42 protein-coding genes (1 of these 42 running past the window's edge) are annotated in these 42539 nt (G+C 69.1%); 30 read left to right on the forward strand and 12 right to left on the reverse strand.

All coding sequences use genetic code 11. The features are described from left to right. On the forward strand, window positions 1-38 hold the 3' portion of the coding sequence (locus EIZ44_RS05565; RefSeq protein WP_134727881.1) for an alpha/beta fold hydrolase. It extends 781 nt beyond the left edge of the window; 38 of the gene's 819 nt are visible here — the last part of the coding sequence; its start codon lies off the left edge, out of view; its stop codon occupies window positions 36-38. Between the two features lies 1 nt (window position 39). On the opposite strand, the gene EIZ44_RS05570 is transcribed toward EIZ44_RS05565, so the two are convergent. Genes EIZ44_RS05570 through EIZ44_RS05585 form a run of 4 tightly spaced genes read right to left on the reverse strand, consistent with a single transcriptional unit; the run spans window position 40 to window position 3735 of the window. Beyond that, window positions 40-810 carry an ATP-binding cassette domain-containing protein gene (locus EIZ44_RS05570; protein WP_134727882.1) on the reverse strand — a complete coding sequence of 257 codons (771 nt, stop codon included), beginning with the start codon at window positions 808-810 and terminating at the stop codon, window positions 40-42. Further along, window positions 807-1835: an ABC transporter permease gene (locus EIZ44_RS05575; RefSeq protein ID WP_037810205.1), complete on the reverse strand. Its 1029-nt coding sequence runs from the start codon at window positions 1833-1835 to the stop codon at window positions 807-809. The genes EIZ44_RS05570 and EIZ44_RS05575 overlap by 4 nt, the downstream gene beginning before the upstream one ends. Then, entirely contained in the window at window positions 1832-2833 is a 1002-nt protein-coding gene (locus EIZ44_RS05580; protein WP_037810206.1) for a sugar ABC transporter substrate-binding protein, read from the reverse strand. Before EIZ44_RS05580 ends, EIZ44_RS05575 begins: the two co-directional genes overlap by 4 nt. Before the next feature lie 29 nt (window positions 2834-2862). Further along, complete coding sequence (locus EIZ44_RS05585) at window positions 2863-3735, reverse strand: sugar phosphate isomerase/epimerase family protein (protein WP_134665440.1); 873 nt, start codon at window positions 3733-3735, stop codon at window positions 2863-2865. 100 nt (window positions 3736-3835) lie between these two features. Between EIZ44_RS05585 and EIZ44_RS05590 the strand changes: the two genes are divergently transcribed. Both EIZ44_RS05590 and EIZ44_RS05595 read left to right on the forward strand, forming a co-directional pair. After that, window positions 3836-4846 carry a LacI family DNA-binding transcriptional regulator gene (locus tag EIZ44_RS05590; protein WP_134727883.1) on the forward strand — a complete coding sequence of 337 codons (1011 nt, stop codon included), beginning with the start codon at window positions 3836-3838 and terminating at the stop codon, window positions 4844-4846. After that, window positions 4843-5844: a Gfo/Idh/MocA family protein gene (locus EIZ44_RS05595; RefSeq protein WP_205673053.1), complete on the forward strand. Its 1002-nt coding sequence runs from the start codon at window positions 4843-4845 to the stop codon at window positions 5842-5844. Before EIZ44_RS05590 ends, EIZ44_RS05595 begins: the two co-directional genes overlap by 4 nt. A gap of 1 nt (window position 5845) precedes the next feature. Here EIZ44_RS05595 and EIZ44_RS05600 read toward each other — a convergent pair whose 3' ends face one another. After that, window positions 5846-6442, reverse strand: coding sequence for a TetR/AcrR family transcriptional regulator (locus EIZ44_RS05600; protein ID WP_134727884.1), 597 nt, complete (start codon window positions 6440-6442; stop codon window positions 5846-5848). A gap of 61 nt (window positions 6443-6503) precedes the next feature. Here EIZ44_RS05600 and EIZ44_RS05605 point away from each other — a divergent pair, with 61 nt between their 5' ends. After that, entirely contained in the window at window positions 6504-7163 is a 660-nt protein-coding gene (locus tag EIZ44_RS05605; protein ID WP_134727885.1) for an SDR family NAD(P)-dependent oxidoreductase, read from the forward strand. A 53-nt stretch (window positions 7164-7216) separates the two neighbouring features. Continuing rightward, a complete protein-coding gene (locus EIZ44_RS05610) occupies window positions 7217-7720 on the forward strand; it encodes a GNAT family N-acetyltransferase (protein ID WP_240691226.1) in 504 nt (167 codons plus the stop codon). Window positions 7721-8193: 473 nt separating this feature from the next. Here EIZ44_RS05610 and asnB read toward each other — a convergent pair whose 3' ends face one another. Continuing rightward, window positions 8194-10035: an asparagine synthase (glutamine-hydrolyzing) gene (gene asnB / locus EIZ44_RS05615; protein WP_134727887.1), complete on the reverse strand. Its 1842-nt coding sequence runs from the start codon at window positions 10033-10035 to the stop codon at window positions 8194-8196. A 424-nt stretch (window positions 10036-10459) separates the two neighbouring features. Between asnB and kdpF the strand changes: the two genes are divergently transcribed. The 6 genes from kdpF to EIZ44_RS05645 are packed head-to-tail and all read left to right on the forward strand — an operon-like array spanning window position 10460 to window position 18185. Then, complete coding sequence (gene kdpF, locus EIZ44_RS05620; protein WP_037358287.1) at window positions 10460-10561, forward strand: K(+)-transporting ATPase subunit F; 102 nt, start codon at window positions 10460-10462, stop codon at window positions 10559-10561. A gap of 1 nt (window position 10562) precedes the next feature. Beyond that, window positions 10563-12224 carry a potassium-transporting ATPase subunit KdpA gene (kdpA, locus tag EIZ44_RS05625; RefSeq protein WP_134727888.1) on the forward strand — a complete coding sequence of 554 codons (1662 nt, stop codon included), beginning with the start codon at window positions 10563-10565 and terminating at the stop codon, window positions 12222-12224. After that, the gene (gene kdpB / locus EIZ44_RS05630) at window positions 12221-14314 is read left to right on the forward strand and encodes a potassium-transporting ATPase subunit KdpB (RefSeq protein WP_134668033.1); all 2094 of its coding nucleotides are present in this window, start codon (window positions 12221-12223) and stop codon (window positions 14312-14314) included. The genes kdpA and kdpB overlap by 4 nt, the downstream gene beginning before the upstream one ends. Before the next feature lies 1 nt (window position 14315). Further along, window positions 14316-14927 carry a potassium-transporting ATPase subunit C gene (locus EIZ44_RS05635; RefSeq protein WP_134727889.1) on the forward strand — a complete coding sequence of 204 codons (612 nt, stop codon included), beginning with the start codon at window positions 14316-14318 and terminating at the stop codon, window positions 14925-14927. A 4-nt stretch (window positions 14928-14931) separates the two neighbouring features. Next, the gene (locus EIZ44_RS05640) at window positions 14932-17490 is read left to right on the forward strand and encodes a DUF4118 domain-containing protein (RefSeq protein WP_134727890.1); all 2559 of its coding nucleotides are present in this window, start codon (window positions 14932-14934) and stop codon (window positions 17488-17490) included. Beyond that, window positions 17487-18185 carry a response regulator gene (locus tag EIZ44_RS05645; RefSeq protein ID WP_134727891.1) on the forward strand — a complete coding sequence of 233 codons (699 nt, stop codon included), beginning with the start codon at window positions 17487-17489 and terminating at the stop codon, window positions 18183-18185. Before EIZ44_RS05640 ends, EIZ44_RS05645 begins: the two co-directional genes overlap by 4 nt. On the opposite strand, the gene EIZ44_RS05650 is transcribed toward EIZ44_RS05645, so the two are convergent. Next, window positions 18148-18843 carry a hypothetical protein gene (locus EIZ44_RS05650; RefSeq protein ID WP_240691227.1) on the reverse strand — a complete coding sequence of 232 codons (696 nt, stop codon included), beginning with the start codon at window positions 18841-18843 and terminating at the stop codon, window positions 18148-18150. The two genes, EIZ44_RS05645 and EIZ44_RS05650, sit on opposite strands and share 38 nt — an antisense overlap. A 181-nt stretch (window positions 18844-19024) precedes the next feature. Here EIZ44_RS05650 and EIZ44_RS45365 point away from each other — a divergent pair, with 181 nt between their 5' ends. The 7 genes from EIZ44_RS45365 to EIZ44_RS05680 all read left to right on the forward strand — a co-directional run bounded on the left by EIZ44_RS45365 (window position 19025) and on the right by EIZ44_RS05680 (window position 25765). Further along, window positions 19025-19294 (forward strand): hypothetical protein, encoded by a 270-nt coding sequence (locus tag EIZ44_RS45365; protein WP_240691228.1) that lies wholly within the window; start codon window positions 19025-19027, stop codon window positions 19292-19294. A gap of 18 nt (window positions 19295-19312) precedes the next feature. Then, a complete protein-coding gene (locus EIZ44_RS45370; protein WP_078870323.1) occupies window positions 19313-19594 on the forward strand; it encodes a hypothetical protein in 282 nt (93 codons plus the stop codon). Between the two features lie 271 nt (window positions 19595-19865). Further along, the gene (locus EIZ44_RS05660; RefSeq protein ID WP_134727893.1) at window positions 19866-20162 is read left to right on the forward strand and encodes an acylphosphatase; all 297 of its coding nucleotides are present in this window, start codon (window positions 19866-19868) and stop codon (window positions 20160-20162) included. A 179-nt stretch (window positions 20163-20341) separates the two neighbouring features. Continuing rightward, window positions 20342-23944: a chromosome segregation protein SMC gene (gene smc / locus EIZ44_RS05665; protein ID WP_134668095.1), complete on the forward strand. Its 3603-nt coding sequence runs from the start codon at window positions 20342-20344 to the stop codon at window positions 23942-23944. 136 nt (window positions 23945-24080) lie between these two features. Continuing rightward, window positions 24081-24623 (forward strand): hypothetical protein, encoded by a 543-nt coding sequence (locus EIZ44_RS05670; protein WP_205673054.1) that lies wholly within the window; start codon window positions 24081-24083, stop codon window positions 24621-24623. A gap of 161 nt (window positions 24624-24784) precedes the next feature. Continuing rightward, the gene (locus EIZ44_RS05675) at window positions 24785-25126 is read left to right on the forward strand and encodes a beta/gamma crystallin domain-containing protein (protein ID WP_134668037.1); all 342 of its coding nucleotides are present in this window, start codon (window positions 24785-24787) and stop codon (window positions 25124-25126) included. Between the two features lie 135 nt (window positions 25127-25261). Next, entirely contained in the window at window positions 25262-25765 is a 504-nt protein-coding gene (locus tag EIZ44_RS05680) for a hypothetical protein (RefSeq protein ID WP_037810227.1), read from the forward strand. Between the two features lie 52 nt (window positions 25766-25817). Here EIZ44_RS05680 and EIZ44_RS05685 read toward each other — a convergent pair whose 3' ends face one another. Beyond that, a complete protein-coding gene (locus EIZ44_RS05685; RefSeq protein WP_134727895.1) occupies window positions 25818-27383 on the reverse strand; it encodes a sodium:solute symporter in 1566 nt (521 codons plus the stop codon). A gap of 9 nt (window positions 27384-27392) precedes the next feature. Then, complete coding sequence (locus EIZ44_RS05690; RefSeq protein WP_134727896.1) at window positions 27393-28607, reverse strand: anhydro-N-acetylmuramic acid kinase; 1215 nt, start codon at window positions 28605-28607, stop codon at window positions 27393-27395. A gap of 140 nt (window positions 28608-28747) precedes the next feature. Here EIZ44_RS05690 and ftsY point away from each other — a divergent pair, with 140 nt between their 5' ends. The 8 genes from ftsY (at window position 28748) to EIZ44_RS05730 (ending at window position 34835) form a co-directional block, all read left to right on the forward strand. Continuing rightward, entirely contained in the window at window positions 28748-30109 is a 1362-nt protein-coding gene (gene ftsY, locus EIZ44_RS05695) for a signal recognition particle-docking protein FtsY (RefSeq protein ID WP_134727897.1), read from the forward strand. Between the two features lie 97 nt (window positions 30110-30206). Next, window positions 30207-30836, forward strand: coding sequence for a hypothetical protein (locus EIZ44_RS05700; RefSeq protein WP_205673055.1), 630 nt, complete (start codon window positions 30207-30209; stop codon window positions 30834-30836). Beyond that, window positions 30836-32239 (forward strand): putative T7SS-secreted protein, encoded by a 1404-nt coding sequence (locus EIZ44_RS44585; RefSeq protein ID WP_167753971.1) that lies wholly within the window; start codon window positions 30836-30838, stop codon window positions 32237-32239. Before EIZ44_RS05700 ends, EIZ44_RS44585 begins: the two co-directional genes overlap by 1 nt. A 28-nt stretch (window positions 32240-32267) precedes the next feature. Next, window positions 32268-32768, forward strand: coding sequence for a hypothetical protein (locus tag EIZ44_RS05710; protein ID WP_134727898.1), 501 nt, complete (start codon window positions 32268-32270; stop codon window positions 32766-32768). Then, on the forward strand, window positions 32765-33286 hold the full coding sequence (locus tag EIZ44_RS05715; RefSeq protein WP_134727899.1) for a YbaB/EbfC family nucleoid-associated protein: 522 nt from the start codon (window positions 32765-32767) through the stop codon (window positions 33284-33286). Before EIZ44_RS05710 ends, EIZ44_RS05715 begins: the two co-directional genes overlap by 4 nt. Further along, window positions 33283-34026 carry a hypothetical protein gene (locus EIZ44_RS05720; protein ID WP_134727900.1) on the forward strand — a complete coding sequence of 248 codons (744 nt, stop codon included), beginning with the start codon at window positions 33283-33285 and terminating at the stop codon, window positions 34024-34026. Before EIZ44_RS05715 ends, EIZ44_RS05720 begins: the two co-directional genes overlap by 4 nt. Window positions 34027-34035: 9 nt before the next feature. Continuing rightward, window positions 34036-34344 (forward strand): DUF4333 domain-containing protein, encoded by a 309-nt coding sequence (locus EIZ44_RS05725; RefSeq protein WP_134727901.1) that lies wholly within the window; start codon window positions 34036-34038, stop codon window positions 34342-34344. Beyond that, the gene (locus EIZ44_RS05730; protein ID WP_134668042.1) at window positions 34341-34835 is read left to right on the forward strand and encodes a GNAT family N-acetyltransferase; all 495 of its coding nucleotides are present in this window, start codon (window positions 34341-34343) and stop codon (window positions 34833-34835) included. The genes EIZ44_RS05725 and EIZ44_RS05730 overlap by 4 nt, the downstream gene beginning before the upstream one ends. On the opposite strand, the gene EIZ44_RS05735 is transcribed toward EIZ44_RS05730, so the two are convergent. Further along, window positions 34828-35592, reverse strand: coding sequence for an IclR family transcriptional regulator (locus tag EIZ44_RS05735; RefSeq protein ID WP_037712911.1), 765 nt, complete (start codon window positions 35590-35592; stop codon window positions 34828-34830). The two genes, EIZ44_RS05730 and EIZ44_RS05735, sit on opposite strands and share 8 nt — an antisense overlap. 108 nt (window positions 35593-35700) lie before the next feature. Here EIZ44_RS05735 and aceB point away from each other — a divergent pair, with 108 nt between their 5' ends. Continuing rightward, complete coding sequence (gene aceB / locus EIZ44_RS05740) at window positions 35701-37284, forward strand: malate synthase A (protein ID WP_134727902.1); 1584 nt, start codon at window positions 35701-35703, stop codon at window positions 37282-37284. Continuing rightward, the gene (locus EIZ44_RS05745) at window positions 37284-38480 is read left to right on the forward strand and encodes a DUF6986 family protein (protein WP_134727903.1); all 1197 of its coding nucleotides are present in this window, start codon (window positions 37284-37286) and stop codon (window positions 38478-38480) included. Before aceB ends, EIZ44_RS05745 begins: the two co-directional genes overlap by 1 nt. A 19-nt stretch (window positions 38481-38499) precedes the next feature. Here EIZ44_RS05745 and EIZ44_RS05750 read toward each other — a convergent pair whose 3' ends face one another. Next, on the reverse strand, window positions 38500-38925 hold the full coding sequence (locus EIZ44_RS05750) for a nuclear transport factor 2 family protein (protein WP_037810238.1): 426 nt from the start codon (window positions 38923-38925) through the stop codon (window positions 38500-38502). Window positions 38926-39046: 121 nt separating this feature from the next. On the opposite strand from EIZ44_RS05750, the gene htpG reads away from it, so the two are divergent. Together htpG and EIZ44_RS05760 are read left to right on the forward strand one after the other, a co-directional pair. Beyond that, window positions 39047-40933: a molecular chaperone HtpG gene (gene htpG, locus EIZ44_RS05755; RefSeq protein ID WP_134727904.1), complete on the forward strand. Its 1887-nt coding sequence runs from the start codon at window positions 39047-39049 to the stop codon at window positions 40931-40933. A gap of 69 nt (window positions 40934-41002) precedes the next feature. Beyond that, entirely contained in the window at window positions 41003-42340 is a 1338-nt protein-coding gene (locus EIZ44_RS05760; protein ID WP_134727905.1) for an 8-oxoguanine deaminase, read from the forward strand. 4 nt (window positions 42341-42344) lie between these two features. Here EIZ44_RS05760 and EIZ44_RS05765 read toward each other — a convergent pair. Continuing rightward, window positions 42345-42539: FtsW/RodA/SpoVE family cell cycle protein (locus EIZ44_RS05765; protein ID WP_167753973.1), on the reverse strand; the 195-nt coding region annotated here is incomplete at its 5' end.

Consider the following 42539-nt stretch of genomic DNA (forward strand, 5'->3'; position numbering starts at 1 on the left):
CGGTGGTGCGGCCGTGGCTGGAGAAAGCGGTCTCGTGAGCTATTGCCGCAGCTCGTGTTCCAGCGCCTCCAATTCCGCGCCGCCGGCCATCTGCCGCGTCAGCTCGGGCAGTTCGATCTCCGACTTCTCGTAAGACCCGAGCGCCGTGCCGCGTTTGAGCAGCAGGAAGCGGTCGGCTACCGGGTACGCGTGGTGCGGATTGTGCGTGATCAGGACGACGCCCAGGCCTCGGTCGCGGGCCTGGGCCACGTACTTCAGCACCACCCCGGCCTGCTTCACGCCCAACGCGGCCGTCGGCTCGTCCAGGATCAGCACCTTCGCGCCGAAGTGGATGGCGCGCGCGATCGCGACGCACTGCCGTTCGCCGCCGGACAGCGTGCCGACTGGCTGCTCGACGTCGCGCAGGTCGATGCCGAGGTCGGCGAGGGCTTTCTTGGTCAGCTCGCGGCCTTTGCGCCGGTCCAGGGCGCGGAACGGGCCGAACCCGACGGTCGGTTCCGAGCCGAGGAAGAAATTGCGCCAGACACTCATCAACGGCACCACGGCGAGGTCCTGGTACACCGTGGCGATTCCGCGATCCAGTGCTTCCCGCGGCGAGGCGAACCGCACCGGCGCGCCTTCGACGAGGAGCTCGCCTTCGTCGTGCTGGTGCACCCCGGCGAGGATCTTGATCAAAGTGGACTTTCCCGCGCCGTTGTCGCCCAGCACGCAGGTGACCTCGCCCGCGTTGACCACAGTGGACACTTCGCGCAGCGCGACCACGGTGCCGTAACGCTTGCCGACGTCCTTGACTTCGAGGAGAGCGTTCATCGCCGGACCCTTTCCGCGCGCCGCCGCAGAGCGTTGTTGACCAGGACCGCCGCCAGCAGCATGATCCCGAGGAACAGCATGAACCAGTCGTTGTCCCAGCCGGCGAACACGATGCCCTGGCGTGCCATGCCGAAGATCAGCGCGCCGATCGCCGCGCCGACGGCCGAGCCGAACCCGCCGGTCAGCAGGCAGCCGCCGATCACCGCGGCGATGATGTACTGGAATTCCAGCCCGATGCCCTGATTCGCCTGGACGCTCGCGAACCGCAGGATGTTGATCGACCCGACCAGCCAGCCGGCCAGCGCGGTGCCCATGAACAGCAGGATTTTCGTGCGCACCACCGGAACGCCGACCGAGCGGGCGCTCGTGGCGGAACCGCCGACCGCGAAGATCCAGTTGCCGAAGCGCGTCCGGACCAGCAGCCACGCGGCCACCGCGATCGCGCCGAGCCACCAGACGATGGAGATCTGGAACGGGGTGCCGCCGACGTCCACAGTGGAGGCGAAGACGAAACCGGCGGACGCGTAGCCGTCGGTCGAGCGCATGCCGGAGACCTGCACGGTGCCGGTCACCAGCCGGGTGACGCCGAGGTTCAACCCTTGCAGGGCAAGGAAAGTGCCGAGCGTGACGATGAAGCTCGGCAGGCCGGTTTTCATCACCAGCCAGCCGTTGAACGCGCCGACCGCCAGTGCGAAGACCAGTGAGACGAGCAGCGCGAGCCACACGTTCCAGCCCGCTTGGGTGGCGAGGATCGCGGTGACCAGCGAGGTGGACGCGGTCATCACGCCCGCCGACAGGTCGAACTCGCCGCCGACCATCAGCAGCGACACCGCCACCGCCATGATGCCCAGCGTCGCAGCGTCGTCCAGCCAGGTCGCGGCTCCGCTCGCGCTGAAGAACTTGTCAGAGGCGAAGGTGAAGAACAGGAAGACCACGACCGCGCCGAGCAGCGCGCCGATCTCCGGGCGGATCACCAGCCGGTCGGTCAGCCGCGGCTTCTCCAGCCGTTCGTCGAGGGTCGTCATCGGGTGCCCCTTTGCACGTACTGGCCGACCTTGTCCACTGTGGATTTGTCGACCAGGTCGGGTCCGGTGAGCACCGGTTTGCCGCCGCCGACGACGTTCGCGTTGTCCCGGTACAGCTTCAGGAACTGCACCGGGAGATAGCCCTGTTCGTACTGCTGCTGGTCGACCGCGAAGAGCACGTCGCCCGCCTTGATCGCGGCCACCACGTCGGAGTTGAGGTCGAACGTGGCGACCTGCGCCTTCGAGTTCACCGATTTGATCGCGCTCACCGCACGGGCGGCGACCTGCGAGTTCAGTGTGAGGACCGCGTCGATCGAGGAATCGGTCTGGACCGCGCCGCGGATGCGGGACTCGGCGTCGGTCGGGTTGGAGATGTCCACCTGCAGCGTCTGCACGGTGCCGGCGAACCCGGTCTTCGCGCCGTCGCAGCGTTGCGCCTGCCCGACGTTCCCGGCCTCGTGGATCACGCACAACAGCTTGTGCTTGCCGAGTTCCTTGAACTTCTTCCCGGCTTCTTCACCCGCGATCGACTCGTTCTGCCCGACGTGGGTGAGCGCGCCGTACGCCGCGCTTTTGTCCTCGCCGGAGTTGATGGTGATCACCGGGATCCCCGCGCGCACCGCGGCCTCAATGGACGGACGCAGCGCCTCGGGGTTCGCCATCGACACCACGAGCCCGCCGGTTTGCTGCGCGACCGCGTTGTCGATCAGCTTCGCCTGCGCGCCCGGATCGCCGTCCGAGGTGTATTCCACTTGTACGCCAAGGTCTTTGCCCGCTTGTTCGGCGCCGTTCTTCACCACGTTCCAGAACGCGTCGCCCGCGGTGCCGTGCGTGATCACCGAGACCTTCAGCGGCCCGGACGGTGTCGGCGCGGCGGCGGGCGCGGTCGTCTTCGGTTCGGCGGCCGGACCGGTGCACGCCGCCAGCAGCAAGCCCGCGGCCAGCAGGCCCGCCACCGCGCGGCCGGAGCGCCGTGCGCGCTCCCAGCGATGGGACATCGTTGTCTCTCCTCGCTTGTTTTCCGACGTCAGCCGGTGATGGTGCGCAGGTACGAAAGGCTGGCCGCGACGTCGCGGCCGGGGCGGTCCACCGGGCTGTCGTCGCTCAGCGCGGTGTCCTGCTCCAGGACGTACCAGCCGTCGTAGCCCGCTTCCGCGACGGAACGGACCATGGCTTCGATGTCCACGTCACCCTCGCCGAGCGGCACGTAGAGACCCTTGCCGACTGCTTCGGCGTACGGGAGCTCGCCTGCCCGGACGGCGTTCGCCAGCTCGCCGCGGACGTCCTTGAGATGCAGGTGCCCGATCCGCTGGGGATGCCGCTGGGCGAGCGCGACCGGGTCAGTGCCGCCGATCAGCAGGTGGCCGGTGTCCAGGCAGAGTGGGAGATCCGAATCGGTGAGGAAGCGTTCCACCTCGGCCTCGGTCTCCACGTGCGTGCCGACATGCGGGTGCAGAACGGTTTCCAGGCCGTGTTTTGCCGCTACGTCGCGGATCTTGCCTGCCGTGCGGACCAAAGTGGACCATTCGGCGTCCGTGAGAGTGGGCCGTTCGTCGTAGCCGTCGAGGCCGGTTGCCGCGGCGAGGACGAGCATTCCACCGCCGCAAGCCGCGAAGAGCGCGGCCGAATCCTCGGCTTCGGCGACGGCCGTGTCCGGGTTTTCGTGCAGCGGCACCGCCAGGAAGCCGCCGACGAGGTCGAGCCGATGGCTTTCCAGAAGCTTCTTCAACTCGGCCGGTTCGCGCGGCAGATAGCCGGGCGGGCCCAGTTCTGTTGCGGTGACGCCCAATTCGGCCATCTCGCCGAGCACCGCCGGGGCGTCGAGCACGCGGCCCCAGCCGGGAACCTCGCAGACTCCCCACGAGATCGGGGCGGCGGCGACGCGGATCTTCGCGGTCATGGATCCCTCTCCGGTCGGGGGACGCGCTCTTGATTAGAGCGCTCTAATCTTGTAGCGTCCGACCCGTCGCGTCAAGCGCTTCTCCGGGGAGGTTTTCGAAATGGGGAAGCCCACCATGGAGGACGTCGCCGCGCGAGCCGGGGTCTCGCGGGCCTTGGTGTCGCTCGTGATGCGCAACGCGCCGAACGTGTCGGCGCGGCGACGCGCGGCGGTGGTGAAAGCGGCCGAGGAGCTGGGTTATTCGCCGCACGTGATGGCGCGGTCGCTGGCGAGCCGGACGTCGACGGTGCTCGGCGTGATGGTGAACGACCTGCGCAACGCCTTCTTCGCCGACGTGGTGGAAGGGCTGGACGCGGCGGCGCAAGCGGCCGGTTTCGATCTGATCCTCAACACCGGCGGGCGGATGCCCTCTCGGGAAGGCGCGGCGTTGCGCAGTCTTCTGTCGTTCCGACCGGCTGGCGTCGTGCTGTTGTCGCCGGTGGTTCCGGCCGCTGCGATCGAGGCCGCGGCACGGCAGTGTCCGGTAGTATTGGTGTCACGGACTTCTCGGCTGTCCACTGTGGATACCGTGAACGACGACGGCGAGGCTGGTGCCGCGCTGGCGGTCGAGCATCTGGTCCAGTTAGGACATCGGCGGATCGCGCATCTCGACGGCGGGGGAGCGGCCGGTGCCGCGGCCCGGCGGCGAGGGTTCCGGCAGGCGATGCGGGCGCACGGGCTGGAGCCGATCGTGGTGCGCAGCGAACACACCGACACCGCGGGCGAGAAAGCCGTGCAGGAATTGCTGTCTTCGTGCGCTCCGACCCCGACCGCACTGGTCGCGGGCAATGACTTCAACGCGGTCGGCGCGATCTCGGCGCTCGAGGAACATGGGTTGCGGGTACCGGACGACGTTTCGGTGGTCGGCTACGACAACACGTCCTTGGCTTCCCTTCGGCATATTTCACTGACCACAGTGGACCAGCCACGCGCGGAAATGGCGCGGCTGGCTTTCGACGCGCTCCTCGAGCGCATCCGCGGTGAACGCACTGAACCGGTGCGGCATCTGCTTCATCCGTCCCTGGTCGTGCGGGAGACCACGGGACCCAACTCAGGAGAGGCGCAGCGATGAGGGTGGGACTGGCAGGAGCCGGCCGGATCGGTGCCGCGCACGCGGAAACGCTCGCGGGATTCGACGAGGTCACGTCGGTGGTCGTCGCGGACGTGGATCCCGCGCGCGCCCAGTCGGTCGCCGCTCGGCTCGATGTCGAGGCGGCCGACGGAATCGACGCGCTGTTCCGGGCTGGTCTCGACGGCCTGGTCATCGCGGCGGCCACGGACGCGCATCCGGAATTGATCATCCAAGCGGTCGACGCCCGGGTGCCGGTGTTCTGCGAGAAGCCGGTGGCCGCGGACATCCCCGGCACGCTCGCGGTGATCGACCGGATCGCGGACTCGGACGTCCCGGTCCAGATCGGCTTCCAGCGCCGGTTCGACGCGGGCTACCAGGCCGCGCGGGCCGCGGTGGAGAGCGGCGAACTGGGCTGGCTGCACAGTGTCCGGGCGACCACTTTGGACCCCGCGCCACCGCCCGCCGCGTATATCGCGCATTCCGGCGGTCTGTTCCGGGACTGCGGGGTGCACGACTTCGACATCCTCCGGTGGGTGACCGGCCGGGAGGTCGAGGAGGTGTTTGCTGTGGGGCGCAACAAAGGCGAGCAGTTCTTCACGGACGCCGGAGACGTCGACACCGCAGCGGTCGCGCTGACCCTCGACGACGGAACTCTCGCGACGGTCTCGCTGACGCGCTACAACGGCGCGGGCTACGACGTGCGTTTCGAGGCCCTCGGGTCGCTCGGGAATGCCGTGGTGGGCCTGGACGACCAGGCACCGCTGCGATCGGTGGAGCCAGGCGTCGAACCGTTGCCCGGACCGGCGTATCCGGGCTTTATGGAACGCTTCCGGACGGCTTATGCCGCTGAACTGCGGGCGTTCCTGGATGTTGCCGCCAGGCGGATCCCGTCGCCCGCGGGAGCGGCGGACGCGTTGGAGGCGTTCTACATCGCGGAGGCGTGCGAGGTCTCGCGGAAGGAGAACCGTCCGGTGCGGGTCGCCGAGGTGCGCCGGTAGGTCAAGCTCGCGGGCGAAGCAGCCTCTCCACCAACGTATCCACCAGATCTCCCGGTACCGCAGCCCCGGTGAGTGCACAGTAGACAATCGGCCCCAGCAGAGCGTCCATTGTGGCCTCCGGATCCAGTACCGGAGAAACCTCGCCCGCTTCGGCAGCCCGCGTCAGCATCTCGCGCTCCGCGATCTGCCGCGGTTCCAGGTAACGCTCGTGGAAGCGAGCCGCAGTCCCCACATCGTGCTGCGCTTCGGCCAGCAGGGTGAGCAGGCACTTGCCCGCCGGGTCTTCGGCGAGGAAGTGCGCGAAGTCGCGCAGGTACGCCCGGATGCTGTCGGCCGTCGGCAGTTCCGTCGGCACCGGCAGGCGTTTCTCGCTGTCCTCGATCAGCGTGTCCAGCAGGATTTCGACCTTCGACGGCCACCAGCGGTAGATCGTCTGCTTCGCGACGCCGGCCCGGCGCGCGATCGCTTCGACGGTCAGCCCGCCGAAGCCGTGCTCGACGAGCAGGTCGTCGGCGGCGTGGAGCACCGCCAGGCGAGCGGCCTCGTCGCGCCGGTTGCCGGAGCGTGCCCTGCGGGGCTGGGAATTGACTGCGGGCATACCGGGCACCTTACCGTGCTACTGTCTAGACGGGACGTTGCGTCTAGACAAAGGAGGGGTCATGGCAGCACGCCGGGCAGTGGTGGTCGGGGCTTCGCGGGGCTTGGGATTGGTGCTGGTCACCGAGTTGGACCGGCGCGGGTGGGAGGTCATCGCGACGACCCGCGACGGATCGGTGCCGCGGGAAGGAATGCGGACCGAGCAGTTGGAGATGACCGACGACGCACAGATAGCCGCGTTGCGCGACAGAGTGGACGGCCCGCTCGATCTGCTCTTCGTGAACGCGGCGATCGACCGCGGGAACCTGCCGATCAACGAAGTGCCTGTCGAGATGTTCGCGGAAGTGATGATCACCAATGCGTTGAGCCCGTTGAGAGTCCTCGAAGGACTGCACGGGTTGGTCGCGCCGGGCGGAACGGTCGCGGTGATGTCGTCCGAGCAGGGCAGCGTCTCGATGAACGTCGAACCCGGATACGAGCTGTACAAGGCGAGCAAGGCCGCGCTCAACCAGCTCATGCGCAGCTACGCCACTCGTCACGAGGGCGACGGGCGCACCAAACTGCTCATCGACCCGGGCCACAACCGGACGCGGCTCGGCGGTCCGGACGCGCCGTTGCTGCCGGAGGAAAGCGTGCCCGCGGTCGTCGATGTGCTGGAAGCGCAGGCAGGCGAACCGGGCTTGCGGTTCCTCGACCGCTTCGGCAAGCCGGTTCCCTGGTAACGACTGGGCCGATCGGGTAGCGCGGGACGGCTTCGCGTGCCAAGCTGCGGGGCGTGCCTGGATCCGGAGAATCCGAGATCGTGCTGATCCCGCTCGACGAGCAGGGGCTGGAGCGGCTTCTGGAAGCCGCGGTGGCCGACGCCGAACCGGCCGAGGTCATGCCGCCGGTGGAAGGTCCCGCCGGGTGGACCGAAGCCCGCCGCGAAGCGTTTCTCGCGTTCCACCGCCGGCGATCGCTCAATCCGGACACCGCCATCGAAACGACGTGGGTCGTGGAAGTCGACGGCCGGGTCTGCGGAGCGGCCCGGCTGCGCCCGGTATCCGGACGGGCCGCGCTGGAGGTCGAGGCCGGAGTGTGGCTCGGCCGCTCGGCGCGCGGCCGCGGAATCGGCCGCAAGGTGATCGCGGTCCTGCTGGACGCGGCCCGCGACGGCGGAGCGGCGAAGTTCGTCGCGACGACCACTGTGGACAACGCGGCGGCCCAGCGCCTGCTGAGCGGGGCCGGCGCGGAACTGGACGTTCGCGGCACGGAGATCGACGCACACCTGGACTTCTGACCGCCCTCTCGGCTTGGTCCCGCGCGCGCCCGCTGGGGTTTTTCCGTCGGGTGCCGAAATTCCCGCCCCAACCGCCGCGCGATTCGATGTCCGTGAGGGCCACCCTGAGGGAATCAGATTCCCTTAGGGTGGCCCTCACGGACGTTCGCACCGGCCAGGGGCAGCTGCATGCGCTGCGCTCGCGGGGGTTTCTCGCGCGCGGCGGGCTGGCGAGGTCCGTGAAGGGCTCATTGAGGGAATCAGGTTCCCCCAATGAGCCCTTCACGGACCTCAGCGGGAGGAGCACCCCGGCGCGTGTCATCGGCCGGTGCCCGCAGCGCCCTGGCAAGCGCCGCTGCCGCGAACCCACCGCACATCGCGCTACTGAGATAACCCCAATGCGGCATTGGGTGCGCTGAACGCAACCAATGCCGCATTGGGTGCGTCACATGCACCCAATGCGGCATTGGGGCGCTCGCCGGTCGGGCAGGAGGTCAGTTGAGTTCCAGCTCCGGCGAGTACATGTCGAACCAGTGGTGCAGGTCCAGCGCCCGGTCCATGCCGATCCGCTGGGCCTGGCTGATCGCCGCCGGGTCCGTCGCCGCCGACTGCTGCAGCCATTCTCGGCTGACCATCTGGAACAGCGGGTTGTCCTTCTGCGCCAAGGCTTCCTTGACCTGCTCCTGCAGCGCGATCGCGTACCCCGGGTCCTGAGTGGACGGATACGGGCTCTTCACCCGGTCCCGCACCGACGCCGGCAGCACGTGCTTCGTCGCGTGCCGCAGCAGGCTCTTTTCCCGGCCGTCGTAGGTCTTGAGCGACCACGGCGTGTTGTAGACGTACTCGACGAGCCGGTGGTCGCAGAACGGCACGCGGACTTCCAGGCCGACCGCCATCGACATGCGGTCCTTGCGGTCGAGCAGCTGCCGCACGAAGCGGGTCAGGTGGAGGTTGCAGATGACCCGCATCCGCGATTCCCGCTCGGATTCGCCGTCCAGCAAGTCCACTTGGGACACCGCGGTGCGGTACTGGTCGTCGATGTAGGAATCCAGGTCGAGCTTCGCGGCGAGGCCCGGTTCGAGCAGCGAAGCACGGTCGTCCATCAGGCTGTTGCGGAACGCCAGCCACGGGAAGGTGTCCGCCTTCACCGCGGCCTCGTCGTGGAACCAGCGGTACCCGCCGAACACCTCGTCGGCCGATTCGCCGGACAGCGCGACCGTCGACTCCGCCCGGATCGCCTTGAACAGCAGGTACAACGACGTGTCCATGTCGCCGAGACCCGTCGGGATGTCGCGGGCGCGCAGCACCTTGCGGCGCACCTCGGGGTCGCTCAGGTCGGCCGGGTTCAGCATCACGTCCTGGTGCGCGGAACCGACCAGCTTGGCGACGTCGCGGATGTAGGGCGAGTCGGGGGTGTCGCGCATTTCGTCGGGCTTGAAGTTCTCCTCCTGCCCGAAGAAGTCGACCGAGAAGGTGCGCAGCTGCTCGCCTTCCTCGGCCAGCCGCGCGGCGGCGAGACCGGTGACCGCGCTCGAGTCGAGGCCGCCGGACAGCAGCACGCAGCGCGGGACGTCGGCGACCAGCTGGCGGTGGACGATGTCGGTCATCAGCTCGCGCACGCGCTCGACCGTCGTCTCCTGGTCGTCGGTGTGCTGCTTCGCGTCGAGCTTCCAGTAGGTGCGGGTGTTGATGCCCTCCCGGGTCACCGTCACGACGGTGGCCGGGTCGACCTCGTGCATGCCCTTCCACAGCGACCAGCCCGGACGCTTCGTGAAGCCCATCAGCTCGCGCAGGCCGTCGCTGTCGACCGCCTTGCGCGCCAACGGGTTCGCCAGGATCGCCTTCGGCTCGGAGCCGAACAGGACGCCGTCGCGGGTGGGGTAGTAGTAGAACGGCTTGATGCCCATCCGGTCGCGGATCATCACGAGCTTCTGGTCGCGCTCGTCCCAGATCGCGAACGCGTACATGCCGTTGAGGTGGTCCACGACCTCGGTGCCCCACTGCAGGTACCCGTGCAGCACGACCTCGGTGTCGCTGTCGGTCTCCCAGCGGTGGCCCAGTTTGGTGAGTTCTTCACGAAGTTCGGAGAAGTTGTACGCCTCGCCGCTGTAGACCATCGCGACCTCGCCGTTCGGGGTCTTGACGCTCATCGGCTGGCGTCCGCCCGGCAGGTCGATGATGGCGAGCCGGCGGTGACCGAGAGCGACCGAGCGGCGGACCCAGGTCCCGCGGTCGTCCGGTCCTCGGCAGGCCATGGTCTCGGTCATCGCGTCCGCGATCTCCTGCTGCCGCGTGAGATCCGTGTCGTAGGAAACCCAGCCCGCGATTCCGCACATACGAGCCCTCCCTGAACCTAGTTAGTTAGTTGATACAACTATTGGTTACTCAGGTGTAACACGGACCCCCGACCGTTGTCTGCCCGAATTGCACTCTCTGTCCTTGATCCGCTACCAGCTGTGCCGCAAGTCACCCACCAACTACGGACCGTCACGTGACCCCGCTGACCCGGATGGCGCTTGCCGCAGTGGCCCGGGTCACCGGCCGTCAAGATCGCGTAAACGCCCCCAGGTCGCGGCGTCAAGGAGGCGTCAGACGCGGGTGCTCACCCTCCGCGACGACCGCACAGTGGCTCTCGACCGACGGTCGCCCGTGCCGGGTGACCCTTCCTGAGAGGTGCCTCGTGGCGGATTTGCTGTACGCCCTATTGCTCATCGGCGTTTTCGCGGTGCTCGCCGGTGTCCTGCGCGGGCTGGAGAAGCTGTGAGCGGCGCGGGCACCGTGGCCAACATCGTCGGCGGGCTGCTGGCGCTTGGCCTCCTCGGCTACCTGTTCGTCGCCCTCGTGAGGCCGGAGAAATTCTGAGATGAGTGACGTCGCGGCCGGCTTCCTGCAAGCCGGCGTGCTCCTGGTCGCCCTCGCGGTGGTCTACCAACCCCTCGGCGACTACCTCGCCCGCGTCTTCTCCACCGAGAAGCACCTGCGGATCGAGAGGACCCTGTACAAGATCGTGCGGGTCGACCCGAACACCGAACAGCACTGGAAGACCTACGCCTCGGGCGTGCTCGGCTTCTCGTTCGTCTCGGTGATCCTGCTGTACCTGCTGCAGCGCCTGCAGTCGATCCTGCCGTGGAACTTCGACCGCGGGCCGGTTTCGCCCGCCGTCGCGTTCAACACCGCGGTTTCCTTCGTGACCAACACGAACTGGCAGTCCTACACGCCCGAGTCGACCATGGGCCACTTCGTCCAGATGGCCGGGCTCACCGTGCAGAACTTCCTCTCCGCGGGCGTCGGGCTCGCCGTGGCGATCGCGGTGACGCGCGGGTTCGTCCGCTCGCGCACCGACCGGCTCGGCAACTTCTGGGTCGACCTGACCCGCGGCACGATCCGCGTGCTGCTGCCGATGGCGTTCGTGTTCGCGCTCGTCCTCGTCGCGCTCGGCGTCGTGCAGAGCCTGCGGTCCGGCGTCGCGGTGACGGACCCGGACGGCTCCAGCAGCACGATCGCGCTGGCCCCGGCGGCGAGCCAGGAAGCGATCAAGGAACTCGGCACGAACGGCGGCGGCATCTTCAACGCCAACTCCGCGCACCCGTTCGAGAACCCGAACGTCTGGACCAACGTCATCGAGATGTTCCTGATCCTCGTGATCCCGGTCTGCCTGACCCGCGCCTTCGGGCAGCTGGTCGGCAACCGCAAGCAGGGCTACGTCCTGCTGTCGGTGATGGCCGGTCTGTGGACGGCGATGCTCGCGGTGATCTGGACGTCCGAGGCGCGCACGAACAGCCCGTCGGCGCTGGCCGCGGGAGCGAATCTCGAGGGCAAGGAACAGCGGTTCGGCATCGGCGGCACGTCGCTGTTCGCCGACACCACCACCGGCACGTCGACCGGCGCGGTCAACGGGGCGCACGACAGCCTGTCCGGCCTCGGCGGCGGGGGCACGCTGCTGAACATGCTCTTCGGCGAGGTTTCGCCGGGCGGCGTCGGCACCGGCCTGTACGGGATTCTCGTCATGGCCGTGATCGCGATGTTCCTGGCCGGGCTGATGGTCGGGCGCACGCCGGAGTACCTGGGCAAGAAGCTCGGCAAGCGCGAGGTCACCTGCGCGGCGATCTCGATGCTGGCGATGCCCACCGTGGTCCTGCTCGGCTCCGGGATCGCCCTGCTGCTGCCGGGAACGCGGGACGCGCTCGGCAACTCGGGCCCGCACGGGCTGTCGGAAATCCTTTACGGCTACACGTCCGCAGGCAACAACAACGGCAGCGCGTTCGGCGGCCTCACCGCGACCAGCGACTGGTTCCAGGCGTCGCTTTCGGTGGCCATGCTGATCGGCCGGTTCGTGCCCATCGTCGCGGTGCTCTGCCTGGCGGGTTCGCTTGCCTCGCAGAAGAAAGTTCCCGAAACCTCGGGCACGCTGCCCACCACCGGGCCGCTGTTCGGGACGTTGCTGACCGGCACTGTCGTCCTCGTCGCGGCCCTCACGTTCATCCCGGCGCTCGCGCTGGGGCCCATCGCGGAGGCGTTGGCATGACCATCACTCAGGAGCGGACTCCGGAAGAGGAGACGCAGCATCACGTAGAGAACGCCGGACGCGTCGGAGCGGGCGTCTTCAGTCCGAAGCAGCTGTGGTCGTCCATGCCGGACGCGCTGCGCAAGCTAAACCCGCGCCACCAGCTCAAAAACCCGGTGATGTTCGTGGTGTGGGCCGGTTCGGTCCTGACCACCGTCTTCGCGATCACCGACCCGAGCGTGTTCTCGATCCTCATCGCCGTGTGGCTGTGGTTCACCGTCGTGTTCGCGAACCTGGCCGAGGCCGTCGCCGAAGGACGAGGCAAAGCGCAGGCGGAATCGTTGCGGCGGACCAAAAAAGAGACTGTCGCGCGGCGGCTTACCGAGGACGGTTCCGAGGAGCAGGTGCCCGGTGTAGACCTGCGAGTCGGCGACCGCGTGGTGGTCGAGGCCGGGGAGGTGATCCCGGGCGACGGCGACGTCGTCGAAGGCATCGCTACGGTCGACGAATCGGCCATCACCGGCGAATCGGCCCCGGTGATCCGGGAGTCCGGCGGCGACCGTTCGGCGGTCACCGGCGGCACCACGGTGCTGAGCGACCGGATTGTCGTGCGGATCAGCACCAAGCCCGGCGAGTCCTTTGTGGACCGGATGATCGCTTTGGTGGAAGGCGCTTCCCGGCAGAAGACGCCGAACGAGATCGCGCTGACCATCCTGCTGTCGACGCTGACCATCATCTTCCTGCTCGCCGTCGTGGCACTGCAGCCGATGGCCGCGTACTCCGGCAGCCAGCAGTCGGTGATCGTGCTGAGCGCGCTGCTGGTCTGCCTGATCCCGACCACGATCGGCGCGCTGCTGAGCGCGATCGGCATCGCCGGAATGGACCGGTTGGTGCAGCGCAACGTCCTCGCCACCTCCGGCCGTGCGGTCGAAGCCGCCGGCGACGTCTCGACGCTGCTGCTCGACAAGACCGGAACGATCACCTTCGGCAACCGGCGCGCGACCGAGCTGATCCCGGTCGGCAAGTCCACTATGGACGATCTGGCGCGCGCGGCCCGGCTCTCCAGCCTCGCCGACGGCACGCCGGAAGGACGCAGCATTGTCGAGCTGATCGCCGAGCAGCACGGGCTTCCGGGCGCGGCGGACGACAGCGAGAAGCTCGCCGAGTTCGTTCCGTTCACCGCGCAGACCCGGATGAGCGGCGTCGACTTGGACGGCCGCGAGGTGCGCAAGGGCGCGACTTCGGCGGTGCGCCAGTGGGTCCGAGACCGCGGCGGCGACGTTCCGGACGAGACCGAACGCGTCGTGGACGAGATCAGCCAGCAGGGCGGAACCCCGCTGGTGGTCGCGGAAGCGGCGAACGGGACGGCGTTCGTGCGCGGGGTCATCCGGCTGTCGGACGTGGTGAAGCCGGGCATGAAGGAGCGGTTCGAGGAACTGCGCTCGATGGGCATCAAGACAGTGATGATCACCGGCGACAACCCGCTCACCGCACGCGCGATCGCCGAGGACGCGGGCGTCGACGACTATCTCGCCGAGGCCAAGCCCGAGGACAAGATGGCGCTCATCAAGAAGGAACAGGAGGGCGGGCGGCTCGTCGCGATGACCGGCGACGGCACGAACGACGCGCCCGCGCTCGCGCAGTCCGACGTCGGCGTCGCGATGAACACCGGGACCATGGCGGCGAAAGAGGCGGGCAACATGGTCGACCTCGATTCGAACCCGACGAAGCTGATCGAGATCGTCGGCATCGGCAAACAGCTGCTGATCACCCGCGGCGCGCTCACCACGTTCAGCGTGGCGAACGACCTGGCGAAGTACTTCGCCATCCTGCCGGCGATGTTCACCGGCATCTTCGCCCAGCTCGGCGCGCTCAACATCATGCACCTGGCGACGCCGAAGTCGGCGATCCTCTCCGCGGTGATCTTCAACGCGCTGATCATCGTCGCGCTGATCCCGCTCGCCCTGCGCGGCGTGCGGTACCGGCCGTCGTCGGCGTCCGCGCTGCTGCGCCGCAACCTGCTCGTCTACGGCCTCGGCGGGATCGTCAGCCCGTTCCTCGGGATCTGGGTGATCGACCTGATCGTGCGCCACATTCCAGGGATTGGCTGACATGAACGTCTTGCTCAAGCAGACCTGGGCGGGCCTGCGCCTGCTCCTCGCGATGACCGTGCTGCTCGGCATCGGTTACCCGCTGGGCGTGTGGGCGGTGTCCCGCGTCCCCGGCCTCCAGGGGCACGCCGAGGGTTCGGTGGTGACGCTGCACGGCCAGGCCGTCGGCTCGTCGCTGATCGGGATCGACCCGGTCGCCGCGGACCCGGCGCGCGACCCGTGGTTCCACAACCGGCCCTCGGCCAGTTCGAAGGACGTGCTCGGGCCGGGCGACCCGTCGACGTCGGGGCCGTCCAACAAGGGGCCGTACAACGAGGATCTGACCAAAGCCATCGCGCAGCGGCGGGCGCTGATCGCCCAACGCGAGGGCGTCACCCCGGCGGAGGTGCCCGCGGACGCGGTGACCGCTTCGGGCTCGGGCCTCGACCCGGCGATCAGCGTCGCGTACGCCGATCTCCAGGTGCTTCGCGTGGCCCGCAACACCGGGTTGAGCGAGGAGAAGGTGCGGCAGCTGGTCGCGGACAACACGAGCGGCAACGGGATCGGGGTGCCGGGCGTGAATGTGCTCCGGCTCAACCTTGCCGTGCATTCGGCCGCTCCTGGCGCACACTGACACAGTGAGCACCCCTGACACGCCCCCGAAGCCGCGCCGAGGCGAACTGCGCATCTACCTCGGCGCGGCTCCGGGCGTCGGCAAGACCTTCGCCATGCTCGGCGAAGCCCGCCGTCGTCTGGACCGCGGCACGGACGTGGTCGTCGGCCTGGTCGAAACGCACGGCCGCGAGAAGACCGCCGACCTGCTCGACGGGCTGGAGGTCGTGCCGCGGCGCACGGTCAGCCATCGCGGGCACGAGTTCGCCGAGATGGACCTCGACGCGGTGCTCGCCCGCGCGCCCGAGGTCGTCGTCGTGGACGAGCTGGCGCACACGAACGTGCCCGGCGGACGGAACGAGAAGCGCTGGCAGGACATCGACGAGCTGCTCGAAGCGGGCATCGACGTGCTGTCCACGGTCAACGTCCAGCACCTGCAGAGCCTCAACGACGTCGTCGAGCGCATCACCGGCGTCACCCAGCAGGAAACCGTGCCGGACGAGGTCGTGCGCCGCGCGGAGCAGCTGGAGCTGGTCGACATCACGCCGGAGGCGCTGCGGCGGCGGCTCGCGCACGGCAACGTCTACCCTGCCGAGCGCATCGACGCCGCGCTGGGCAACTACTTCCGGCCCGGCAACCTCACCGCTTTGCGCGAGCTGGCGCTGCTGTGGGTGGCCGACCAGGTCGACGTCGCGCTGCAGCGTTATCGCGCCGAGCAGAAGATCACCGATACGTGGGAAACGCGCGAACGGGTGGTCGTGTCGATCACCGGCGGTCCGGAAAGCGAGACGCTGATCCGGCGCGCCAGCCGGATCGCCACCCGGGCGGGCGCGGAACTGCAGGTCGTGCACATCCTGCGCGGTGATGGGCTGGCCGGGCTCGGGCCGACCGCGATGGCCCGCTGCCGCACGCTGGCCGAGGAGGTCGGCGCGACGTTCCACGCGGTGGTCGGCGACGACGTGCCGACGGCGCTGCTCGACTTCGCGCGCGGGGTCAACGCGACGCAGCTGGTCATCGGAACCTCGCGGCGGTCCCGAATCGCGCGGCTTTTCGACCAGGGCATCGGCGCGACCGTGGTGCAGCAGTCGGGGCCGATCGACGTGCACATGGTCACGCACTCCTACGCCGGCGGACGGCTGCGGGCGCGGCTGGGCACGAGCCCGCTGGCCCCGTCGCGGCTGGTGCTGGGCTGGGTGCTGAGCATCGTGGCACCGGTCATCGCGACCGGTCTCGGCGTGCTGTTGCGCGACGCGGTCGAGTTCTCCACCGACGTGATCCTTTACGTGCTGGCCACCGTCATCGTCGCGCTGGTGGGCGGGCTCGGTCCGGCGCTGGTGGCCGCGATTTTCGGGGCTGGGCTGCTGAATTTCTTCTTCACGCCGCCGCTGTACACGCTGAATGTGCACAGTCCGCAGAACGTCGTGACGCTGATCGTGATGATCGTGGTGGCGGTGATGGTGGCGCTGGTCGTCGCTTCCGCCGCGCGGCGGGGGGTGGCGGCGGCGCGGGCTCGGACGGAGGCGTCGCTGCTGGCGTCTTATGCGCGAACGGTGCTGACCAATCCGAACCCGATCGAGCGGTTGCTGGAGAAGGTGCGAGAGAACTTCGGCCTCACTTCCGTGACGCTGCTGGAGAAACGCAATGGCAAGTGGGACAAGGTCGCGCTGTCCGGCGGCGAGCCTTGCGCGGATCCAGATGAGGCCGATGTGGACATTGCGGTGACCGCTGACGTCCACCTGACATTGCGCGGTCGCGCGTTGCCCGCGGCGGACCGCCGGGTGCTCGAAGCCGTTGCGGGACAAGCGTTGCTCGCTTTGCGGCAGCAGCGAATGGCAGCGGCTGCGGCGGCCGCCGAACGCAAGGCCGAGGCGACCGAGTTGCGCACGACGTTGCTGTCCGCGGTCGGACATGACCTGCGGACCCCGCTCACGTCCATCAAGGCGGCGATCGGCAGCCTGCGCGCGCCGGATCTTTCGCTGTCCGATGAGGACACTGAGGAACTGATGGAAGCCGTGGAGCTTTCCGCGGACCGGCTCGCCGGGCTGATCGACAACCTCCTCGACTCGTCGCGGCTGGCGACCGGCGCGGTCACCCCGCACCTGCGGCCGGTCGGTTACGACGAAGTAGTCGCGCATGCACTGTCCAATGTGGACAACTCGCAGCAGGTGCAGGTATCGGTGGACGCGCGATTGCCTTCGGTGCAAGCGGATCCCGGCCTGCTGGAACGAGTGATCGCGAACGTGCTCGACAACGCTCTCCGACACGGCGGCGGCGACGTTTCCGCGCGGGCGAGTGCGCATTCGGAATTCGTGGAACTGCGGATCGTCGACCACGGGAAGGGCTTGCGGAAGGGGACCGCGGAGTCCGCGTTCGCGCCGTTCCAGCGGCTGGGCGGCGACCGGGACTCGACGCCGGGCGTCGGGCTCGGCTTGTCGGTCGCGAAGGGGTTCACCGAGGCGATGGGCGGTACCGTTCGCGCGGAGGACACTCCTGGTGGAGGGTTGACGGTGGTGATCTCGCTGCCGGCCTGTACCGGCCGGGAACTCGTGGAAGCCGAATCGGCGGAGGAGGGGGTGGCGCGATGACTGCCGATCCAGCGGCGACGGTGCTGGTCGTCGACGATGAACCGCAGATCGTGCGTGCGTTGCGGATCAACCTCAACGCACGCGGGTACAAGGTGATCACCGCGCACGACGGCACCGCTGCGCTGAAAGCGGTCGCCGAAACGAAACCCGACGTGGTGGTGCTCGACCTCGGCCTGCCTGATTTAGACGGCACCGAGGTGATCGCAGGCCTGCGCGGCTGGACGACGGTGCCGATCATCGTGCTGTCGGCGCGCGGCGATTCGGCGGACAAGGTCCAGGCACTGGACGCCGGTGCGGATGATTACGTCACCAAACCGTTCGGCATGGACGAACTCCTGGCCCGCCTGCGAGCCGCGGTCCGCCGCTCGTCGGTCGGCGGCACGGACGGCGCGGAAGCGGTGGTGGACACCGGCTCGTTCACGATCGACCTGGCCGCGAAGAAGGTGCTGCGCGAGGGACGCGAGGTGCACCTGACCAAGACGGAATGGGGAGTGCTGGAACTGCTGGTCCGCAACCGCGGCCGGCTGGTGGCGCAGAAACAGCTGCTGCACGAGGTGTGGGGGCCGTCGTATGAGACGGAATCCCATTATCTGCGGGTGTATCTGGCGCAATTGCGGCGGAAACTGGAGCCGGAGCCTTCACGGCCGCGGCACTTGCTCACCGAACCTGGGATGGGGTACCGCTTCGAGCTCTGATCCCGCGCCAGTAGTCGTGGTGGAGATCGCTGAATCGCACCGGGTCGACTGCCGCGGGGTCGGTCAGCAGTTCGACCACCGCCGCGCCCTCGGCAATCCGGCGGACGCTGGACTCCAGTGCCGTCGGCACGGTCGGCAGCAGCCGGTAGCGGTCGGCGTCGAAGTAGGTCCACCAGCCCAGCCGCTTCGGCCAGACCCCAGCTGGTGGTGGGGCGTCGGACAACGGATCGGTCAGCTCGGCCCAGATCTGCGTCAGGGACCACTCGTCTTCGACGCGGCCGAAGAACGCGCCCGTTCGGGCTGCGACGGCCAGCCACAGGTCGGTGAGGAGACGGTGCAAGTCCCGGAACGGCCGGGCCCGCGGCGACGGCTCCCGGTAGCTGTGGACCGAATCGAGCTCCAGGCGCACCTGGTCCCAGCCTCGTCCGCGGCCCGGGCGGCTGTTCAACCCGATGTCCGTCTCGGACCCGGTCCACAGATTGGTGGCCCAGGAGCCGGTGACCAGGCCGCGGACCATCTCGTCGCGGTCGACCACGCGGTGTTCGCCCTCGTGCCCGGGAGCGTTGTCGAATCCGTTGCATCCGCCGCCCGGCCGGATCGGGGACAGGCCAGCGGTTTCCGCTCGTTCGAGAATCTGCTCGACAGTGCCAGTGGTCAACGATCCTTCAGGCAGTGCCAACGTCCAGGACCAGTTCGAACCCATGCCGCACATCTTGGCAGCGGCCACTCTTCGTAGCCAGACGGGCAAAGCACAAAGCCCCCATCGAAGAATGGGGGCTTTGCAGCGCAGATTAGAAGCGGGTTGCCGCGGCAGGAGTCTTCACGGACCTCAGCGGCTGGTGGAACTCGACGGGTTGGTGTCCGAAGTGGACGCACTTGGCGTCGACGAGGTGCTGCCGCCGGTGGAGCTGCTGCCCGGCGGGGGCTTCGGCGACGAACTGTCGGACGGCGTCGGCGTCGTGCTGCTGTCCGGGGGCGTTGTCGTGTCCGGAGGCGGCGTGACGGTCTTCGTGGTCGGCGTGTCGCTGCGCGGCGTGCTCGAGGAACTGCCCGGGTTCCCGCCAGGGCCCGGCGCGGGCTGCCCGCCACCCGGCTGTCCGCCGGGCTGACCGGCGTTCGGCGGAGGCGTGATCACGCTCGTAGTCGGCTTCCCGTCTGGGCCCACCGCCACCACTGTGGTCGGGGTCGGCGGGGAGGTCTGGCCGGGGGTCGGCGAGCCGGGGACGGTCATCGGGCCGCCGGGGACGGCGTTGCCCGGCACGACTACCTGGGAGCTGCCCTGCAGTCCGCCCTGGCCGCCGCCGGTGGTGTTCGTCGCGGTGTCGGTGACCGAGCCGGGGCCGGCGAGTTCGGCGACCGCGGCGAAGGCCGTCGCGACCACGAGGCCGCTGACGCCCAGGATCGCGTAGCCGGAGCGGCTCAGCCTCCCGCTCGCGCCCTTCGGCGGAGCGGTGGGGGCAGCGCTCACCGCGATCTCGGGCGACGCTGAGCTTGGTTCAGGCCCGTCGGGACGGGACATGCAGGCTCCTTAGAAGGGGTCAACGCTCAAGTCGAGGGGCGGCAACGGGGGAGCGGGGCTCCGGCCCCGGATGCCAGGCGGGAGGTTATCACTGCTCAGCACCCGTTCGCGCGACCGAGGGACAGGGCCGTCACCGTCCGCAGCCGGGGGTGTGCGGCAGGATGGGGCCGGTGAACGAGCAGGAATCGCCCGTCCGGCTGGCCGCCTGGGTGCACGGGCAGGTGCAGGGTGTCGGTTTTCGCTGGTGGACCCGGAGCCGGGCGCTGGAACTCGGGCTGGCCGGATTCGCCAGGAATCTCCCGGACGGCCGTGTCGAGGTGGTCGCGGAGGGTAGCCGGGACAACTGTGCGCAGTTGCTGAGCGCGCTGCGCTCCGGAACCTCACCCGGAAGAGTGGATCAGGTAGTTGAACGCTGGACCGCCGCCAAGGGCGGGCTGGAGGGCTTCGCCGAACGCTGAGGCGGGTGGGGCGGCTGCGGCTGACGGGGTGCTTGGGGTTGCCGGGGCGGTCGGTCCTGTGCTAGGCGCGCCCGGGCGGCCCGGCCTCCCACGGCGCCGGAGAACCCCCGGGTAGCCTGTCCCGAACCGGGGGAACCGGTAGCCATCCAGTACCCGTGGCCAAGAGGGGTCGGCAGCACGTGCACCTGAAAAGCCTGACGCTCAAGGGCTTCAAGTCCTTCGCCTCGGCGACCACGCTGCGCTTCGAACCCGGCATCACCTGCGTGGTCGGTCCGAACGGCTCCGGAAAGTCGAACGTCCTCGACGCGCTGCGCTGGGTCATGGGCACCCAGGGCGCGAAGGACCTGCGCGGCGGCAAGATGGAAGACGTCATCTTCGCCGGCACCGCGGGCCGCGCCCCGCTGGGCCGCGCCGAGGTCACGCTCACCATCGACAACGCCGACGGCGCGCTGCCCATCGAGTACGCCGAGGTCTCCATCACCCGCCGGATGTTCCGCGACGGCGCGAGCGAGTACGAGATCAACGGCGACCGCTGCCGGCTGATGGACGTCCAGGAACTGCTGTCGGACTCCGGCATCGGCCGCGAGATGCACGTCATCGTCGGGCAGGGCCAGCTGTCGGCGATCCTGGAATCCAAGCCCGAGGAGCGGCGCGCGTTCATCGAGGAGGCCGCGGGCGTCCTCAAGCACCGCAAGCGCAAAGAGCAGACCCTGCGCAAGCTCAACAACATGCAGGGCAACCTCGACCGGCTCACCGACCTCACCACCGAACTGCGCCGCCAGCTCAAACCGCTGGGCAAACAGGCCGAGATCGCCCGCAAGGCCCAGTCGGTGCAGTCCGACCTGCGCGACGCCCGGCTCCGGCTGCTCGCCGACGACCTGGTCACCCAGCGCGAGTCCATCCAGCGGGACGAAGCCGACGAGCGCACCGCCCGCCAGCGCCGCGCCGAGGTCGAGCAGGCGTTGGAAATCGTGTCCGCGGAAGAAACCGAGCTGGAGGCTTCGCTCGCCGAGGACGCGCCGCGGCTGCAGATCGCGCAGGAGACTTGGTACAAGCTGTCGGCGCTCACCGAACGGTTGCGCGGCACCGTGCGCCTGGCGGTCGAACGGCAGCGGCACCTTTCTTCCGACGTCTCCGCGCCCACCGGCGGCCGTGACCCGGAGGAACTGCTCGCCGAGGCGGAACAGGCCGCGGAGCGCGAGCAGGAGCTGACCGAAGCGGTCATGGAGGCCCGCGAACTTCTCGCGGAAACCGTGCTGCGCCGGGAAGATCTCGAACAGCGGGTGCAGGCCGCGGAGCGCGCGCACTGGGCCGCGGTCCGGGCGATCGCCGACCGTCGCGAGGGCATGGCGAAGCTGACCGGTCAGGTCGAAGCGTTGCGCAGCAAGAACGGCGCGACCGCGGAAGAGGTCGACCGGCTCACCGTCGGGCTGCAGGAAGCCGCCGAGCGCGCGGAAATCGCGGTCGAGGAGCTGGAAGAAGCCAAAGCCGTTGGCGGCACGGAAGAATCCGACGACGCCGAGTTGCAGCAGCGCCACGACCGCGCGGTGGAGGCGAACAACGCCGCCAAGGCTCGCGTCGAAGAACTGGTGAAGGCCGAGCGCGGTTCCGAGCGCGAGATCGCGTCGGAGAAGGCCCGCGTCGAGGCGTTGTCGATGGGGCTCAAGCGCAAGGACGGCGCGGGTGCGCTGCTCGGCGCGTCCGCGGAATTGCCGGGCCTGCTCGGTTCGGTCGCCGCGTTGCTGACCGTGCAGCCGGGGCACGAGGTCGCGCTGGCCGCCGCGCTCGGACCGGTGGCCGACGCGGTCGCGGTGTCCGGCGGCGAGAACGCGCTGTCCGCGTTGAAGTACTTGAAGGAAACCGATTCCGGCCGCGCCGGGATCGTGCCGGCCGGTGCTGGGTCCACTGTGGACACCAGCTCGTGGCCGCCGCTGCCCGAGGGCGCCCGCTGGGCTCGCGAGGTCGTCAGCGCGCCGGAGCAGTTGCGTCCCGCGGTCGAGAAGGCGCTGGACCGGCTCGCGCTGGTGCCGGATCTGGAAAGCGCGCGCCAGCTCGTGGCGCAGCACCCGCAGGTGCGGGCGGTCACCGCCGAGGGCGATGTTTTCGGGGCCGACTGGATCGCCGGTGGTTCCGCCGCTCGCGAGAGCGTGATCGAGGTGCAGGCGGCGGTCGACGAGGCGCAGGAACGTTTGCGTACGGCGGAACGCGCGCTGGAGCAGTACTCCGCCGAACTGGAAGGCGCGCGCGCCGAGCAGCAGTCCCGGCGCGAAGAGGTCGGACAGGCGAAGGACGCGCTGGGCGAAGCCAAGGTGCGCAAGGCCCGTTCCTCAGAGCGGCTCAACCGGTTGCAGCAGGCGGCGCGGTCCGCGCAGGCCGAGGTCGAACGGCTGACCCAGCAGCGCGCGAAGGTCGAGCAGAGCCGCGAGCAGGCGCTGGAACAGTTGGCAGAGCTGGAAGAACGCCTCGCCGCGGTCGCCGAGCAGCCGGTCGAAGACGACCCGGACACTGCCGAGCGCGACGAGGCTGCGGAGCAGCTTGCCGTGGTGCGGCAGGAAGAAGTCGAAGCGCGGCTCGCGCAGCGCACCGCCGAGGAACGCGCGCGCAGCATTGCCGGGCGCGCGGAATCGTTGCGCCGCGCGGCCTATGCCGAGCAGCAGGCCCGCGAGCGCGCGGCCAAGGCCCGGGAAGCGCGCGAGCGTGGCGCGGAAATCGCGAACGCCGTCGTCAACGCCGGTGAATTCGCGCTGGAGCGGATCGAGCTGTCCGTGCAGCGCGCGGCCGCCGAGCGCGACGAAGCCCAAGCACAGCGCCAAACCCGCGAAACCGCGCTCACCGCGGTGCGCGCGAAGGTGCGCGAGCTGTCCGGCGAACTCGAGAAGCTGACCGACGCCGTCCACCGCGACGAGGTGCTGCGCGCCGAGCAGAAGCTGCGGCTGGAAACGCTGGAAGCGAAGATCGCCGAGGACTTCGGCATCGGGCTGGCGGACCTGGTCGAGGAGTACGGCCCGAACGTGCCGGTGCCGCCGAGCGCGGGCGAGATGGCCGAGTACGAGGCGGCCAAGGAGCGCGGCGAGGACGTCACCCCGCCGCCGCCGATGCCGTACGACCGCGACACCCAGGCCCGCCGCGCCAAGCGCGCGGAGAAGGACCTGACCCTGCTGGGCAAGGTGAACCCGCTGGCGCTGGAGGAATTCGCGGCGCTGGAGGAGCGGTACAAGTTCCTCTCCACCCAGCTGGAAGACCTCAAGGACACCCGCAAGGACCTCGAGGCCGTCATCAAGCAGGTCGACGAGAAGATCCTGGAGGTCTTCACCTCGGCCTACGCCGACGTGGCGCGCGAGTTCGAGACCGTCTTCGGCGTGCTGTTCCCCGGCGGCGAGGGCCGGATGGTCCTCACCGAGCCGAACGACCTGCTCGCCACCGGCGTCGACGTCGAGGCGCGCCCGCCGGGCAAGAAGGTCAAGCGGCTGTCGCTGCTGTCCGGTGGCGAAAAGTCGCTGGTGGCGGTCGGCATGCTGGTCGCGATCTTCCGCGCCCGCCCTTCGCCCTTCTACGTGATGGACGAGGTCGAGGCGGCGCTGGACGACACCAACATGCGCCGGCTGATCGGCCTGCTGGAGCAGCTGCGCGATTCGTCGCAGCTGATCATCATCACGCACCAGAAGCCGACGATGGAGATCGCCGACGCGCTGTACGGCGTGAGCATGCAGGGCGACGGCATCACCAAGGTGATCTCGCAGCGGCTGCGCACGGCGGAAGAGGAACCCGTCCCGGCTTCCTGAGCGGGGTTGCGCCGTTCAGCCGATCCTGCCCGAACGGGCAGGGCTGGCCGGACTGCTGTCCGATCGGCCAACTGCTGCCGGATCCGTGCGTCTTCAGGGGTGTTCGCAAGCACCACATCCTGGAGGGGATTCGACAATGCGCACCATCGTGGCCCGCACCCTGATTTCGGGTTCGCTGCTCGGCGCCGCCCTCGCGGTCGCCGCGTGCGGCGGCGGCTCGCCGACCGGGCAGGCCGCAGCCGCGCCGACTGCGCTCTCGCCCGCGCCGACCGCTTCTTCCGTGGCCGCACCGACTTCTTCCGCGACGCCCACGCCGTCCGCCCAGGCCCCGGCGCACCAGAGCAAGCCCAAGCCGCACTCGACCCCGGCCAAGGAGCAGCCTGGCGACCGCTTGCCGGGCAAGGGAGAACTCGGCAACGGCGCGGACTGCGGCCCCATCGACGGCCCCGGCGGCAAGGTCGACGTGGTGACCGAGGCGATGCCCGCCGGAACCGTCGGCTGCACCGAGGCGATCAACGTGATGTCCGACTATCTGGCCCAGGCGCCGACCAAGGCGGAGGGCACCGGGCGTTTCCTCGACGTCGACGGCTGGAACTGCGGATACGACGGCGGAAACGGCGGCAGCAAGCAGATTTTCTGCGGCAGCAAGGGGCTTTCGTTCCACGGCAAGGCGGTGTGAGCGCGGCACTTTTCTCTCGCGCCCCGGGTACGAACGGGTAGAAGCGGGCGCCGCGGCTGTCCGCTCGCCGTCCGGGGCTGGCACGGTCGGTCTTGTCCGGCGGCGCGGTTGAGCCGGGCGCACCTTCAAGGCAGCACTGGGAGAAAGGTTCCACAGCGATCATGCCTTCACTCGTCAAGAGACTCGCGATCGGCGGCGCCGCGGCGCTCGCGCTGGCCGTCACCGTTCCGGCCGGTCAGGCGTTCGCCATCGACCGGGTCGCGTGCAACGGCCGCACCGACTTCGTCCAGCTCCGCCTCGCGGGCGGAAGCCCCTGGGACGGCAGCGATGTCGCCTGCTTCGCCAACAGCGGCGCGACGTACGTGGACCTGGGCGGCGTCACTCGGGTCGACTCCGGCAACAACTCGGTCACCCTGTACTGGGACGGCGGCCGGACCGACCTCGGCCGCTGGCAGGGCGGCGACCTGAACTTCGTGCACGTGCGGCAGGTCGTGATCCACTAAGCGATTCCGCCGGCGGCCCGGCTTTCCCGCATCGAGGGGAGGCCGGGCCGTTCGCTGTCACACTGCCGACCCGGCGTTGGCCCCATAGAGTGAATCCGGCCGAACGGCGGCCGAGAGCCGGGGAGGTACTTCTTCATGCGCGCGATGGTGCCCAAAGCCGTTGTCACGGCGTCGATTCTCGCGTTCGGCGCCCTGCTCTCGGCTTGCGGCGGGAGCAGCGACCCGGCGGCCGCCGTCTCGTCCCCGCCGTCGGTCGCGCTCACTGTCACGTCCGTGCCGGCGAGCCCCCTGCCGAGCAGCAAAGCAGCGCCGTCGAGCAAGACGCACAGCCCGGGCGAATCCCAGGACAGCAGCTCGGACGCTGGGGAAACGGTCGGCCCGCCGGTCGACTGCGGCCCGATCGACGCGCCCAACGGCAAGGTCGGCCTGGCCGCCGCCGAGACCAAGGCCGGTCGCCCTGGCTGCACCGAGGCGATCAACGTGATCACCCAGTACTTCGAGGACGCGCCGAAAAAGGCCGAGGGCACCGCGCACGTGCTGAACGTGAGCGGCTGGCGGTGCATGGCCGACACCGGCGCGCAGGGCAGCGGCCGGATCGGCTGCGACAAGGACGGCATGGTCTTCTACACACAGCCGTAAAACGTGCTCTCGCCGGGTTCCCGAGGGAACCCGGCGAGAGGAAAAGCCCTTGCTAGGCAGGGGTTTCCGCGGGCTCCTCGACCTGCTCGACGTTCGGGTCGGCACCGCGCCGCCGCAGCGACAGCAGCCCGCCCACGATCAGCGTGATCAGCACGCCGGCGAAGGTGTACCAGTAGGTCGCCAGCGGCACGAGCGTCTTCGTCGCCGCGCCGAACTGGATGTGCACCTCGGTGGTCGCCTTGTCGAATTTCACGAACAGGATCAGGAACGCCATCCCGACCACCGAGCAGGCGAACGCGATCACCGCGTCGGACTGGCGGGCCTTGCGCACCAGCAGGCCGAGGAAGAACGACCCGAGCAGCGCGCCGTAGGTGTAGCCGACGATTCCGAGGCCCTGCTGGATCACCGGGTCCTTCGAGTTGGTGAACATCGAGGCGAACACCGCGAACACGGCCGCCCAGATGAGTGTCCACATGCGACCGTGCCGGAGCAGTTTCGCGTCCTCGATCGATTTGTGCGTGAACCGCTGGTAGAGGTCGGCGATCGTGGAGGTGGACAGCGCGTTGAGCGCGGACGCGAGCGCGCCCATGGTCGACGCGAGAATGCCGGCGATCAAGAGTCCGGCGAGGCCGACCGGAAGGTCGTTGACGATGAAGTTGGAGAACACGTCGTCGCCGGACATCTTCCCGGCCGCGACCGCGGTGGCCGTCGAGCCGGTCTTGCCGCCGGTGTAGACCCACAGCATCGCGCCGACGAGCAGGAACAGCGCGAACTGGATGAACACGACGATGGACGAGCCGATCAGCGCGCGCTGGCCGTCGCGCAGGTTCCGGCAGGACAGCAGACGGCCGACGATCAACTGGTCGGCGCCGTGCGAAGCCATCGACAGGAACGCGCCGCCGACTACCGCGCAGAGGAACGCGTACGGGTTGGTGAGCAGGTTCGACGCGAAGTCGGTGAGCTGGAACCGGCCCTGGCTCGAAGCGATCTGCGTCCAGCCGGACGGCAGCTTCGTGGACAGGAAGATCACCGCGCCGATCGCGCCGAGGATGTAGAGCGACCACTGGATGACGTCCACCCAGATCACCGACTTGATGCCGCCGACGAACGCGTAGACCACGGTCAGCGCGGTCAGCAGCACGACGATGTGCCAGTACTCGGTGTGGATGCCGTAGTGGCCGAGGATCGCCTTGATCGGGATCGCCCCGGCGAACAGCCGCAGCCCCTCGGCGAGCAGTCGCGTCACCACGAAGGTGACCGACGCGGTGCCCTGCAGCCCGCGGCCGAAGCGGCGGCCGAGGAATTCGTACGCGCTCACGTAGTTGCCGCGGAAGTAGCGCGGCAGCAGCACGAACGCGGCGATCACGCGGCCGATGATGTAGCCGAACGCGACTTCGAGGAACAGGAAGGCGCTGCCGAACACGAGCCCGGGCGTCGAGATGACGGTGAGCGTGGACGTCTCGGTGGCCACCACCGAGAGCGTGACCGCCCACCAGGGCATGCTGCGCTCGCCGACGAAGTAGTCGTTCGCGGACTTCTGTCTGCGTCCGACCAGCACGCCGATGACCGGCATCGCCGCGAGGTACACGATGACGATCACCAGATCGACTGGATTCATGGGGTTCTCCTACCGTGGTTGCCCGGATTCCGCGACCCGGAGCCGGGTCGCGGCGCCCCCCAGCGGGGCGGGGAGATTCAGGGGCGCCGCACCCGGCGTCAGCGCGCCGAGCAGGCGGGGACCGCTCGCGCCGGTGGCCGAGGGCAGCGTCGCCGGGACGCCGCACCAGCTCAGCCAGCCGAGCAGCGCGGTCAAGTAGGCCTCTTTGCCGGAGCCGGGGAGGCCGAGGTCGTCGCTGGTGCGGAGCGCGCCTTCGGGAAGATGCCGCGCCAGCGCGGCCATGGTCGCCGGGTTCGCGACGCCGCCGCCGGACGCGACAACGGTCGCGACGTCGTGCCGCCGGCATTCCGCGGCGACCGTCGCGGCGGTCAGTTCGGTGAGCGTCGCCAGCAGATCCTCCGCGGACAACGACGGCAGGCCGGACAGGGCTGCGTTCAGGTATCCGCCGTGGAAGTGCTCTTTGCCAGTGGATTTCGGCGGAGGGGCGGCGAAATAGGGGTCGGCGAGCAGGCGGTCGAGCAGGTCTTTCCGGACCGAGCCGGCGAGCGCGAGCCGTCCGTCGACGTCGGCGGACAGCTTGCCGTCGCTGACGTGAGCGGCGGCGAGATCGAGCAGCGCGTTGGCCGGGCCGGTGTCGTAGGCGAGCACCTTGTCCGACTGCGTGACCACGGTGATGTTCGCGATGCCGCCGAGGTTGAGCGCGGCCACCGGACGTCCGGTCTCCTCGGCGAGGCCGCGCAGCCACATCGCGTCGAGCGTGCTTGCCAGCGGCGCGCCCTGGCCGCCCGCGGTGATGTCGCGGATGCGGAGGTCGGCGATCACCGGCACGCCGGTGCGCTCGGCGATCCACGCCGGCTGGCCGAGCTGGAGCGTGCCGAGAGCGACGCCGTTTTCGACCCAGTGGTAGACGGTCTGGCCGAGCGAGGCGATCACGTCCACCGGCCCGTACGCGGCGATCCCGCGCGCGGCCGCGTCCGCGAACGCCTGGCCGACCCGGGTGTCGAGGACGGTCAGCTGCCGCGCGCTGCTCGGCCGCGGCGGGAACGCGTCGAGGAGGTCCGCGCGGAGGTCGGCGGGATACGGCACGTCGAGCTCGCCGAGCGGGGTGAGGACGACGGTCCCGTCGTCTTCGCGGATTTCGGCGACCGCGACGTCGATTCCGTCCACGGACGTGCCCGACAGCAGCCCGAGGACGCGGAAACAGTGGCCGGCGGGGGTGGTCATCCGATGTGGTCTAGTCAACGCGGAAGGGGTGGCGCAAGACGCTTCGTGGAGTCTTGGCCGAATCGGAACCGTTCGCGTTACTCGTTGGCCTCGCGGTGGGGTGTCCGGTGGCTTGTGCACGCGGATGACAGGATGGTGGCGTGTCGAGCACCTGGTTCTGGATCGTTGTCGTCGCCGTCGTCGTCCTGGTCGCCGTGCTGGTGTCCGGGCTGCTCATCGCGCGCAAGCGGCGGATCAGCATCGCCGAACAGCGCAAGGTCGAGGAGAAGCCGAAGGGCGGCGGGTACGCCGCGAGCGGCGGGATCTCCTTCGCGTCCGGCGGAACGGCCGTCGAGGCGAAACCCGAGCCTGCTCCTTCGCCGGAGCCGGAGCCTTCGCAGGAGCCGGTGGTCGAGCACCCCGTCGAGGACCGGCCGGAAGTCGACGGCCAGCCCGCGGTCGGCGACGACGCCGCGGTCCCGCGCGACTCCGACCAGCGCACGGTGCGCGACGTCAAGCTCCCCGAACCGGTCGAGGAAGAAGCTCCCGAAGCGGTCGTGCCGGGAACGGTCGAGCCGATCGAGGAGATCGAGTCCCCGGCCGGCCGGCTCGAGCGCCTGCGCGGCCGCCTGTCGAAGTCCCGCTCGGTGTTCGGGCAGAGCCTGCTGGGCCTGCTCGGCGGCGGCGACCTGGACGAGGACTCGTGGCAGGACGTCGAAGACACGCTGCTCATGGCGGACCTCGGCGCAGCCACGACGACCCAGATCGTGGACCGGCTGCGCGACGAACTGAACCGCCGCGCGGTGCGCACATCGGACGAAGCCCGCGAACTGCTGCACGAGGTGCTGACCGCGGCGCTGTCCACGGACGCCGAGCGCTCCGTCCGGGCCCTGCCGCACGAGGTAGACGGCAAGAAGCAGCCCGCGGTCGTGCTGGTGGCGGGCGTGAACGGCACCGGCAAGACCACGACGACCGGCAAACTCGCGCGAGTGCTGGTGGCCCAGGGCGGCACTGTGGTGCTGGGCGCGGCCGACACGTTCCGCGCCGCGGCCGCCGACCAACTCCAGACGTGGGGCGAACGCGTGGGCGCCTCGGTGGTGCGAGGCAAGGAAGGCGCAGACCCGGCGGCAGTCGCGTTCGACGCGGTCAAGCAGGGCATCAGCGAGGGCGTGGACACGGTCCTGGTCGACACCGCGGGCCGCCTCCACACGAAGACCGGCCTGATGGACGAACTCGGCAAGGTGAAGCGAGTCGTGGAAAAGCAGGCGCGAGTGGACGAGGTCCTGCTCGTGCTGGACGCGACGACCGGACAGAACGGGCTCGCGCAGGCCCGGGTGTTCGCCGAGGTCATCGACGTGACGGGCATCGTCCTGACCAAACTGGACGGCACCGCCAAGGGCGGGATCGTGTTCCAGGTCCAGAAGGAACTGGGAGTGCCGGTGAAGCTGGTGGGGCTGGGCGAGGGGCCGGATGATCTGGCGCCGTTCGAGCCCGGGGCGTTCGTGGACGCTTTGCTGGGCTGATTCCCCCAGACGGGTGAAGATCGGCTAAAGCGGACATTCCCTGCAGGGTGGCCTGCCACGGTGGGTAGCGGCGCAGCTACGACCACGAGGGGTGGGCATGTCGGGCGGGTTTGGCGCGGTCCCGGAAGAACTGTTCCGGACGGCGAATTCGATCGGGGATGTGATCGGCAGCGCCGCGGGCCTGCTGTGGCAAGGGCCGAGCGGCGACTACGGGCATCGAGGGGTCCAGGCCGGGTGGGCCGGGTTCGTCGAAGAAATCCAGGCCGAGGTCGCCCGGCTGACCGAGATCGCCGAGGGGCACGGCGACGACCTGCGGACGGCGGCGGGGAAGTACGCGGAGTCCGACGCCGCCGCGACCGGGACGATCGGCAAGTTCGGCTCGGGGCTCGGCGACCTCTTCGGCGACACTGCCGGAGGCGTGACTCCCTTCGCCGGAGCCGAAGCGCAAGCGGAAGCCAAGATCGGCAGCAGGCTCGAGGGCGCTCCGGGCGGAGGGTTCACCGGAGGCCTCACACCGAGCCAGCTGGACGAGCGACTCGGCGAGCCCGAAGGCGGACTGCACGACGTTCCCGGAGGCGGCTGGACCGGCGGCGCGACCGGACGGATCAGCGGGTCGATCGACGACGACGGGCCGGTGCGGATCATGAGCCCGGAGCGTTCCCGGCAGCTCTTCCCCGATTCCTCGGGCAAGCCCGCCGGCCGCGACGAGATCGGGCCGGTCTTCTGATGGGCGCGGAACTCGGGCAGACCACCGACCCGAAAGCCTTGATCCCCGGCGAGCCGCAACTGCTCTCCGGCGACCTGAAAGACCTGGTGCGCAACATCGACAAGATGGCCGGGATTTCCGAAGGGCTCGGCGGGATCGCCCCTCGGGAGTGGTCCGGCGACGCGGCGGACCGCTTCCGGGAGATCTTCGGGCAGGAGCCGAAGAACTGGATCGAGACGATCGGCGTCCTCGGCAAAGGCGCGACCGCGCTCGCCGACTACGGCGACGCGCTGACGTGGAGCCAGAGCGAGGCGCAGCGGGCGATCGAACTCTTCACCCAGGCGCAAGCGGCCTCGCGGGCCGCGGCCGCGGACCACCAGGTGCAGATGCTGCAGGCCAGCTCGATCGGAGAGGCGATCGCTCCGCTCGTGGATCCCGGCCGGGCCGCCATGTCCGAGGCGCAGCAGATCCTCGAGAACGCGCGCGGCAAGCTCGAACAGGTCGGCGGCATGACCGCGGAGGCCCTCGGCTTCAGTCGCGACGAGGACGGCTCGTACTCGAAGGACGTCGGCAAGGGCAAGGAATTCGGCGCCGACCACCGAAAAACGGTCGACCAATGGAACGACGAGAAGGGCAAGTTCGAGGAAAAAGACCCGGGCGGGTGGCAGAAGAGCCGCTTCGGCAAGAGCTTCAAGGGCGAATTCGGCAGCCAGTCGGACGGGATGTTCGGCGACAAGATCGGCAGCCTCCTGGAGTCGCTCGGGATCGACACCCACGAATCCACTGTCTCGGCCGAGGCGGGCGTGGACCTGCTCGACGGTTCGCTCGAAGGCAAATTCGGGTCCGAGCAGTTCGGCGGCAGCGGGAAGATCGAGGGCGCGGTGCTCGGCGCGAACGCCGAGGCGCACGCGGGCGCGAGCATCCTGGGCGTCAACGCCGGCGCCTCGGCCGAGGCGTATCTGGCGAAGGGCAGCGCCGAGGGCGAACTGCACCTGTCCGACCACGCGGGCTTGAAGGGCTCCGCCGAAGGCGAGATCGGGGCCAGCGCTTCCGCGGAAGGTTCGATCGGCGTGACCGGAGCCCAGGGCAATGCCGAGGCCTTTGTCGGTGCGAGGGTCGAAGGCGACGTCAGCGCCGAAGTCGGCGGCGTGTCGGCCGGTGTGCACGGCGAAGCCTGGGCCGGTGCGGGCGTGGAAGCGAGCGGCCAGGTCGGCATGGGCGACGACGGCAAGTTCCACCTCGGCGCCTCCATCGGCGTCGGTCTCGGCATCGGCGGCAAGATCGGATTCGACATCGCGATCGATCCGGGCGAGGTCGTGGACACGGTGAAGGACGTCGCCGACGATGTCGGCGAGGTGGTTTCCGACGTGGGGAATGGCATCTCCAACGCGGCGGGGGCCGTCGCCGACTTCCTAGGCTTCTGAAAACCAGACCCAGATTCGGAGAAACGCAGTGGCATCCACTATTCCGGTTCCGATCCAGTTCTCGTTGCCCGAGGGCTGGCAATCGGCGCCGCCGGACGAGGTCGGAGCCCCGGGCGCGGCTTTCGTCGCGCTGAAGGCGTCCTCGGCGCGGGACGGGTTCACTCCCAACATCTCGATCACCGGCGAGATCCGGGAAAACGCCGTCCTCACGGAGATCGGCGACGAAGCGGTCGAGAAACTGCGCGCGGCCGGCGCTGCCGACGTCCGGCTCGGCAGGCGGAACGAGGTCGGCTCGGACTCGGATCCCGCTTTGACCCAAGCGGTGAAGCTCACGATCCCGTTGCGGGGCAAACCCGCCGACCTCGTGCAGTTCCAGGTGTTCATGCTGATGCGGGACCAGCGGGAGCCCGAGCGGAGCGCGGTGCTGCACGTGGTGCTGTCCGCGTTGCTCGAGGACCAGTTCGAGCACGTGATCGGCGATTTCCAGAAGTTCCTTGCCACCATCGAACCGGAGAAGCCCACCCGATGAACGAAACAGCCCGGCAGCTGCTCGCCCGGATCGAAGCGATCGATTCCGCGGCGACGGACAACCGGCTGCGCGCCGAGGCCTATCAGCGCATGAACGACGAACTCAAGGAAACTCAAGGACAGGCGACGTCTCCCGACGGCGCGGTGACGGTCGTGGCCGGACCCGGCGGCGGGATCACCTCGATCACCTTCAGCGAGGGTTCGTCCGAAACCGCCAGGGAGGTGCTCGCCGCGGACGTGCTGCGGGCGATTTCCGAAGCGCAGGCGAACGTCGCGAGGGCTCAGGCCGACGTCGTTCGCCGAGGGCTCGGCGACACCGAATTGCTCGACCGCGTCCTGGACTCGGACGAGGAGTTGTTCGGCGCCTCCCGCCCTTCGTCACTCGGCGCCGTGCCTGAGCCGGTCGCTGCGCCGGGCAGTCGGCCGCTGCCTGCTTTCGCCGGCCGGGGCCCGTGCGTGGCGGACGAAGAGTTCGAACCGGTCGACATCTTCGATGACGGGGACGAGCGGCGGCGATGAGCGTCGCGCTGATTTTGGTGATCGTCATCGGCGGCACGCTCCTCATGGCCGGGGCGCTCGTCTGGTTCCTGGTCTGGAACAGCCGTTCCTACAAACGCGACCAGGAACAAGCCATGGCCCGGCTGCAGGAGGAGATCCAGCGGCGCGGGTGGCGGTACGAGGAACGCAACGACGCCTATTGCGCCTATTTCGACGAGGGCGACCGCTACATCGAGCGAAACGCGGTGGAGCAGGCGATGAACCCGCTCGGGCCGTACTTGAACCGGCGGGAGATCTACGAGGCGCGCGAGATCGTCACCGGGACTCATCGCGGCAGGCCGTTCCTCGCCGGGGCTTTCCGGGTGCGGACGCCGATGCAGGGCGAGACCAACACCCTTCGCGTGATTTGGGTGCGCGGCCCGGGAACCGGCCCGGCGTTGCAGATCAGCCGCGTCGCTGAGTTGTCCAGCCGGGTCAACGCGCAGATCGGGCAGGGCGACGTGCAGACCGGCGACGCCGAGTTCGACCTCCGGTACGAGGTGCGCAGCGGGAACGCCGATTTCGCCCGTGCCGTACTGAATCCGGTCGTCACCGCGTTCCTCAAAACCGATCCGCGCAAGTTCCGCGGGTTCGCGCTGGTCGGCGGGAAGCTCGACTTCTTCGACCAGGTCAGCGATCACCGGGACCCGAAAGTCCTGCTCCCTGCCCTCGATCTCCGCTGCGACCTTCTCGACCGCATCCCGAATTCCGTCTGGCACTAGGAGAAATCCATGCGTTCCCGGATCCTGCTCGCCGCCTGCGCGCTGGTTCTCGCCGGTTGTTCCGCGCACGTGAGCGTCGGCAAGGAGGTCTCCAAGGAGAACTTCGAAAAGGGCATCTCCGACGCTCTCCAGCAGTCCATCGGCAAGCGGCCGGACACCGTCGCCTGCCCGGGGCCGATCAAGGCCGTCGAGGGGGAGTCGATGCGCTGCGTCCTCACCGCGGGTGGACAGAAAGTCGGGCTCACCGCGAAAATCGGCGCGGTGAACGGCACCGAGGTGAAGTACGACGTCCAGGTCGATCAGAAACCCATGCAGTGACCCGGGTAACCCTCCGCCAGCTCACCGAAGCCGACCGGTCGCGAGTGCGCGAGATCCTCTCTGCCCCGGAAGTTTCGCAGTGGTGGGGCGATCCCGACGAGGAAACCGACGGGCTTCTCGCCAAGGACGAAGAACACGCGTACGCCATCGAGCACAACGGCCAGACCGTCGGCATCATCCAGAGCTGGGAAGAAACCACCCCCCGCTACCGGCACGCCGGGATCGACCTCGCTGTGCACCCTGGCCACTACGGGCTCGGGCTCGGCTCGGAGGCGATCCGGATCCTCGCCCAGCGTCTGTTCGACCAGGGGCACCACCGGATCACCATCGATCCGGCGGCGGCCAATCACCGTGCGATTCACGTCTACGAGAAGCTCGGTTTCCGCCGGGTCGGGATTCTCCGCGACTACGAGCAAGGGCCGGACGGAACCTGGCACGACGGTCTGCTGATGGACCTCCTCAAAGGCGAACTCAAGGGCGAACTCAAGTAACCGGCAGCTGCTGCGAAAGCCGGTCCGCCACCTTCTGCACCACCGGCGCGATGTGGCTCACCGCGTCGGCCGTCAGGCGGCCGGACGGGCCCGACACCGACACCGCGGCGGGCACCGGCGCGCCGGGGATCGCGACGGCGATGCAGCGCACGCCCAATTCCTGCTCCGCCTCGTCCAGCGCGTAACCCTGTCCGGCGATCTTCTTCAGCTCCACCGCCAGCGCGTCCGGATCGGTGAAGGTGTGCTCGGTGTACGCGGGCATCCCGGTGCGTTCCAGCAGCGCCGCGACCTCGTCGGCGGGCAGTTCCGCCAGCATCGCCTTTCCCACGCCGGTGCCGTGCGGCAGCAGGCGCCGGCCCACCTCGGTGAACATGCGCATCGAGTGCTTCGAGGGCACTTGTGCGACATACACCACCTCGTCGCGTTCCAGCACCGCCAGATTCGCCGTCTCGCCGACCTCCTCGACCAGTTCGACCAGCAGCGGCCGCGCCCACGCGCCGAACTGCATGCTGGCGTTCTCGCCGAGCCGGATCAGCCGGGCGCCCAGCGCGTAGTGCCGGTTGGTGTTCTGCCGGACGTAGCCCAGCGACACCAGCGTGCGGATCAGCCGGTGGATCGTCGGCATCGGCAGCCCGGACAGGGTCGCCAGCTCCGACAGGCTGGCCTCGCCGCCGGTGTCCGCCAGGTGCTCCAGCAGCTCGAACGCGCGCTGCAGGGACTGGACGCCGCCGTCTCGTCCGCTCTTCTCAGCCGCCACCAGTGGTCCTCCTCACAGACCCGATTGATGTTCCGCTATGCAGAAACTATAGTCCGTCAGGTAAAAACCGTAGGGACGTTATCCAAAGCACTACTCGGGGTGTTGCGCATGTCTGAGGTCCAGGTTCTCGGCGGGTCCGTCGAGCGTGGGGACGAGATTCTGACGCCGGAAGCCCTCGCTTTCGTAGCGGGCTTGCACGACGAGTACGCCGCGCGGCGCGACGAACTCCTCGTCGCGCGGGGCAAGCGGCGCGAGGAGGCCCGGACCACCGGCCGCCTCGATTTCCTCGCCGAGACCAAGGAGATCCGCGAGGGCGACTGGCAGGTCGCGGGCGCGCCGGAAGCGCTGCGCGACCGCCGCGTGGAGATCACCGGCCCGACCGATCGCAAGATGACCATCAACGCCCTCAACTCCGGCGCCAAGGTGTGGCTCGCCGACTTCGAGGACGCCAACACGCCGCACTGGGCGAACGTCGTGGGCGGCCAGGTCAACCTGTCCGACGCGATCCGCGGCACCATCACGCTCGACCAGAACGGCAAGCACTACGAGCTGAAGCCGGACGTCGAGCACGCCACCATCGTGGTCCGCCCGCGCGGCTGGCACCTCGACGAGCGCAACCTGACCTTCGGCGGCCGCAAGGGCGTCGGCGCGCTGGTCGACTTCGGCCTGTACTTCTTCCACAACGCGCAAGAGCTGCTCAACCGCGGCAAGGGCCCGTACTTCTACCTGCCGAAGATGGAAAGCCACCTCGAAGCGCGGCTGTGGAACGACGTGTTCACGCACGCGGAGAAGGCGCTCGGCATCCCGCACGGCACCGTCCGCGCGACCGTGCTGATCGAGACCATCCCGGCCGCGTTCGAGATGGAGGAGATCCTCTACGAACTGCGCGAGCACGCCTCGGGCCTCAACGCGGGCCGCTGGGACTACCTGTTCAGCGTCATCAAGTACTTCCGTGACGCGGGCGAGAAGTTCGTGCTGCCGGACCGCAACTCGGTCACCATGACCGCGCCGTTCATGCGCGCCTACACCGAACTGCTCGTGCGCACCTGCCACAAGCGCGGCGCGTTCGCGATCGGCGGCATGGCCGCGTTCATCCCGAGCAAGGACCCGGAAGTCAACAAGGGCGCCTTCGACAAGGTGCACGCCGACAAGTCGCGGGAGGCCGGGGACGGCTTCGACGGTTCGTGGGTCGCGCACCCGGGCATGGTCGCACTCTGCAAGGAAGAATTCGACAAGGTCCTCGGCGACCAGCCCAACCAGCTGGGCCGCACTCGCGACGAGGTGAGCGTGACCGCCGACCAGCTGCTGGACGTCGCCTCGACGCCGGGCAGCGCCACCGCGGCCGGTCTGCGCGCGGCGGTCGACGTCGGCATCCGCTACCTGGCCTCGTGGCTGGGCGGCAACGGCGCGGCGGCGATCCACAACCTCATGGAGGACGCCGCCACGGCCGAGATTTCGCGGTCGCAGGTGTGGCAGTGGGTCAAGAACGGCACGCAGCTGGACAACGGCGAGAAGGTCACCGCGGAGCTGGTGCGCGGCGTCATCGCCGATGTCCAAGGCGAGCTGACAGTGTCGTCCTCGGAGGTCTCCGACGACCTGCTGAAGCCCGCGGTCGAGCTGTTCGAGCAGGTCGCGCTGGCTGACGAGTTCCCGGACTTCCTGACCCTGCCGGCGTACGAGCACATCCAGTAATGGCTGGCGGACGACTCGCCGAGGACGTCTACCGCACCGCCGACGCGCGGTTGGCCAAGGCCGACGCGCGCGTGGCGGCGCGGTACCCCGGCGAGTCTCCGGGCCGTCGTCCGGTGCACACGGTTTACGTGCCGGCGTCGCAGTACCGCACCCGTCTGGTCGCCGATTGGGGCAAGCAGGCGATGCGGGTCTTCGTCGAGCACGGCGACCTGCTGAACCTCGACCCGGCGGTGGCCGAGCGGGTCCGCGAGAAGCTCCTCACCGAGCCGATCGAGGACCTCCGCATCGACTTCGAGGACGGTTACGGCCGTCCCGGCGACGAAGCGGAGGACGCGGCCGCCGAGGCCGCCGGGCGCACCCTCGCGACTACCGGCGGCACCCCGTTCGTCGGAATCCGGTTCAAGAGCTTCGAAGCCGCGACGCGGCGGCGGGGCATCCGGACACTCGACCTGTTCCTGTCCGGCTTGCTGTCCGAAGGATCGCTGCCGGACGGATTCGTGGTGACGCTGCCGAAGGTCACCGCGGTCGAACAGGTCGAGGTCGCCGCGGAAGTGCTGGGGCGGCTGGAAACCGCGTACGGACTGGCGGACCGCGCGCTGCGGTTCGAGGTGCAGATCGAGACCGCGCAGTCGATCCTTTCGACCGACGGCACGGTCTCGGTCGCGCAGATCATCCAAGCGGCGGACGGCCGGTGCTCCGGGCTGCATTACGGGACCTACGACTACAGCGCGGGTCTCGGGATCAGCGCGGCGTACCAGAGCATGGCGCACCCCGCCGCCGACTTCGCGAAGCAGTTCATGCAGGTCGCGGCTGCCGGAACGGGCGTGCGGCTGTCCGACGGTTCGACCAACCGGCTCCCGGTGGGCGACGACCTGCCGGGCGCGTGGGCCGAGCACCTGCGCCTGGTGCGGCGGTCGCTGGAGAACGGCTTCTACCAGGGCTGGGACCTGCATCCGCACCAGCTGCCGACCCGGTATGCGGCGACGTACGCCTTCTACCGCGAAGGCGCCCCGGCGGCGGCCAAGCGGTTGCAGGACTACGCGTCGAAGACCTCCGGGGGAGTGCTGGACGAGCCCGCCACGGCGGAAGCGCTGGCCCGGTATCTGCTCGGCGGATTCCACTGCGGTGCGCTGGCGGAGTCGGAGCTGCCGTTCGAACCGGCGCGGCTGGACGCGTACGCGCGGCGACAAGCCTGAACGGTCGCGAGTGCCTGTGCTACTCCGCGCAGGCACTCGCGATCGCCGCGGTGTCCCAGTAAAACGGCCGCACCTCGGCGATCCGCCCGTTCTCGATCCGGATCGCCTGGAGGATCGGGAACTCCAGGTCCCGCCCGGTCGCGCGGGTCCGGGCGCGCACCTGGGTGAGCACCACCGACGTCGCGCCGACGGCAAGGAACTCCTGGTCGCCGATGTCGAACGACTCCCAGATCCGGCTCATCTCGAGGAAGAACTTCTCCAGCCCGGCGTGGCCGTGCCAGTCGCCGCCGAACGGCAGCCCGGCGGCCTGGTGCAGTACGACATCCTCGGCGAAATACGGGGCCAACGGGGCAAACGAAGCCGAACCGGGGCCGCCGGCGGCGAAATACTCGGCCTCGGCTTGATACATGCCGTTGAGCACGGCTGCGGGATCAGTCACGGGCATCAGCCTGGCCGTCCCGGGCGGGCGCCGCTGGCGGCAATCGGACTTCGCGGTCTCCGCACGTTCTGCCGGTCGCGCTGGGTAGACTTCACGCCGGTCTTTTCAGGGGCGGGAAAGGAAACACATGGCTGAGGAAACCGGGACGGTCGAAACGCTGGAGTTCCAGTCCGAGGCGCGCCAGCTGCTGCAGCTGATGATCCACTCGATCTACTCGAACAAGGACATCTTCCTGCGCGAGCTGGTCTCCAACGCCTCCGACGCGCTGGACAAGCTGCGGCTGGAGACGTACCGCGACAAGGATCTGCAGGCCGAGACCGACAACCTGCACATCGAAATCCTCCTCGACGCCGAGGCGCGCACCCTCACCGTGCGCGACAACGGCATCGGGATGAGCCGCGACGACGTCGTCAACCTGATCGGCACCATCGCGAAATCCGGCACCGCAGACTTCCTGCGCAAGCTGAAGGAGTCGAAGGAATCCGCCGGACAGGACCTGATCGGGCAGTTCGGCGTCGGCTTCTACTCGAGCTTCATGGTCGCCGACAAGGTCACGCTGGTGACGCGGCGCGCGGGCACGGACGAGGGCGTCCGCTGGGAATCCACCGGCGAGGGCACCTACACGATCGAGTCCCTCTCCGACGCGCCGCAGGGTACGTCGGTCACGCTGCACCTCAAGCCCGCCGACGACGAGGACCACCTCTACGACTACACGTCGCCGTGGAAGGTCCGCGAGATCGTCAAGCGCTACTCCGACTTCATCACCTGGCCGGTGCAGATGGCCAAGGAAGCCAAGGATGACGAAGAGAGCGGTCTCGAGACCGTCAACTCCATGAAGGCGCTCTGGGCGCGTTCGAAGGACGAGGTCTCCGACGAGGAGTACCACGAGTTCTACAAGCACATCAGCCACGACTGGACCGATCCGCTCGAGACGGTCCGGATGCAGGCCGAGGGCACCTTCGAGTACCAGGCGCTGCTGTTCCTGCCCTCGCGCGCGCCGGTCGACCTGTTCATGCGGGACGCGAAGCGCGGCGTGCAGCTGTACGTCAAGCGCGTGTTCATCATGGACGACTGCGAAGCGCTGATGCCGAACTACCTGCGCTTCGTGAAGGGCGTCGTCGACGCGGCGGATCTGTCGCTGAACGTGTCGCGCGAGATCCTGCAGCAGGACCGGCAGATCCGCGCGATCCGGCGGCGGCTGGAGAAGAAGATCCTCTCCACGGTCAAGACGATGATGACCGAGGACGCCGAGAAGTACGCGACGTTCTGGTCCGAGTTCGGCCGCGCGGTCAAGGAAGGCCTGATCGACGACCCGGAGAACCGGGAGCAGATCCTCGAGATCTCGTCGTTCGATTCGACGCACCACGCGGACAAGCCCACCTCGCTGCGCGACTACGTGTCGCGGATGAAGGAGGGCCAGGAGCACATCTACTACCTGACCGGCGATTCGCGCACCGTCATCGAGAACTCGCCGCACCTGGAAGCGTTCCGCGCCAAGGGGTACGAGGTGCTGATCCTCACCGACCCGGTGGACGAGATGTGGACGGAGTCGGCGAGCGGCTTCGACGGCAAGACGTTCCAGTCGGTCGCGAAGGGCGAGGTCGACCTCGGCGACGAGACGTCCGACGAGAAGAAGGCCGAGTACGAGGACCTGCTGAAGTGGATGTCGGCGACGCTGTCCGACACCGTCAAGGAGGTCCGCCTGTCGTCGCGGCTGACGACGTCGCCGTCCTGCATCGTCGGCGACGCGGGCGATCTGACGCCGACGCTGGAGAAGATGTACCGCGCGATGGGGCAGGAGCTGCCGCCGGTGAAGCGCGTGCTGGAGCTGAACCCGGAGCACGCGCTGGTGACGGGTCTGCGCAAGGCGTTCGCCGAGCACCCGGAGGACACTTCGCTGTCCGAGACGGCGGAGCTGCTGCACGGTATGGCGTTGCTCGCCGAGGGCGGCGAGCTGAGTGACCCGAGCCGGTTCCTGAACCTGGTCGCGGATCGCGCGGCCAAGGCGTTGTGACGGGTTTCGTGAGTGGCTGCCGCGGGTTCGGGGTAGCCACTCACGAGACCTTCCGGAGGTGAGTGTCGCATGAGGACAGTCGTCGAGAACGCCGCGATCGCGACGGTCAGCGGTCCCGAATACCGCAACGGACACGTCGTGCTCGAGGACGACCGCATCGCGGCTGTCGGCGACGGCGCCTTCACCGGCGAGGCGGACGAACGCGTCGACGCAAGCGGCTGCCTCGTCACGCCGGGCCTCGTGAACACGCACCATCACCTCTACCAATGGGCCACCCGCGGCCTCGCCGCCGACCACACGCTGTTCGAGTGGCTCGTCGCGCTGTACCCGGTGTGGGCCAAGCTGGACGAGGAGATCACGCACGCCGCGGGTACCGCCGGAATGGCGCGGCTCGCCCTGAGCGGCTGCACCACGGTCGCCGACCACCACTACGTCTTCCCGTCCGACGGCGGCGACCAAGTGGCCGCGCTCGTCGCCGCGCGGGAGCGGATCGGCTTGCGGCTGCACCTGGTCCGCGGCTCGATGGACCGCGGCGAATCGGACGGCGGGCTGCCGCCGGACAGCCTGGTCGAGACCGCCGATAACGCCCTCATCGGCACCGAAGCCGCGATCGACCGCTACCACGACGCCTCGCCGGGCGCGCACCTGCAGATCGCGGCGGGCCCGTGCTCGCCGTTCACCGTCACCGAGCGGCTGATGACCGCTTCGGCCGACCTGGCCCGGCGCAAGGGCGTCCGGCTGCACACGCACCTGGCCGAAACCCAGGACGAGGAAAAGCAATGCCTCGCCGAAACCGGCCTCACGCCCGCGGAGTACGCGGACAAACTGGGCTGGCTGGCGTCGGATGTCTGGTTGGCGCACACTGTCCACCTCGCGCCGGACGCGATCCGCCGCTTCGGCGCGACCGCGACGGGTTCCGCACATTGCCCGACGTCGAACGGCCGCCTGGGCAGCGGAATCGCCCCGGTGCGCGACCTGCTCGACGCCGGTGCTCCGGTCGGGTTGGGCGTCGACGGCGCGGCTTCGAGCGAATCCGGCGGCTTGGCGGAGGAGTTGCACCAGGCGTTGCTGCAGGCCCGGCAACGCGGCGGGCCCAAGGGATTGACCACGCGAGAAGCGTTGTGGCTGGGCACAATGGGCGGCGCGCGGTGCCTCGGCCGGGAGCGCGAGATGGGCTCGGTGGAAGTGGGGAAGCTCGCGGATCTGGCGGTGTGGGACCTGAACGGGCTGAACTACGCGGGCATCGAAGACCCGGTCGCAGCCCTGGTGCTGGCCGCGCCGCCGCCGCTGCGGAGGCTTTTCGTGGGCGGGAAAACGGTGGTGGAGACGGGGCAGCTCAGGACGGCCGACGAGACGTCGATTGCGGGCGAGTTGGCGAAGGCGAGTGCCCGGCTCCGCGAAGGCTGACAGCTCACCGAGGTCGTTTGACCAGCACCGTCCCCGCCTCCGCCAGTGGGGCCCGCACCGCCTGCACTGGTTCCGTCGTGCTCGGCTGGCGGGCTGCGTCTGAGATCCGCAGCAGCAGCGCGACCAGGATGTAGTTTGCGAGCAGTGACGAACCGCCTTTCGACAGGAACGGTGCGGTGATGCCGGTTTCCGGGATCAG

This window comes from Amycolatopsis nivea (genome assembly GCF_004522235.1).
Lineage (GTDB): Bacteria > Actinomycetota > Actinomycetes > Mycobacteriales > Pseudonocardiaceae > Amycolatopsis > Amycolatopsis nivea.

Excerpts from the sequence above, each read along its gene's own strand:
- EIZ44_RS05570 (WP_134727882.1), bottom strand. The coding sequence starts at position 810 with ATGAACGCTCTCCTCGAAGTCAAGGACGTCGGCAAGCGTTACGGCACC.
- EIZ44_RS05575 (WP_037810205.1), bottom strand. The coding sequence starts at position 1,835 with ATGACGACCCTCGACGAACGGCTGGAGAAGCCGCGGCTGACCGACCGG.
- EIZ44_RS05580 (WP_037810206.1), bottom strand. The coding sequence starts at position 2,833 with ATGTCCCATCGCTGGGAGCGCGCACGGCGCTCCGGCCGCGCGGTGGCG.
- EIZ44_RS05585 (WP_134665440.1), bottom strand. The coding sequence starts at position 3,735 with ATGACCGCGAAGATCCGCGTCGCCGCCGCCCCGATCTCGTGGGGAGTC.
- EIZ44_RS05590 (WP_134727883.1), top strand. The coding sequence starts at position 3,836 with ATGGGGAAGCCCACCATGGAGGACGTCGCCGCGCGAGCCGGGGTCTCG.
- EIZ44_RS05595 (WP_205673053.1), top strand. The coding sequence starts at position 4,843 with ATGAGGGTGGGACTGGCAGGAGCCGGCCGGATCGGTGCCGCGCACGCG.
- EIZ44_RS05600 (WP_134727884.1), bottom strand. The coding sequence starts at position 6,442 with ATGCCCGCAGTCAATTCCCAGCCCCGCAGGGCACGCTCCGGCAACCGG.
- EIZ44_RS05605 (WP_134727885.1), top strand. The coding sequence starts at position 6,504 with ATGGCAGCACGCCGGGCAGTGGTGGTCGGGGCTTCGCGGGGCTTGGGA.
- asnB (WP_134727887.1), bottom strand. The coding sequence starts at position 10,035 with ATGTGCGGAATCGCGGGCTGGGTTTCCTACGACACGGATCTCACGCGG.
- kdpA (WP_134727888.1), top strand. The coding sequence starts at position 10,563 with ATGAGTGACGTCGCGGCCGGCTTCCTGCAAGCCGGCGTGCTCCTGGTC.
- kdpB (WP_134668033.1), top strand. The coding sequence starts at position 12,221 with ATGACCATCACTCAGGAGCGGACTCCGGAAGAGGAGACGCAGCATCAC.
- EIZ44_RS05635 (WP_134727889.1), top strand. The coding sequence starts at position 14,316 with ATGAACGTCTTGCTCAAGCAGACCTGGGCGGGCCTGCGCCTGCTCCTC.
- EIZ44_RS05645 (WP_134727891.1), top strand. The coding sequence starts at position 17,487 with ATGACTGCCGATCCAGCGGCGACGGTGCTGGTCGTCGACGATGAACCG.
- EIZ44_RS05660 (WP_134727893.1), top strand. The coding sequence starts at position 19,866 with ATGGGGCCGGTGAACGAGCAGGAATCGCCCGTCCGGCTGGCCGCCTGG.
- EIZ44_RS05670 (WP_205673054.1), top strand. The coding sequence starts at position 24,081 with ATGCGCACCATCGTGGCCCGCACCCTGATTTCGGGTTCGCTGCTCGGC.
- EIZ44_RS05675 (WP_134668037.1), top strand. The coding sequence starts at position 24,785 with ATGCCTTCACTCGTCAAGAGACTCGCGATCGGCGGCGCCGCGGCGCTC.
- EIZ44_RS05680 (WP_037810227.1), top strand. The coding sequence starts at position 25,262 with ATGCGCGCGATGGTGCCCAAAGCCGTTGTCACGGCGTCGATTCTCGCG.
- EIZ44_RS05685 (WP_134727895.1), bottom strand. The coding sequence starts at position 27,383 with ATGAATCCAGTCGATCTGGTGATCGTCATCGTGTACCTCGCGGCGATG.
- EIZ44_RS05690 (WP_134727896.1), bottom strand. The coding sequence starts at position 28,607 with ATGACCACCCCCGCCGGCCACTGTTTCCGCGTCCTCGGGCTGCTGTCG.
- EIZ44_RS05700 (WP_205673055.1), top strand. The coding sequence starts at position 30,207 with ATGTCGGGCGGGTTTGGCGCGGTCCCGGAAGAACTGTTCCGGACGGCG.
- EIZ44_RS44585 (WP_167753971.1), top strand. The coding sequence starts at position 30,836 with ATGGGCGCGGAACTCGGGCAGACCACCGACCCGAAAGCCTTGATCCCC.
- EIZ44_RS05715 (WP_134727899.1), top strand. The coding sequence starts at position 32,765 with ATGAACGAAACAGCCCGGCAGCTGCTCGCCCGGATCGAAGCGATCGAT.
- EIZ44_RS05720 (WP_134727900.1), top strand. The coding sequence starts at position 33,283 with ATGAGCGTCGCGCTGATTTTGGTGATCGTCATCGGCGGCACGCTCCTC.
- EIZ44_RS05725 (WP_134727901.1), top strand. The coding sequence starts at position 34,036 with ATGCGTTCCCGGATCCTGCTCGCCGCCTGCGCGCTGGTTCTCGCCGGT.
- aceB (WP_134727902.1), top strand. The coding sequence starts at position 35,701 with ATGTCTGAGGTCCAGGTTCTCGGCGGGTCCGTCGAGCGTGGGGACGAG.
- EIZ44_RS05745 (WP_134727903.1), top strand. The coding sequence starts at position 37,284 with ATGGCTGGCGGACGACTCGCCGAGGACGTCTACCGCACCGCCGACGCG.
- EIZ44_RS05750 (WP_037810238.1), bottom strand. The coding sequence starts at position 38,925 with ATGCCCGTGACTGATCCCGCAGCCGTGCTCAACGGCATGTATCAAGCC.
- htpG (WP_134727904.1), top strand. The coding sequence starts at position 39,047 with ATGGCTGAGGAAACCGGGACGGTCGAAACGCTGGAGTTCCAGTCCGAG.
- EIZ44_RS05760 (WP_134727905.1), top strand. The coding sequence starts at position 41,003 with ATGAGGACAGTCGTCGAGAACGCCGCGATCGCGACGGTCAGCGGTCCC.